Source organism: Testudinibacter aquarius (assembly GCF_004342725.1).
GTDB classification, from domain to species: domain Bacteria; phylum Pseudomonadota; class Gammaproteobacteria; order Enterobacterales; family Pasteurellaceae; genus Chelonobacter; species Chelonobacter aquarius.
In genome coordinates this window covers 1-57671 of sequence record NZ_SMCP01000013.1, presented here as the reverse complement: position 1 = coordinate 57671, position 57671 = coordinate 1, and the positions used below count along the sequence as shown (strand labels likewise).

General features: G+C 46.2%; 48 protein-coding genes, 5 tRNA genes and 1 other annotated feature (1 of these 54 running past the window's edge). Of the genes, 34 read left to right on the top strand and 19 right to left on the bottom strand.

Features of this window, described 5'->3' with window-relative positions:
* The 3 genes in view from EDC16_RS11510 to celB are tightly spaced (at most 2 nt apart) and all read right to left on the bottom strand, a layout consistent with a single transcriptional unit that may run on beyond the window.
* Positions 1-990, bottom strand: the 5' portion of a protein-coding gene (locus EDC16_RS11510) for a M17 family metallopeptidase (protein WP_132967995.1). 498 nt of this gene lie to the left of the window's left edge; 990 of the gene's 1488 nt are visible here — the first part of the coding sequence; it begins with the start codon at positions 988-990; its stop codon lies beyond the left edge, outside the window.
* On the bottom strand, positions 987-1949 hold the full coding sequence (locus EDC16_RS11505; RefSeq protein WP_132967994.1) for a glycosylasparaginase: 963 nt from the start codon (positions 1947-1949) through the stop codon (positions 987-989). The genes EDC16_RS11510 and EDC16_RS11505 overlap by 4 nt, the downstream gene beginning before the upstream one ends.
* A gap of 2 nt (positions 1950-1951) precedes the next feature.
* Entirely contained in the window at positions 1952-3229 is a 1278-nt protein-coding gene (gene celB / locus EDC16_RS11500) for a PTS cellobiose transporter subunit IIC (RefSeq protein WP_132967993.1), read from the bottom strand.
* 331 nt (positions 3230-3560) lie between these two features.
* On the opposite strand from celB, the gene EDC16_RS11495 reads away from it, so the two are divergent.
* The 9 genes from EDC16_RS11495 (at position 3561) to EDC16_RS11455 (ending at position 12829) form a co-directional block, all read left to right on the top strand.
* Positions 3561-3905, top strand: a complete 345-nt coding sequence (locus tag EDC16_RS11495) for an MltR family transcriptional regulator (RefSeq protein WP_157330438.1) — start codon at positions 3561-3563, stop codon at positions 3903-3905.
* Between the two features lie 96 nt (positions 3906-4001).
* Positions 4002-5165: an adenosine deaminase gene (gene add / locus EDC16_RS11490; protein WP_132967991.1), complete on the top strand. Its 1164-nt coding sequence runs from the start codon at positions 4002-4004 to the stop codon at positions 5163-5165.
* A gap of 166 nt (positions 5166-5331) precedes the next feature.
* A complete protein-coding gene (rbsD, locus tag EDC16_RS11485) occupies positions 5332-5751 on the top strand; it encodes a D-ribose pyranase (RefSeq protein WP_132967990.1) in 420 nt (139 codons plus the stop codon).
* Between the two features lie 11 nt (positions 5752-5762).
* On the top strand, positions 5763-7262 hold the full coding sequence (gene rbsA, locus EDC16_RS11480) for a ribose ABC transporter ATP-binding protein RbsA (RefSeq protein WP_132967989.1): 1500 nt from the start codon (positions 5763-5765) through the stop codon (positions 7260-7262).
* Between the two features lie 18 nt (positions 7263-7280).
* Positions 7281-8261: a ribose ABC transporter permease gene (gene rbsC / locus EDC16_RS11475; protein WP_132967988.1), complete on the top strand. Its 981-nt coding sequence runs from the start codon at positions 7281-7283 to the stop codon at positions 8259-8261.
* Between the two features lie 87 nt (positions 8262-8348).
* Positions 8349-9227: a ribose ABC transporter substrate-binding protein RbsB gene (rbsB, locus tag EDC16_RS11470; RefSeq protein ID WP_132967987.1), complete on the top strand. Its 879-nt coding sequence runs from the start codon at positions 8349-8351 to the stop codon at positions 9225-9227.
* A gap of 273 nt (positions 9228-9500) precedes the next feature.
* Positions 9501-10433, top strand: coding sequence for a ribokinase (gene rbsK / locus EDC16_RS11465; protein ID WP_132967986.1), 933 nt, complete (start codon positions 9501-9503; stop codon positions 10431-10433).
* Positions 10434-10449: 16 nt separating this feature from the next.
* The gene (locus EDC16_RS11460) at positions 10450-11481 is read left to right on the top strand and encodes a substrate-binding domain-containing protein (protein ID WP_132967985.1); all 1032 of its coding nucleotides are present in this window, start codon (positions 10450-10452) and stop codon (positions 11479-11481) included.
* 352 nt (positions 11482-11833) lie between these two features.
* Positions 11834-12829, top strand: coding sequence for an IS110 family RNA-guided transposase (locus EDC16_RS11455; RefSeq protein ID WP_132967984.1), 996 nt, complete (start codon positions 11834-11836; stop codon positions 12827-12829).
* A 105-nt stretch (positions 12830-12934) separates the two neighbouring features.
* On the opposite strand, the gene pssA is transcribed toward EDC16_RS11455, so the two are convergent.
* A complete protein-coding gene (gene pssA / locus EDC16_RS11450; protein ID WP_132967983.1) occupies positions 12935-14302 on the bottom strand; it encodes a CDP-diacylglycerol--serine O-phosphatidyltransferase in 1368 nt (455 codons plus the stop codon).
* Between the two features lie 207 nt (positions 14303-14509).
* Here pssA and EDC16_RS11445 point away from each other — a divergent pair, with 207 nt between their 5' ends.
* The gene (locus EDC16_RS11445; RefSeq protein ID WP_132967982.1) at positions 14510-15742 is read left to right on the top strand and encodes a TrmH family RNA methyltransferase; all 1233 of its coding nucleotides are present in this window, start codon (positions 14510-14512) and stop codon (positions 15740-15742) included.
* 9 nt (positions 15743-15751) lie between these two features.
* On the opposite strand, the gene EDC16_RS11440 is transcribed toward EDC16_RS11445, so the two are convergent.
* On the bottom strand, positions 15752-16012 hold the full coding sequence (locus tag EDC16_RS11440; RefSeq protein ID WP_132967981.1) for a YfhL family 4Fe-4S dicluster ferredoxin: 261 nt from the start codon (positions 16010-16012) through the stop codon (positions 15752-15754).
* A 112-nt stretch (positions 16013-16124) separates the two neighbouring features.
* Here EDC16_RS11440 and EDC16_RS11435 point away from each other — a divergent pair, with 112 nt between their 5' ends.
* From EDC16_RS11435 to fbaA, 3 genes are all read left to right on the top strand, one after another.
* Complete coding sequence (locus EDC16_RS11435) at positions 16125-16820, top strand: ribonuclease T2 family protein (protein WP_132967980.1); 696 nt, start codon at positions 16125-16127, stop codon at positions 16818-16820.
* A 260-nt stretch (positions 16821-17080) separates the two neighbouring features.
* Positions 17081-18244 carry a phosphoglycerate kinase gene (pgk, locus tag EDC16_RS11430; RefSeq protein ID WP_132967979.1) on the top strand — a complete coding sequence of 388 codons (1164 nt, stop codon included), beginning with the start codon at positions 17081-17083 and terminating at the stop codon, positions 18242-18244.
* A 74-nt stretch (positions 18245-18318) separates the two neighbouring features.
* Positions 18319-19398, top strand: a complete 1080-nt coding sequence (gene fbaA, locus EDC16_RS11425) for a class II fructose-bisphosphate aldolase (protein ID WP_132967978.1) — start codon at positions 18319-18321, stop codon at positions 19396-19398.
* Positions 19399-19489: 91 nt separating this feature from the next.
* Here the strand turns inward: fbaA and sodA are convergent, their stop codons facing one another.
* Both sodA and EDC16_RS11415 read right to left on the bottom strand, forming a co-directional pair.
* On the bottom strand, positions 19490-20134 hold the full coding sequence (gene sodA, locus EDC16_RS11420) for a superoxide dismutase [Mn] (protein WP_132967977.1): 645 nt from the start codon (positions 20132-20134) through the stop codon (positions 19490-19492).
* Between the two features lie 242 nt (positions 20135-20376).
* Positions 20377-22662 carry an NADP-dependent malic enzyme gene (locus EDC16_RS11415; RefSeq protein WP_132967976.1) on the bottom strand — a complete coding sequence of 762 codons (2286 nt, stop codon included), beginning with the start codon at positions 22660-22662 and terminating at the stop codon, positions 20377-20379.
* A 281-nt stretch (positions 22663-22943) separates the two neighbouring features.
* Between EDC16_RS11415 and rsuA the strand changes: the two genes are divergently transcribed.
* The 3 genes from rsuA to treR are packed head-to-tail and all read left to right on the top strand — an operon-like array spanning position 22944 to position 25887.
* Positions 22944-23639 (top strand): 16S rRNA pseudouridine(516) synthase RsuA, encoded by a 696-nt coding sequence (gene rsuA / locus EDC16_RS11410; protein WP_132968016.1) that lies wholly within the window; start codon positions 22944-22946, stop codon positions 23637-23639.
* A 50-nt stretch (positions 23640-23689) separates the two neighbouring features.
* Positions 23690-24901 (top strand): Bcr/CflA family multidrug efflux MFS transporter, encoded by a 1212-nt coding sequence (locus tag EDC16_RS11405; protein WP_132967975.1) that lies wholly within the window; start codon positions 23690-23692, stop codon positions 24899-24901.
* A gap of 11 nt (positions 24902-24912) precedes the next feature.
* Positions 24913-25887: a trehalose operon repressor TreR gene (gene treR, locus EDC16_RS11400; RefSeq protein WP_132967974.1), complete on the top strand. Its 975-nt coding sequence runs from the start codon at positions 24913-24915 to the stop codon at positions 25885-25887.
* A gap of 42 nt (positions 25888-25929) precedes the next feature.
* Here treR and nifJ read toward each other — a convergent pair whose 3' ends face one another.
* The 6 genes from nifJ to EDC16_RS11370 all read right to left on the bottom strand — a co-directional run bounded on the left by nifJ (position 25930) and on the right by EDC16_RS11370 (position 36057).
* Entirely contained in the window at positions 25930-29505 is a 3576-nt protein-coding gene (gene nifJ / locus EDC16_RS11395) for a pyruvate:ferredoxin (flavodoxin) oxidoreductase (RefSeq protein ID WP_208857795.1), read from the bottom strand.
* Between the two features lie 6 nt (positions 29506-29511).
* A complete protein-coding gene (locus tag EDC16_RS11390; protein ID WP_132967972.1) occupies positions 29512-31212 on the bottom strand; it encodes an NAD(P)-binding protein in 1701 nt (566 codons plus the stop codon).
* A 209-nt stretch (positions 31213-31421) separates the two neighbouring features.
* Entirely contained in the window at positions 31422-32012 is a 591-nt protein-coding gene (locus tag EDC16_RS11385) for a sugar O-acetyltransferase (RefSeq protein WP_132967971.1), read from the bottom strand.
* A gap of 60 nt (positions 32013-32072) precedes the next feature.
* Positions 32073-33731: an alpha,alpha-phosphotrehalase gene (gene treC, locus EDC16_RS11380; protein WP_132967970.1), complete on the bottom strand. Its 1659-nt coding sequence runs from the start codon at positions 33729-33731 to the stop codon at positions 32073-32075.
* Positions 33732-33790: 59 nt separating this feature from the next.
* A complete protein-coding gene (gene treB / locus EDC16_RS11375; protein WP_132967969.1) occupies positions 33791-35209 on the bottom strand; it encodes a PTS trehalose transporter subunit IIBC in 1419 nt (472 codons plus the stop codon).
* A gap of 209 nt (positions 35210-35418) precedes the next feature.
* On the bottom strand, positions 35419-36057 hold the full coding sequence (locus tag EDC16_RS11370; protein WP_165894237.1) for a TfoX/Sxy family DNA transformation protein: 639 nt from the start codon (positions 36055-36057) through the stop codon (positions 35419-35421).
* Positions 36058-36369: 312 nt separating this feature from the next.
* Positions 36370-36495: a sequence feature (His leader region), on the top strand.
* 28 nt (positions 36496-36523) lie between these two features.
* On the opposite strand from EDC16_RS11370, the gene hisG reads away from it, so the two are divergent.
* From hisG to hisIE, 10 genes are all read left to right on the top strand, one after another.
* Positions 36524-37423, top strand: coding sequence for an ATP phosphoribosyltransferase (gene hisG / locus EDC16_RS11365; RefSeq protein WP_132967967.1), 900 nt, complete (start codon positions 36524-36526; stop codon positions 37421-37423).
* A gap of 71 nt (positions 37424-37494) precedes the next feature.
* Positions 37495-38775 (top strand): histidinol dehydrogenase, encoded by a 1281-nt coding sequence (gene hisD / locus EDC16_RS11360; RefSeq protein ID WP_132967966.1) that lies wholly within the window; start codon positions 37495-37497, stop codon positions 38773-38775.
* A 13-nt stretch (positions 38776-38788) separates the two neighbouring features.
* Positions 38789-39850: a histidinol-phosphate transaminase gene (gene hisC, locus EDC16_RS11355; RefSeq protein WP_132968015.1), complete on the top strand. Its 1062-nt coding sequence runs from the start codon at positions 38789-38791 to the stop codon at positions 39848-39850.
* A 13-nt stretch (positions 39851-39863) separates the two neighbouring features.
* Positions 39864-40967 (top strand): bifunctional histidinol-phosphatase/imidazoleglycerol-phosphate dehydratase HisB, encoded by a 1104-nt coding sequence (gene hisB / locus EDC16_RS11350; protein ID WP_132967965.1) that lies wholly within the window; start codon positions 39864-39866, stop codon positions 40965-40967.
* A 72-nt stretch (positions 40968-41039) separates the two neighbouring features.
* On the top strand, positions 41040-41576 hold the full coding sequence (locus EDC16_RS11345) for a hypothetical protein (protein ID WP_132967964.1): 537 nt from the start codon (positions 41040-41042) through the stop codon (positions 41574-41576).
* A 208-nt stretch (positions 41577-41784) separates the two neighbouring features.
* Entirely contained in the window at positions 41785-42375 is a 591-nt protein-coding gene (gene hisH, locus EDC16_RS11340; RefSeq protein ID WP_132967963.1) for an imidazole glycerol phosphate synthase subunit HisH, read from the top strand.
* A gap of 115 nt (positions 42376-42490) precedes the next feature.
* A complete protein-coding gene (locus tag EDC16_RS11335; RefSeq protein WP_132967962.1) occupies positions 42491-43336 on the top strand; it encodes a BRO family protein in 846 nt (281 codons plus the stop codon).
* A 14-nt stretch (positions 43337-43350) separates the two neighbouring features.
* Positions 43351-44100: a 1-(5-phosphoribosyl)-5-[(5-phosphoribosylamino)methylideneamino]imidazole-4-carboxamide isomerase gene (gene hisA / locus EDC16_RS11330; RefSeq protein WP_132967961.1), complete on the top strand. Its 750-nt coding sequence runs from the start codon at positions 43351-43353 to the stop codon at positions 44098-44100.
* Complete coding sequence (gene hisF, locus EDC16_RS11325; protein ID WP_132967960.1) at positions 44082-44855, top strand: imidazole glycerol phosphate synthase subunit HisF; 774 nt, start codon at positions 44082-44084, stop codon at positions 44853-44855. The genes hisA and hisF overlap by 19 nt, the downstream gene beginning before the upstream one ends.
* Positions 44856-44888: 33 nt before the next feature.
* Complete coding sequence (hisIE, locus tag EDC16_RS11320; protein WP_132968014.1) at positions 44889-45497, top strand: bifunctional phosphoribosyl-AMP cyclohydrolase/phosphoribosyl-ATP diphosphatase HisIE; 609 nt, start codon at positions 44889-44891, stop codon at positions 45495-45497.
* Between the two features lie 34 nt (positions 45498-45531).
* Here hisIE and EDC16_RS11315 read toward each other — a convergent pair whose 3' ends face one another.
* The 5 genes from EDC16_RS11315 to EDC16_RS11295 form a co-directional block, all read right to left on the bottom strand.
* Entirely contained in the window at positions 45532-47421 is a 1890-nt protein-coding gene (locus EDC16_RS11315) for an LTA synthase family protein (protein ID WP_132967959.1), read from the bottom strand.
* A gap of 119 nt (positions 47422-47540) precedes the next feature.
* Positions 47541-47616 (bottom strand) — tRNA-Val (locus EDC16_RS11310).
* A gap of 64 nt (positions 47617-47680) precedes the next feature.
* Positions 47681-47756: transfer RNA gene (locus tag EDC16_RS11305), tRNA-Val, on the bottom strand.
* A gap of 45 nt (positions 47757-47801) precedes the next feature.
* Positions 47802-47877, bottom strand: a tRNA-Val gene (locus EDC16_RS11300).
* A 43-nt stretch (positions 47878-47920) separates the two neighbouring features.
* Positions 47921-47996 (bottom strand) — tRNA-Val (locus tag EDC16_RS11295).
* Positions 47997-48173: 177 nt separating this feature from the next.
* Here EDC16_RS11295 and gltX point away from each other — a divergent pair.
* On the top strand, positions 48174-49619 hold the full coding sequence (gltX, locus tag EDC16_RS11290) for a glutamate--tRNA ligase (protein ID WP_132967958.1): 1446 nt from the start codon (positions 48174-48176) through the stop codon (positions 49617-49619).
* Between the two features lie 127 nt (positions 49620-49746).
* A tRNA-Ala gene (locus EDC16_RS11285) sits at positions 49747-49822 on the top strand.
* Between the two features lie 65 nt (positions 49823-49887).
* On the opposite strand, the gene yczE is transcribed toward EDC16_RS11285, so the two are convergent.
* The gene (gene yczE / locus EDC16_RS11280) at positions 49888-50547 is read right to left on the bottom strand and encodes a membrane protein YczE (RefSeq protein ID WP_132967957.1); all 660 of its coding nucleotides are present in this window, start codon (positions 50545-50547) and stop codon (positions 49888-49890) included.
* Positions 50548-50742: 195 nt separating this feature from the next.
* Here yczE and EDC16_RS11275 point away from each other — a divergent pair, with 195 nt between their 5' ends.
* The 6 genes from EDC16_RS11275 (at position 50743) to deoD (ending at position 57511) form a co-directional block, all read left to right on the top strand.
* Complete coding sequence (locus EDC16_RS11275) at positions 50743-52284, top strand: YjjI family glycine radical enzyme (RefSeq protein WP_132967956.1); 1542 nt, start codon at positions 50743-50745, stop codon at positions 52282-52284.
* Between the two features lie 37 nt (positions 52285-52321).
* Positions 52322-53107 (top strand): 4Fe-4S cluster-binding domain-containing protein, encoded by a 786-nt coding sequence (locus EDC16_RS11270; protein WP_132968013.1) that lies wholly within the window; start codon positions 52322-52324, stop codon positions 53105-53107.
* Between the two features lie 218 nt (positions 53108-53325).
* Positions 53326-54597 (top strand): NupC/NupG family nucleoside CNT transporter, encoded by a 1272-nt coding sequence (locus EDC16_RS11265; protein WP_132967955.1) that lies wholly within the window; start codon positions 53326-53328, stop codon positions 54595-54597.
* A gap of 84 nt (positions 54598-54681) precedes the next feature.
* On the top strand, positions 54682-55473 hold the full coding sequence (gene deoC / locus EDC16_RS11260; RefSeq protein WP_132967954.1) for a deoxyribose-phosphate aldolase: 792 nt from the start codon (positions 54682-54684) through the stop codon (positions 55471-55473).
* Between the two features lie 45 nt (positions 55474-55518).
* Complete coding sequence (gene deoB / locus EDC16_RS11255; RefSeq protein ID WP_132967953.1) at positions 55519-56751, top strand: phosphopentomutase; 1233 nt, start codon at positions 55519-55521, stop codon at positions 56749-56751.
* Positions 56752-56791: 40 nt separating this feature from the next.
* Positions 56792-57511 carry a purine-nucleoside phosphorylase gene (gene deoD / locus EDC16_RS11250; protein ID WP_132967952.1) on the top strand — a complete coding sequence of 240 codons (720 nt, stop codon included), beginning with the start codon at positions 56792-56794 and terminating at the stop codon, positions 57509-57511.
* Positions 57512-57671: the final 160 nt, after the last annotated feature.

Here is a 57671-nt window from a genome sequence, read left to right as displayed (position 1 = left end):
AATATCCCCTGGACGCATTGCAAGTGCAGTCGGCATATTTTCAGCAAATCCTAATATGATATTAAGGTTAACTGGTAACTTCATTTGGATGACAGTATCGAGCAATCCAATGAGCACAGCTGCGCCGCACATATCATATTTCATTGTCGCCATTCCTTCGCCTGATTTAAGCCAAAGCCCTCCAGTGTCAAAAGTGATACCTTTACCTACAAAAGTATAACTTTCGATGCTATTTATATTGCCTTGATAGCTTAATTCGACAAGATAAGGTAAATTATGGCTACCTTTTCCTACAGCATGTAGTGCATTTAAATTTTGCTTAATTAAATCCTTACTGTTTAGAATATTGATCATTAAGCAATGCTTTTTAGCATAACTTTTCAATTCAAATGCCATATATTCAGGTGTGATATAATTACTTGGTGAATCAGAGTATTGTCTAGAGCGTATCATTCCTGAAACAATGGCTATAATTTCTTGATAGATCGGATTAAATGTATTTTGTTGTTCGTTATCTTTGAATAATGCACCAAATTGTTTAATCGGATTTTTTTGCAATGTTTTATAATTTAAATTTTGTAAATTATAAGACTGATTATAAACCTCGATAAGCAGCTGTTTAATTAATTCAATATCTTCTATTTTATTAATATCAAATAAACTAACATCAATAAAAATAATACTAGAGTGGGATTCTCTTATCTTTTTCCGCAAAAATTCAAAATTAGTTTTTAATGCAGCAGAAGCTTGTTTGGAAATAAATTGTTGACATGCACCAGGATTCTCAGGCAAGAAATAGATATTTTCACAAACAGGATTTAATCCAATTGAAACCGTATTATCAGTATAGCGTTCCAAAGTTGTTTTCAATGACGCAAGTATAGGTAATGTTTCTAAATAATCCAGATTAGATCGCCAAACAAACAAGGTTGATTGCGATAAATATGGATTATACTCCTGCCAATTTGCACTTAAAAAGGATAATTTCATTTTAATTCCCCCGTCACTCTCATTTGATAAGCAGCAAGCCAGTCTTCATCGGCAGGGTGATAGCTAGTTCTGCCATTCTCTTTGTTAGCAAGATAAACTGTAGCTGGAATTGCTTCTGTTGCAATCACAAAAGAGAAATTGTCTATATTCGTTGAAACGCCAACATTACCATTTTTGTTCATACAGACGACGGAAAGATCACCGGCTTTACCATAACGTTCATATAATGTGAGTTCTAATTCATTTAAAGTTGCATCGGCGGCCTGCTGAGGAGACATTCCATCACGCATTTTACGAACGACTTCATAGCTGGTGCAGCCTTTCATTAAATCCTCACCTAAACCAGTCGCTGTCGCCGCACCAATATTGGAATCGGCATAAAATCCGGAGCCAATAATAGGGGAATCACCAACCCTTCCCTGACGCTTCATAAATAAACCACTGGTAGAAGTACCTACGCAGATATTTTGAAGTTGATCCATTGCAATAATTCCAACTGTGTCGTGACCTGAATAAGGGCTTAACCCTCTACCAATAGTCTGGTTATAGCGTTTTTGGTAGAATTCTTTTGCCCGTTCAGTAAGCATGTTTTTTGCCATAAACCCCTTTTTTATTGCCCATTTTTCAGCACCTACGCCGACTAAAATATTGTTGAAGCGTTCATTACTGAGTGATTCGGCAATTAAAATTGGATTGGCAATATTTTTAATTCCAGCAACAGCACCGAATGCCAAGGTTGTACCATTCATAAAAGCCGCATCTAATTCGACTTCTCCTTCTTCATTAGGTAAACCACCATAACCAACCGATTTATAATAGGGATAGTCTTCTACAGTTCTGATCGATTCAGTTATAGCTTTGCTGCTGTGTTCACCGCACTTCAGCAAATAGCTTGCAGAATTAACACCTTCATATGCCATTCTCCAAGTAGCAATTAGTGCCCATTTTCTTTTTTTCATACTTACAGCCCTTGTTCTTTTTGACGGTATTGCGCATCAATAATACGGAAGAATGGTAAATAGATCATTGCGGCAATCAATAGATTTAGAATTTGTATAATTGCGCCGGAAATATGTCCAGTTACAATGAAACCACTGATCACTGGTGGTAGTGTCCAAGGAATATAAACACCAGTGGTTGTAGCAACCAGTTCAAGTGACATTGCGAGATATTGCACAGTGGTAATGATAAGAGGGGCTAAATTAAAAGGAATTAACATAATTGGGTTTAAAATCACTGGTAAACCAAATAAAACCGGTTCATTAATATTGAATATTGATGAACCGATGGCAAGGCGTGATACTTTTTTAGCATGTTGACTACGGGCAAAGATTAGCATTGCCAATACTAGTGCTAAGGTAGAACCTGAGCCCCCCATCCAAATCATATCGAAAAATTGTTCAGTGATGACATGTGGTGGGGTTAAACCATTTTGCATTGCTGTTAAATTCTCAGCCTGATTTTCCAACCAAAATGGACGTAAAATACCATTTACCATTGAGCCTGAATTAATTCCTACTGACCATAATATATTTATACTAAAAACTGTTAAAATAGCACCAATATATGATGTACCGAAATGGCGAATCGGGGCAGCAACAAATTCGTAAATAAAACGGTGAATTGTTTGATATTCAGTGTGTGCGAAGAGTTGTCTGATAATTAAAGCAAAAATTAAAATCACTAATGCAGGAATTAATGCTGCAAATGATTGTTGTACTGCTGGAGGAACTCCTTCAGGCATTTTGATTACAATATTTTTACGGATTAACCAGGTAAAAAGTTCCGTCCATAATAGTGCACCTATCATCGCTATAAATAGTCCTTTTGAGCCAAGCCATTCTGTTGAAATAACAGTACCGATGTTTTCTATTTGTAGAAATGGGGTAACAATCAAGAAAGATGAGAGAGATAAAATTCCTGCAGAGAGCCTATCAATGTTATAACGTTCAGCCAGTCTATAAGCAACTAAGAAAGAAATAAAAATCGCCATAGTCGAAAAAATAGCATTGAATGGAATTTCAATAGTATTTGCCCAATTTTGACCGAATGTTTCTGCCATAAAGATCTTATAGTGTTCACTGGGAAATGAGCTGATTACCAATAAAATAGAACCGACTATAATAAATGGCATAAATGAAATATAGGCATCACGTATTGCACCGAGATGTGGTTGTTGTGCTAATTTACCTGCAATAGGCATTAGTTTATTTTCTAATTTTTTAATAAATGTACTCATAGCAATATCCCTCTTGGAGTGGTGGTAGAGATCTCTGTTTGAAATGTAACACTCTTTTTTGAGATAAAATGTGATCCTTGTCTCAAATGTAAAAATATATCATATGATTATATTTTTTGTTTTTATTTATAATTTTGATTTAACTTAACATTTTTAATGTTTTTATTATTTTAATCATATGATATTTTTATGTAGGTGGTAGGCTTGTTAATACTTTTATTTTGATTATCATAAAAATGTGATTTATATCACAATAAATACTATGGAATTATAAAAGAGTGATATAAATCACATTTAAAAATAAAACCTTAAATATAACGCTGAGATGAAAATGTTATCTGCTAATGCAAAAATGAAAGTGTTGGAAACCGCAACTTTCCATGATATCGAACACTATCTGGCTTTAAAAGTGCGGTTAAACAATGAAAGTCAGGAATATGCGCTGTCATCGACGCTAACGCTGGAGTTTTTGCAGCAATTGCATTCGGTACAAGACAAGGCGATGCTGCAGAAATTGGAAAAAGAGCTGCAATTGACGGCATTGAGCGTGCAAGACAATAAAGATTCGCTGTTGCTGCAAGTCAAAACCCTACGCAGTGAAAAAATCCTGCGTTCTTATCTGCTGCTTTCGATCAGCACCCTCTGCGAACAGTTACAGATTGAAAGTCCGTTGTAATCCTGTGCTAAGCCGAAGCTATCCGAATGATAGCTTGCTTTTTCAACGATAATCACTAAAATCAGCCCAATATTTTTGATTGTCGAGGATTCTACTATGACCGCACTTTTCAACCACACTTTACCCAAAGTGGTGCTGCACGAACATATCGAAGGTTCTGTCGCACCGCACTTGGCATTGCAACTGGCGGAAAAATACCAAGTGCGGTTGCCGCCGGATTTTTTATATCAAGCGGGCGAATATGATCCGCTGGATTTTCCGAACGGGCGCTATCGTTATGACGAATCAGATTTTCGCGAGTTTGTGAAAACCTATGATACCGTCGCTGATCTGGTGCGTGATGCGCAAGATTACTATTGGGTGACCAAAGACTATCTCAGTCGTAACGCCAAACAGGGGCTGATTTACTGCGAGCTGATCACCTCTGCTTTTCATATGTGCACCAGCGTTGACGAACACGGCAACACCGCTTGGTCGGCACAGCGTTACCACGACATTATGCAAGGCATTGAACAAGCGATTGCCGAAGTGCGCTCAGAGTACGGCACCGAAACCCGTTTGCATGCCTGTGGCGTACGCCATCTGCCTTATGCGGATATGCTGGCGAGTGCCGCATTTATTGCGCAAAACCCGCGTACTTCGGTCAGCGGCTTTAACATCGCCGGCAATGAAAAAGCAGGACAGTTCTCCGATTTCGCCGAGTTACATCAATTGGTTGCTGAAATTCCGCTGCCGAAATCCTATCACGCCGGCGAAATTTGTGGCGCAGAAAGTGTATGGCAGGCGATCAAGTACGGTGCGGTCAGAATCGGTCATGGCATTGCCTCGATTCAGGATCCTGAATTAATTAATTTATTGATTGAACAGCAAATTACTTTAGAAGTTTCCCCCTGCAGCAACCGAATTTTAGTACCGGAATTGCAGGCTTCGCTGGCCGAGCATCCGCTGCGTAAATTGTATGATGCCGGGGTGCGGGTCTGCATCAACACCGATGATGCCGGGCTATTCGGCACTGATATTGAAAAAGAGTACCGGATTGCGGCACAGCAATTTGGCTTCTGCCGTGCGGAGCTGTTTGACATCAGCCTGTGTGCTTTAGAGTGTGCCTTTGTGGAAAGTGCGGTCAAAGCGCAACTGATCCAGCATGTTTATCAACAATTTACCGCACAAGATTGGCAACAGCTTGCCGACCTTATCCAAACTTGCCCGAATCCAGCGCTAAAAGTGCGCTTGCAGCAGCGCTTGACCTATCGTCAATAATCTTCCATTAGGGCGGTATTTTAACCGCCCTACAATCTAAAATCCGATCCAGCTCACATTCTGTCATAAATCCGGTTCTGTTTTCAGATTTTCTTCTCTAGAATGTGTTCAAATCTCATCGAAACGTTTCGATGAAAAGTACAAAAAAGAAATTTAAGGATACCAGATGAAGAAAACCGCACTTTTAAATGCACAGCTATCGCATTTGATCGCCACCCTAGGGCATACCGACAGTTTGACGGTGTGCGATGCGGGGTTGCCGATTCCGGACAGCATTGAGCGGGTTGATTTGGCGCTGACCGCCGGCGTACCGCACTTTGTGCAAACGGTGGCGGTGGTGACCGAAGAATTATTTGTCGAAAGTGCGGTGCTGGCGGAGGAGATTGAAACCCAAAATCCAGAAGTGCATCAAGCGTTATTGCAACAGCTAAAACAATTGGAACAGCAACAAGGCAATAAAATTGCGCTGGATTATGTCAGCCATGAAGAGTTTAAAGCGTTGAGTTGCCAATCAAAAGGCATTGTGCGCAGCGGCGAATGCACGCCTTATGCCAATGTGATTCTGCATTCCGGCGTGCCGTTTTAAGGGGAAATTGAATGCAAGCGCAAACTTTATTACGCATACAAGGCATTGATAAATCCTTCCCCGGCGTGAAAGCATTGAACAACGCCTGCCTGAATGTGTATGCCGGGCGGGTGATGGCGTTGATGGGCGAAAACGGCGCCGGCAAATCGACCCTGATGAAAGTTCTGACAGGCATCTACAGCAAAGATCAAGGCACGATTGAATATCTGGGCAACGCGGTGACATTCAAGGGGCCGAAAGACTCGGAAGAGGCAGGCATTAGCATTATCCACCAAGAATTGAACCTGATTGACAATCTGACGATTGCGGAAAATATTTTTCTCGGCTGCGAATTTGTCAACCGATTCGGCAAAATAGATTGGGCGAAAATGTATCGGGAAGCCGACAAATTACTGGCGAAATTGGGCGTGAAACACAGTAGCCGCACGCTGGCTGGCGAGCTGTCGATCGGCGAATTACAAATGGTGGAAATTGCCAAAGCGATCAGTTTTAAATCGCGGGTGATTATTATGGACGAACCAACTGATGCGTTGACCGACACCGAAACCGAGTCATTGTTTAAGATTATTCGTGAATTGACCGCCGAAGGCTGCGGTATTGTTTATATTTCGCATCGGATCAAAGAGATTTTTGAGATTTGCGACGATGTGACCGTGTTGCGTGACGGCGAATTTATCGGCGAAAGTGCGGTGGCGGATCTGAATGAAGACCGTTTAATTGAAATGATGGTCGGTCGCCGCTTGGACGAATACTACCCGCATTTAGAAAAAGCCCGCGGCGAAACGCGCTTGACGGTCAGCAACCTGTCGGGCAGTGGCGTGCACAATGTCAATTTTACGCTGTATGCCGGCGAAATTCTGGGGGTTTCCGGTTTGATGGGCGCCGGCAGAAGCGAACTGATGAAAGTGATCTACGGCGCATTGCCGAAAACCGCAGGCGAAGTGCGGTTGAACGGCAAAATCGTTGAAAATCGCAGCGAACAAGACGGTTTGCAAAACGGGATTGTGTACATCTCTGAAGATCGCAAAGGCGACGGCTTGGTGTTGGGGATGTCGGTGAAAGAGAATATGACCTTGACCGCACTTCAGCATTTTTCCCAATATGGCTATATCCAAAAAGGCGCAGAACGCTTGGCGGTGGACGATTTTATCCTGTTGTTCAATATCAAAACCCCAAATCGCGATCAACAGATCGGATTACTATCCGGCGGCAACCAGCAAAAAGTGGCGATTGCCAAAGGCTTGATGACCCGTCCGCAGGTGCTGATTCTGGACGAGCCGACCCGCGGCGTGGATGTCGGGGCGAAAAAAGAGATCTATCAATTGATCAATAAATTTAAAAACGAAGGGCTGAGTATTATTTTGGTCTCTTCGGAAATGCCGGAAGTGTTGGGCATGAGCGATCGGATTTTGGTGATGCATGAGGGTGAAATAAGCAGCGAATTTATGCGCGGCGCGGCGACACAAGAGCAGCTGCTGGCGGCGGCAATCGGCAAAAACGGTCACAACTGATTTGAGGTAAACGGAAAAATGGTCACGACAACAAAAAAGACAGCTTTTAATTTGAAGGGATTTTTAATCGAACAACGTTCGATTATTGCACTACTGGTATTGGTGTTTATCGTTTCGCTGTTGAACCCGAATTTCTTCAGCATCGACAATATCTTAAATATTCTGCGTCAAACCTCGGTGAATGCGATTATCGCGGTCGGCATGACGTTTGTAATTCTGATTGCCGGCATCGATCTCTCGGTCGGTTCAGTGTTGGCGCTGACCGGCGCATTTGCCGCCACCATGGTCGGCTTGGACATTTCGATTTTTATCGTGGTGCCGGTGGTGTTGATCGCCGGAATGTTGCTTGGCGGTGTCAGCGGTTTGATTGTCGCCAAAGGCAAGGTGCAGGCGTTTATCGCCACCTTAGTCACCATGACCTTATTGCGCGGGGTCACCATGGTTTACACCGACGGTCGTCCGGTCAGCACGGGTTTTTCCGATAGTGCCGATCAATTTGCGTGGATTGGCACGGGCTATTTGTTCGGTATTCCGGTGCCGATCTGGATTATGGTGTTGGTGTTTGCGCTGGCATGGTACATTTTGCAGCACACTCGCATGGGGCGTTATATCTATGCGTTAGGCGGTAACGAAGCGGCGACCAAATTGTCCGGCATTAATGTCACCAAAATCAAACTGTTCGTGTTTGCCGCCAGTGGCATGCTGGCTGCATTGGCAGGATTGATCGTCACCTCGCGTTTATCGTCGGCACAACCGACCGCAGGGGTCAGCTATGAACTGGATGCGATCGCCGCAGTAGTGGTTGGCGGCACCAGTTTAATGGGCGGCAAAGGGCGTGTGATGGGCACCTTAATCGGAGCGTTGATTATCGGTTTCTTGAATAACGCATTGAATATTTTGGATATTTCATCTTACTATCAGATGATAGCGAAAGCGGTGGTTATTCTGGTTGCGGTATTAGCGGATAACTATTTGGGTAACAAAAGTCTTAAGTCATAATACTTTAAGTCATAAAACTTTAAGTTATAAACAACAGCCGTAAAGTGCGGTTTAATTCACCTTAACGTTTAACAACGAGGAAACAGTATGAAAAAATTAACTACAGTCGCATCTGCATTAATCATGAGTTTGGCGGTCAGCGGTTCTGCGTTGGCGAAAGAAACGCTTGCGTTGGCGGTTTCGACCTTAGACAACCCGTTCTTCGTGAGCCTAAAAGACGGCGCGCAAAAAGAGGCGGACAAATTGGGCTACAATTTGGTGGTATTGGACTCACAAAACGATCCGGCAAAAGAGCTTGCCAATGTGGAAGATTTGCTGGTGCGTGGCGCTAAAGTGTTGCTGATTAACCCGACTGATTCTGAAGCGGTCGCCAATGCAGTGATGCGTGCCAACAAACAAGGCGTGCCGGTCATCACCTTGGATCGTGGTGCAGCCAAAGGGGAAGTGGTCAGTCACATCGCCTCTGATAACGTTGCCGGCGGCAAACTGGCCGGGGATTTCATTGCGGAAAAATTGGGCAAAGAAGCTAAAGTGATCCAACTGGAAGGCATCGCCGGCACTTCAGCGGCACGTGAGCGCGGCGAAGGCTTTGCGCAAGCGGTTGAGGCAAACGGCTTTGCCTTATTGGCAAGCCAACCGGCGGATTTTGACCGCACCAAAGGCTTGAACGTGATGGAAAACCTGTTGGCGAGCCAAAGTGCGGTGCAAGCGGTGTTTGCGCAAAATGACGAAATGGCATTGGGCGCATTGAGAGCGTTGCAAGCGGCGAAAAAAGAGGTGTTAGTCGTCGGTTTTGACGGCACTGACGATGCCGTGCGTGCGGTGGAAGCCGGAAAATTGGGCGCAACCATTGCGCAACAACCGGAAAAAATCGGCGAATTGGGCGTAGCAACGGCGGATCGCGTATTGAAAGGTGAGCCGGTCGAAGTGATGATTCCGGTGCCGTTGAAAGTGGTGAGTAAATAATTTAACAGAAATCGGGCGAGAATTCCTGCCCTAGACGGCTGACAAAGGTTAAAATACACAATAAATATTGTAAAAGTAGGGGCGGATTATATATCCACCCGCACCGCACTTTTCATTTTTCCTTCATTGATTAAGTGCTTATACTGCACTTCGCAAACGGGCGGATAGTTAATCCGCCCCTACTTTGCCTCATGAATGACTTTGTCAATAATCTGGAGCGGATATTTCCGCCCGATTTGATGTAAAAATAAACTGATGTAAAGCAGGTAGTTTATGACACAAACAAAAAAACTGGTGGTGCTGGGTAGTATTAACGCCGATCATGTTCTTGCCGTACCGCACTTTGTCAAACCGGGCGAGACGTTGGCAGGCAACGGGTATCACATCGCTTACGGCGGCAAGGGCGCTAATCAGGCAGTGGCTGCGGCTCGCCTAGGGACGCAGACCGATTTTATCGCCTGTATCGGTGACGACACTTTAGGCACAGCGATGAAAAATGCATTTGCACAGGACGGCATCAATACCGACAGTATTGTAACGATTCCGAATGAAATGAGCGGCATTGCGATGATTCAGGTGGCAGCAAGCGGTGAAAACAGCATTGTATTGGCGGCTGGCGCCAATGCGTATTTAGATCAGACGGTAGTTGATAAATTTGCCGACAACATCGCACAAGCCGATGCGTTGCTGATGCAGTTGGAAACACCGTTATCCGGCATCACAGCCGCGGCTAAAATAGCCAAAGCCAACGGCACGCAAGTGATTTTAAATCCGGCACCGGCACAATCGTTGCCCGATGAACTGTTAGCACAGCTGGATATGATCACCCCGAACGAAACCGAAGCTGAGATTCTGACCGGCATTAGGGTGACGGATCAAGACAGCGCACAGCAAGCGGCGAATGTGTTTCATCAAAAAGGCATTGCGACGGTGTTGATTACGTTAGGCGCAAAAGGCGTATTTGTCAGTGAAAAGAGCGGTTTTAATCGGATTATCGCCGGTTTTCGTGTGCAGGCGGTAGATACCACTGCCGCAGGCGACACCTTCAACGGCGCTTTGCTGACCGCACTTTTAGAACAAAAAAGTTTAGTGCAGGCAATCCGTTTTGCCCACGGCGCAGCGGCGCTTTCGGTGACCCGTCACGGCGCACAACCGTCGATCCCGACCCGGGAGCAGACGGACAGTTTTCTTTTGGCTCAAGCGTAAAAATGAGGGAAAGAAGATGGCGACGATGAAAGATATAGCCCGTTTGGCACAGGTTTCCACCTCGACGGTGTCGCACGTCATCAATAATTCCCGTTTTGTCAGCGATGAAATTCGCGATAAGGTGCTGGCGGTGGTGCGTGAGTTGAATTATACCCCGTCGGCACTGGCGCGCAGCTTAAAAATCAAAGAAACCAAGACCATTGGAATGCTGGTGACCGCCAGTGCCAATCCGTTTTTTGCCGAAGTGCTGCGCAGTGTGGAGCGTTATTGTCATCGTCACCAATATAACTTGATTTTGTCTTATACCGACGGTGACGGCGAACGGCTGCAACGCAATCTGGAAACCTTGATCCGCAAACAGGTAGACGGCTTGATTTTGATGTGTGCCGAATCCCATTGGCAATTAAATGATGATATCAGCCAGCGGCTACAGCTGCCGATGGTGATGCTCGACTGGTGGCCGACCGCACTTAATGCGGATAAAGTGCATGAAAATTCAGAATATGGCGGCTATTTGGCGACAAAAACCTTAATTGATGCCGGACACCGCGATATTGCGATTATCACCGGCAGTTTCAAAAAATCCCTGGCGTTAAATCGTTTGAACGGTTATCAGACCGCACTTTCACAGGCGGGTATTCCGTTCAGACAAGATCGGGTGTTCGAAAGCCATTTTGATATTGTCAGCGGCATTGAAAGCATGCAGCAGATCCTGCGGCTCGATCCGCGCCCAAGTGCGGTATTTGCCTGTTCGGATACGATTGCCATCGGCGCTTATCAGGCGGTTTGGCGCGCCGGCTTGCAAGTCGGCAAAGATATTTCGATTATTGGCTATGACAATATCGAATTGGCGCAATACCTTTCGCCACCGCTGACCACCATCCACCAATCAAAAAACAATCTCGCCAAACAAGCGGTGGAAATGCTGCTGGCGAGGATCAAAAATCCACAGCTGCCGTACCGCACGTTAACCCTCGAACCGCACTTGGTGTGGCGCGAATCAGTGGCGCTGCGGGGTGTTAAAGGATTTGTTGTGACAGTAAGTTAAAATGCGGTTTCACCGCACCCAGATTATTGACAAAGATATTTGATGAGGCAACGTAATGTAGGGGCGGATTGCATCCGCCCATTTGCGAAGTGCGATATAAGCACTTAATCAATAAAGGAAAAATGCAAAGTGCGGTTCGGGGCGATATATAATCGCCCCCTTGTATCTTGCCCCACTCAAAATGGTCAGACATTATATCACTGACCGCCAAGGATAATAGTATATTGTTCGCCCCCTGAGTGCCTAGACACTGTAAAGTAGATAAAACTATTATCCTTTCATCAATAATCTGAATGGTATCAAAGCGCGCACAACTTGTGCTGACGCTGCATTGACAAGGATAGAAAAGATGATGAATAACAAAATAATGGGGATTGATGTTTCTAAGCATAAACTGGATTGTGCCCTGATAAACGACCTGAATATCGGTAAAAGCCGTAGCAAAGTCGTTCCTAATACCGATGACGGGTTTTATGCGCTGATTCAGTGGCTGAAGAAAAAGACGGATAATGACCTTGCTCATTTGCATATCGTAATGGAAGCCACAGGAGTTTACCACGAAGCCGTTGCCTATTTTCTCGCTGAAGCGGGTTTTACTCTGTATGTGGTTAATCCTGCGGATGCTGCCAAATTCACACAATCTTGCAACGTACACAAAACGGATAAAACAGACAGTAAAGCGCTTGCTCAGTTTGGCATACAGATAATCTTGCATGGACATGTCCGCCCTTGGCAGCCCGAACCGAAGGCGATTAGGGAGTTGAAGGCGTTAATCAGTCGGCTGGATGCGCTTGAAGCAGATTTGCAGCGGGAACGGAATCGGATGGAAAAAGCAGAGGTCTCATCGGCTTCCATATCGGTTATTCAGTCGATTGAAGTCATTCAGCAGAATTTAATGACTGAAATTAAACGATTAAAGCAGCATATCAATAACCATATCGACCGCCATCCGCAGCTGAAACAAGATGTGAGATTGTTGAAAAGTATCCCCGGTGTCGGCGAAGTGGTTGCGCTACGCATGACAACACTTTACCGCAGTCGCACTTTTCAAAATGCCGGACAGATGTCAGCTTATGTGGGATTGGTGCCGAGGCTAGGTGAATCAGGTCTGTTTCGCGGACGGTCGATGATATCGAAGCGTGGTAATCCGATTATACGAGCAAAGCTGTATATGGGAGCAGTCGTGGCGAAGCAATATAATCCCGATATTCGCAGGCTGATAGAGCGGTTGCTGACTAATGGAAAGACGATGATGCAGGCGCTAGTGGCGGGTATGCGGCGCATTGTGCATATTTGCTTTGGTGTGTTGAAACATCAGAGGGAATATCAACCTCAAATCAGCATGTGATTGAGGTTGATTTTAGGTGGAAGAGATGGTATCTACTGTTACAACATTAATCGTGTATTTTAACCTTTGTCAGCAGTCTTAGTGCGGTTTCAGCGCACCCTGATTTTACAGCACTAAGCGTACGATTTTATCGGCTTGTAAACGGCGGAAGCGGTTAAGTAGTTTTTTGACTTCCGGCGGATAACTGTGCAGTTTTTCCAGTTCACGGTAGTGGCGAAGTTGCTGAGTGTGTTGGCGGATAGTTTGCAGTTCACGCTGCACCTGTGGTTGCAATTGCTGCTGCGGATCTTGAATCAACAGCGCATTTTCTGCGTCCAAGCGCCAAGCACGTGGGTTGAGGTTGTTGCCGGTCAATAAAATATAGTGATCATCGACCCATACCCCTTTCAGGTGGTAGGAGTTATCGCCGTGTTGCCACAAACGCACCGTCAGTTGACCATTATTCAGCATTTTTTGCTGCTTTTTGCAGAAATTTCGCAAATTCATTTCATACAGATAAGGTAATGCTGCCGACATGTTAAACGGTTTGTCCGGTGCAACATAAAAATCGTTGGCAGTTTTGTCACCGACAATAATTTCCACTGCTTTCCCCTCTTTCAACAACTGTGCCAGTTGCAGCCGTAGGCTGCGTGGAAAGTTGAAATAGGGAGTGCAAATGGTCAGTTTTTGCTGTACCACACCGAATAATGCCTCGATAACAGCATTCAATTGATTGCCGTTTGATAGCCCGAAAATCGGTGAAATCAGCAACTGGTTTGGATCGAACCTGACCGTCTCACTGACGCGATATTGGCTGTGTTGGCTGAGTTTTTTCCGATAGTGGCGAATCGCAGGGCGGATGCTCTTGTCTTTGCGGACGGGCTGATCCAAACGCTGCACCGCACTTTGATCGTTCAGGCAGTCGCTTAAAAATGTGACAAAACTGTCGGCTAACGCGCGGTTGCGGATTTTTTGGTAGCGGTCATAACGATATTTATCTTGTTGATGCAAATAGACATTATTAATACTGGCGCCACTGTAGAGAATGGTGTCGTCGAACACCGAGCCTTTAATGTGCAGCACCCCGAACAGTTCACGGGTGTTGATCGGCACGCCGTGGAAAGCAATATCGTTTTGTGGATCCAGCGCATGTTTTTGGCGTTGCTCGGTATACCATTCAGCGTTGGTCTGTTGGGTTTCGGCACCGATTAAACCGCGCTGTGCCCGGTGAAAATCGACAAACACGTGAATGTCCAATTGTGGATTACGTTGTTTCGCCTGATATAATTCAGCCAGCATTTCTTGACCGGCTTCATCGTTTTGCCAGTAAAGTGCGGTAATGTAAATGCGTGTTTTTGCCTGCCGGATCAGCTGAATAAAGTGTTGTTTATAGTCTGCGGTGGAGTAAATAAACTCTACACCTTCCGCTATTTGTGGCAGAAACGGCAGAGATTGTAGCTGGTGCAAAGACTGACGATATTTAGTATTCGGCATAAACAATAATAATTAATAATCAAAAGTATCAAAATTCAAAAAAGACAATAAAGTGATTTAGTTTACCTGCGTTAATTCGGTTTGAACAGGGTTTTGCTGAGAAGTTTGCTTAAATTGAGATAAAAATTTGCTATAATAAGCGCCATATCACGTTTGTATGTTGGCGCATATAAACGCTATTTCAGCCATCAACCTATAGGCACCTGCATGAACGATAAATCCAGCCGCAAACCAGCATTTCAACAACCTAAATCCGGTAGCCGTTTTTCGGCGAAAGAGCCGCGTGGCGAGCGCAGTTCGCCGCGCAATCCTCGTTATGACGGCGGACGTGCTGAACCACGTGGTGACAGACAGGAAAAACGGTTTTCAGAAAACCGCACTTCAGATAAACCTCGTTTTGAGAACCGCCCTACCGGGGATCGTCGCCGCTTCAACGAGAAAGAGGGGGAGCGTAACGAACGGAGAGCACCACGTCAAAACCGAGAAAGTGGGCGTGATGAGCGTAGCCGTGATAGCCGCAACAGTGATAACCGTAGCAGAGACAATAGAGAGCGTCAGGGTAGCACAACACCTGCTTTTGTCTGGGGCGAGCGAGAAATGAAAGCGACTAAAGCCGGGAAAAACAGCGAAGGCAGTGTTAAGGTGATGATTAAAGGTGACGTCGCCGGGGAGAAAAAAACCGGCCCGTTGTCACCGCGTGCACCGGAAAAAATTCGTAAGAACCGCAATGAAGAGATGAAAATCTATGGCGAAGCCGCTTGTTTGGCGCTGTTCCGGCAGCGCCCGGAAAGTATTGTTCGTTTGTGGACCAATATTGAAACCAGCCACCGTATCGGCAAACTAACCAGCTATTTAGCAACTGCGAAGAAAGCATATCATGTGGTGGACAACGCCGAATTGGCGTTGGTGAGCGGTAGTGAGCATCACGGTGGAATTTGTATGCTAGTCAAAAAAGCAACGCCGATGAATTTGGAAGCGTATCTAAAAACCGCTAAATTGCAAGATTGTGTACTGTTGCTTGACGGCATTGACAATGCTTATAATGTCGGCGGGGTGATCCGCACCGCTGCGTACTATGGCGTAAAAGGCATTGTTTGTGAAAGTGCGGATAAGCTGTATTCAGCTGCCGCCGCCAGAGTGGCGGAGGGGGCGATGGAGCATATTTATGCGTTGGAAAGCAGCAGCACTGAAACGGCGTTGAAAGCGTTGAAAAACGCGGGGTATCAATTGGTTGCAGTCACGGCAAATAAACAGGCGCAACCGTTGGATAAAGTAGTGTTAAGCGATAAAGTGGCGTTTGTACTCAGTGAAACAATGCCGGCACAAGCCAATCCATTGGTTGAACAATCGGTGGTATTGTCGTTTGAAAATCCGTTGAATAGCGGTTTGAATGTGGCGGTCAACGCAGGTGTGTTGTTGTCACGTTGGTATTTCCGCTAGCGCAACAGTTTAAAGTTTGTCTGAATGGTGCAGCAGAGCAAAGCGTTCCCAGAGCGTGTCTTCTGACTCGATATGTTCTGGGTCTGTAATAATGCAATGGTTAATCGGACAGACTTTTTGGCAGGTCGGAACATCATAATGCCCGACACATTCGGTGCACAGAGCGGGGTCAATCACATAGATTTCTTCGCCCATGCTGATCGCCTGATTCGGGCATTCAGGTTCGCACATATCACAGTTTGTGCATTTTTCGGTGATCAGCAGCGCCATAAATATTGTCTCAAGTTTTAGATGGGATCGGATTAAAAAGCGGATGATTATAATCAAAGTCGCCGAAAAAACCAACAACTCTAACCTTTAAATTTTTATTGAAAAAACTGTTATGCAACTAAATTCATCTAAAATTTCGCAGCTTGCGCTGTTTATTGTTCTGTTTTTTGCTTTGATTTTAAGTGCGCTGTATTTTTCCTATCGTCAAAAAGCCTCGATTGATGCCGTGTTGGAGAGCGATTATGATGTTTCGATGGCAAGGGATTCCATCGGGCAGAATAAAAATGCAAAAACCGGTTACTACACCCTAGTGCTTTCATGGTCGCCGGGTTATTGTCAGAATTTGCGAGCCGGTAATGCCGGGGCGATTCCTAAATCGGCAGCTTATCAATGTGGAGAGACCCAAAAATTCGGTTGGGTTATTCACGGTTTGTGGCCACAGAGTGCGACGGCACGCCGGGTCAGCGATCATCCGCGTTTTTGTCAAGGCGATTTGCCGCCACTGGAAGTGGCATTGTTAGAGAAATATCTGGCTCATTCCCCGAGTTTGCAGTTGTTGCAGGGAGAGTGGGAGAAACATGGCGCTTGTGCGTTTAGTCAAGCAAAAGACTATTTTGACAAACAACAAGAATTGTTTCAGAGCTTGAAATTGCCGGATTATGATCTCAAACGTTCAGACTTATTTGCTTGGTTGCGGCGCAATAACCCACAGTTAAGCGGTAAATATCTGGGAGCTGGGCGTGATGAGCTGCAAATTTGCTATGATTTGGCATGGCAGGTGATCAACTGCCCGAAAATTCGATTCTAGCAGAATTACTAAAAATTCTGGGTTAAAGTGCCGTAATTGCAAAAGAAATGTGTTCAAAGTGTTAAAATTGGCTGCGCTTGTTGGTAAAAAATCAGATAGGTTCTGCCACAAAAAAGTTTTGGCGGTATAATCAAAAGACCCTAATTTCAAACATTAAAATTTTACATTGTGGCGCTAGATTAAATTGCTATAATCAATCCGCTACGGTACACAGAAATCGCTGTAAAATTATCAATCACAATTAAATAAGAGGACTTATTATGTCAGTAATTAAAATGACCGACTTGGATTTGGCGGGTAAACGTGTTCTTATTCGTTCCGATTTAAACGTACCGGTGAAAGACGGGAAAGTGACTTCCGACGCGCGTATCAAAGCATCGATCCCGACAATTGAGCTGGCGCTGAAGCAAGGTGCGAAAGTGATGGTCACTTCTCACTTCGGTCGTCCTACGGAAGGCGAATATAACCCGGAATATTCGTTGCAGCCGGTGGTTGATTATTTGAACAAAGCATTAGACGTGCCGGTGCGCTTAGTTAAAGATTATTTGGATGGGGTAGACCTTGCTCCAAATGAATTGGTGGTGTTGGAAAATGTACGCTTCAATAAAGGCGAAAAGAAAAACGAAGACGAGTTGACCAAAAAATATGCTGCGCTTTGCGATGTGTTTGTAATGGATGCTTTCGGTACTGCACACCGCGCACAAGGTTCGACCCATGGTGTGGCAAAATTTGCCACAGTAGCCTGTGCCGGTCCGTTGTTGGCAAATGAATTAGAAGCTTTGGGCAAAGCATTGAAAAGTCCAGCTCGCCCAATGGTTGCTATCGTTGGTGGTTCTAAAGTATCGACCAAATTAACCGTGTTGGATTCTTTATCAAAAATTGCGGACCAACTGATTGTGGGTGGCGGTATTTCCAATACTTTTGTTGCTGCGCAAGGCTTGAATGTCGGACAATCGCTGTATGAAGCCGATTTGATTCCGGAAGCCCAGCGTTTAATGCAAATTGCGGATATCCCATTGCCAAGCGATGTACGTGTTGCCACTGAATTTTCTGAAACTGCACCGGCAATTGAAAAAGCCGCAACAGACGTGCAAGATAATGAACAAATTTTGGATCTGGGTGATCAATCAGCAGAAGTGCTGGCAGAGATTATTCGTAGTGCCAAAACCATTTTGTGGAACGGTCCGGTTGGCGTGTTTGAATTCCCTAATTTCCGTAACGGCACTGAAATTGTAGCAAAAGCGATTGCAGACAGTGATGCTTTCTCGATTGCGGGCGGCGGGGACACCTTAGCGGCAATCGATTTGTTTGGTATTGCCGACAAAATCTCTTATATTTCAACCGGTGGTGGCGCATTCTTAGAGTTCGTTGAAGGTAAAGTATTGCCGGCAGTGGCGATTTTGGAAGAGCGTGCCAAAGCATAAACCGCACTTGAGTTAATCTGATTTATCAACTTTGAGAGTTGTAACAGCTCTCGTTTAAACATAGGAAATCTACCATGTCAAAATTATTAGATATTGTAAAACCGGGCGTTATTACCGGCGATGATGTACAAAAAGTCTTTGCTTATGCCAAACAACACGGCTTTGCTTTGCCGGCGGTAAACTGCGTTGGTACTGACTCAGTGAATGCCGTATTGGAAACTGCGGCACGGGTTAAAGCGCCGGTTATTGTGCAGTTTTCTAACGGTGGGGCTCAATTTTATGCGGGTAAAGGTATCAAGCCAACCGATGGTTCTCGTGCGGATGTATTGGGTGCGGTAGCCGGTGCAAAACACGTACATCAACTGGCAGAACATTACGGAGTGCCGGTGATTTTACATACCGACCATGCCGCTAAAAAATTGTTACCCTGGATCGACGGTTTATTAGAGGCCGGTGAAAAACACTTTGCAGAAACCGGTAAACCACTGTTTTCTTCACACATGATCGACCTTTCTGAAGAGCCGATGGAAGAGAATATGGCGATTTGCCGTGAATACTTAGCGCGGATGTCAAAAATGGGCATGACACTGGAGATCGAAATCGGTATCACCGGTGGTGAAGAAGACGGCGTAGACAATTCCGGTGTTGATGAATCCAAATTGTATACTCAGCCGGAAGACGTGTTGTATGTTTATGATCAATTGAATCCGGTCAGCCCGCGTTTCACCATCGCTGCGGCATTTGGTAACGTACACGGTGTGTACAAACCAGGTAACGTGAAGTTAAAACCGTCTATTTTAGGTGCGTCACAAGAGTTCGTTTCTAAAGAGCGTAATCTGCCACCAAAATCAATGGACTTCGTGTTCCATGGTGGTTCCGGTTCTTCAACTGCAGAAATCCGCGAAGCCATCAGCTACGGTGCGATCAAAATGAACATCGACACCGATACCCAATGGGCAGCTTGGGAAGGTATTCTGAACTTCTATAAAGCGAACGAAGCTTATTTACAAGGTCAGCTGGGCAATCCGGAAGGCGCTGATTCACCAAACAAAAAATTCTATGACCCGCGTGTTTGGTTGCGTAAATCAGAAGAAGCCTTGTCCAAACGTTTGGAACAGTCTTTTGATGACTTAAATTGCCGTGATGTACTGTAATTGCGGCTAGTTTGAAGCGCCACGAATAAGGCGCTTCTGCTCATAATAAAAAAGCACTCGTGTTGAGTGCTTTTTACGTTTTATCAATATGTTATTTGCTGTGGCAGCAGCAATCAGATGCTTTTTTATCAAAGCGAGCTGCTGCTTCGTCCCAGTTGACTACGTTCCAGAAGGCTTTGATGTAATCCGGACGGCGGTTTTGATACTTCAGATAATAGGCGTGTTCCCAAACATCCAAGCCTAAAATCGGGAAGCCTGCTACACCTGCAATCTCTTTGCCCATCAATGGTGAGTCTTGGTTGGCGGTGGAGACAACAGATAATTTTCCGTCATTCAGCACTAACCATGCCCAACCTGAACCGAAGCGGGTTGCAGCTGCTTTTTCAAATTCCGCTTGGAACGCTTCAACAGAACCGAAATCGTGCACGATAGCGTCTTTCAATGCGCCTTGTAAAGTAGTGCCTAATTTCAACCCTTTCCAGAACAGTGAATGGTTAGCGTGTCCACCGGCATTGTTGCGAAGTGCGGTGCGTTTATCAGCAGGGATTTTGTCCAAATTAGCAATCAGTTCACCGGGACATTTGTCTTGCCATTCCGGCAAGGTCTCTAACACCGCATTGGCATTGTTCACATAGGCTTGATGGTGTTTGGAATGGTGAATTTCCATGGTTTGTTTGTCAAAGTGCGGTTCTAATGCATCGTAGGCATAAGGTAATTCAGGTAGAGTATAAGCCATTTTCATTTCCTCATTTGGTTGAATAAAGCGCTAAAAATAGTGTTTCAGTAATGCTTCGTTAGGATGAAGCGAATCGAATTTTCGATACTCAGTGTAGCAAAGAAATTGATCGAGATCATTAAATGTTTATTGATAAATATGTCAGATTAGATTTCGCATAAAATAGAAAGGCAGAACGTTTATTTTCTGCCTTTTGTCGCTTAAACCAGCTTGTGGCTGACCGCACTTTTATGTTTGTTGTCTTACTCTTGGTTATCTTTAGAGGCGTTCACTGCGGCAACAGCCACCATGTTGATGATGCGGCGCACCGAAGCCACCGGCGTCAGAATATGAGCCGATTGGCGCAAGCCCATCAACATTGGGCCAACGGTGATTGCGGTGGTTGCCGAACGCAGCAGATTATAGCCGATCCGTGCCGCTTCCATGTTTGGCATCACTAATAAGTTGGCGCCGCCTTTCAATGGACTGTCGGGCATAATGTTTTTACGCAGTTTTTCCGATAGTGCGATATCAGCGTGCATTTCGCCATCGATAATCAATTCCGGATCACGTTGCTGCACTAACTGCAAGACTTTACGCATTTTGACCGCACTTGGGTGATCGCTGGCGCCGTAGTTGGAGTGAGAAATCAATGCCACTTGCGGTTCAATCCCGAAACGACGCACTTCTTCTGCTGCCATTAGCGTGATTTCCGCCAAAGATTCTGCATCCGGATCTTGGTTGACGAAAGCATCAGTGACAAATACGTTGCCGCTCGGCATCACCAAGCCATTGACCGTTGCTGCGGTTTTTACACCGTCTTTCAAGCCAATTACGTTACGGATAGATTTGAGGTGATCGGCATAAGAGCCGACTAATCCGCAAATCATGCCGTCGGCTTGACCTAGATGCACCAACATTGCGGCGATTGTCGTTGGGTTGATGCGAATTTCTTGTTTTGCCAATGCCGGAGTGATGCCACGACGTTTCATAATGTCGTAATAGCCTTTCCAGCAGGTTTCGTAGCGTTCATCTTTTTCGATATTGATAATTTCGAACTCTTTGCCTTCTTCAATTTGTAAGCCGAGCTGTTTGATCCGTTGTTTAATGACCTCCGGACGACCGATCAGAATTGGTAATGCGATTTCTAATGTTGCAATCTCTTGCACGGCGTGTAACACACGCGGTTCTTCGCCGTCGGAAATGATAATCCGTTTTTTATCAAGACGAGCTTGAGCGAAAATCGGTTTCATGAACAGATTGGTTTTATACACAAATTGAGTCAGTTTTTCGATATAAACGCTGAAATCATTGATTGGGCGCAACGCCACTCCGGAATCCATCGCCGCTTTGGCGACTGCCGGGGCGATTTTGATGATTAAACGTGGATCAAATGGTTTTGGAATCAGGTATTCCGGACCAAATGCCAGTTCTTGATCACCGTAAGCGGAGGAGACCACATCGCTTTGTTCGGCATGCGCCAGTTCGGCAATTGCGTGTACCGCAGCCAGTTTCATCTCTTCATTAATAGTGGTGGCGCCTACATCTAACGCACCGCGGAAGATAAACGGGAAGCACAAGACATTGTTGACCTGATTTGGGAAATCCGAGCGGCCGGTGCAGACAATCGCATCCGGGCGTACTGCTTTGGCATCCGGCGGCAAAATTTCCGGATCCGGATTGGCAAGTGCCAAAATAATTGGGCTTGGCCCCATGCTTTTCACCATTTCTTGCGTTAAAGCACCGGCGGCGGAACAGCCCAAGAAAATATCTGCATTGGGAATGGCGTCTGCCAGATGACGAGTACCGTTATCTTCAATGGCATAAAACTTTTTGGTTTCATCCATGCGATCGGCATCTTCACGCTGTTTGTAAATCACCCCTTTGGAATCACAAACAGTGATGTTTTGTTTTTCCATACCGAGGGCACGCAGTAAGTTTAAGCAGGCAATCGCCGATGCGCCAGCGCCGGAAACAACGAGTTTGACAGTTTTGATGTCTTTATTAACGACACGCAAGCCATTGATTACCGCCGCAGCGCAGATGATGGCGGTGCCGTGTTGGTCATCGTGGAATACCGGAATTTTCATTCTTTCACGCAGTTTTTTCTCGATATAGAAACATTCCGGTGCTTTAATGTCTTCTAAGTTGATGCCACCGAAAGTTGGTTCGAGCGAGGCGATAATCTCGACCAGTTTATCCGGATCGCGCTCGTCAATTTCGATGTCGAACACATCGACACCGGCGAATTTTTTAAATAACACGCCTTTGCCTTCCATCACCGGCTTGCCTGCCAAGGCACCGATATTGCCCAAACCGAGCACTGCCGTTCCGTTAGAGATCACCCCGACCAAATTACCACGAGCCGTGTATTTATAAGCCGCCAGCGGATCTTGCTGAATTTCCAGACACGGAATAGCGACGCCCGGCGAGTAGGCAAGCGCCAGATCGCGTTGGGTGGCGAGAGATTTGGTTGGGGTCACTTCGATTTTTCCCGGAATCGGAAATTCATGAAAATCAAGTGCAGCTTGGCGAAGTTGTTTATCCATTGTCTAATCCTTATCAATACAGGTTGTAAATAGGTTGAATTGGTTTGATCAAAACGTTAAAAAAGTGGAATAAATTATACGCCTTATTTCAGTATTGTTGAGGATTGTTCAAGGAGTATGTGATATGGAACACATATTTTTTGGTGAAAGGCTTTTTAAGTAATCGAGCATTTAAGCAAATTTAATCCACGATAATTTGGCTTAGTAACTGTATCTTTAAGGTTAAAGGGGTACAATATGCGCAATAGAGTATCGCAATAATAAAAATAAAGGATTTGATGATGCGTTTAGATAAATTTTTGGCAGAGCAGAGTGGGCTGACCCGTTCACAAGTGGGAAAAACCTTACGCAGCGGGGTGGTTACGGTTAACGGTGCGGTGATAAAATCCGGCGCAACCCAAATTTCATCGGCGGATCACATTCTGTTTGACGGTGAGTTGTTGCAGTGGCTGGAAGCCGGACAATACCTGATGTTACATAAACCGGCAGGGTATATTTGTTCCCATGACGACGGCGAATACCCTACGGTGTATCAACTGTTTGATTATCCGCTCAGAAATAAATTGTACTCTGTCGGACGCTTGGATGTCGATACCACCGGCTTGGTGTTGTTGACCGATGATGGGCAATGGTCGCACCGCATCACCTCACCCAAATTTCAATGTGAAAAAACCTATTTGGTGACGCTGGCGGATCCGATTGAAAATCACTATCAAAGTGCGGTTGAGCAGGGCATTTTATTACGAGGCGAGCAAGCGCCGACTAAACCTGGCAAACTGGAGATTGTGGATGACTACAATCTGAATTTAACCATCAGTGAAGGGCGCTACCATCAGGTGAAACGCATGTTTGCGGCGCTAGGAAATAAAGTGGTCGGACTGCACCGTTGGCGGATTGGCGCAGTAATTTTGGATGAGACGTTGGACGAAGGTGAATACCGCACTTTGACAGCGACAGAGGTAGCCGGCTTTAAATAACAGACCCTAGTTAATAACATAGCCATTTGATGTTGAAATCAGGAACAAGAATGTTACAGACAGGAAAGATAAGACACATTAAAAAAAGCCCGATTTTCGTGTTGATTTTGGGGATTTTGGCCATGTTGCCACCGTTGGCAATTGATATGTATTTGCCATCGTTTTTGGATATTGCCCGTGATTTAAATGTGAATTCGGAGCGGGTGCAAAATACGCTGGCGCTGTTTACGCTGGGTTTTGCCGCCGGGCAATTGCTGTGGGGACCGGCAGCAGACAGTTTCGGACGCAAGCCGGTGATTATGATTGGCACACTGATTTTTGCGCTGACCGCACTTTTTCTGACACAGGTGGATAACATTCAAGAATTCTTGGTTCTACGCTTTATTCAAGGCTTTTTTGGTGCGGCACCGGCGGTGGTGCTGGGGGCGTTGCTGCGCGATCTGTTTTCAAAAAACTACTTCTCCAAAATGATGTCGATGATTATGTTAGTGTCGATGATTGCGCCACTGTTGGCGCCGTTTATCGGCGGCTATCTGGCAAAATTTTTCCATTGGCATTCCATTTTTTATGTGTTGGCGTTTTTTGGGGTTTTAAGCTGCTTACTGGTGTTTTGGAAAATTCCGGAATCTCACCCGATCGAAAAACGTGTCCCGTTTAGCTTGAAAGTGGTGATGCGGAATTTTGCTTCACTGATTCGGGTGAAAGCGGTGGTCGGCTATGTGTTGGCAGGGGCTTTCTCATTTGCCGGTATGTTCTCATTTTTAACCTCGGGTTCGATTGTGTATATCGATATTTATGGGGTAGCGCCGGAGCATTTTGGTTATTTCTTTGTGATGAACATGACGGTGTTGATTCTGTTTACCTCGATTAACGGTAAAATGGTGCTGCAAGTCGGCGCAGAAAAAATGCTGCGTTTTGGCTTAAGCATACAATTTTTGGCGGGTATTTGGTTGTTATTGGTTGCGATATTAGACTTGGGATTTTGGCCGATGGCACTGGGCGTTTCAGCCTTTGTCGGGATGTTGTCAACTATCGGCTCTAATGCGATGGCAGCGATTTTGGATCGCTTTCCGCAGGTTGCCGGTACTGCCAATTCCTTAGCCGGTACGATCCGTTTCGGTATTGGGGCAGTGGTCGGTTTCTTAATTGCGCTGGTGCCGATTAGCAATGCGGTGCCGATGTTGTTGTCGATGTTTCTATGTACTTTATTGTCGGTGCTGAGTTACTATTTTTTAACTTACCGTAGCCTTAAATCGGTATAAGATTCAGTACGATGAAATTAACTATCAAAGATATTGCGCGTTTAAGCGGTGTCGGGAAATCAACGGTGTCACGGGTGCTGAATAATGAGCCGAATGTCAGCGAAACCACCAAAGCGCAGGTGTTGGCAGTGGTCGAAGAATACAATTTTCAACCGTCACGCAGCGCTCGGGCGATGCGTGGTATTGAGAATCGGGTAGTCGGGATTATCGTCACCCGTTTAGATTCACCGTCGGAAAATCGAGTACTGCGCGGCATTCTGAATGCGTTGCAGCATGACGGCAGCGAACATTTTATTGTCGAAAGCCGTTTTGAGCCTAAATTGGTGGCAGAGCATTTGCGCTTCTTTGCACAGCGCCGTGTTGACGGAGTGATTGTGTTTGGTTTCAGCCAATTGCAACAAGAATTGCTGTTACCCTATAAGCAAAAATTGGTGGTGGTGGCACAGCACTATCCCGAATTGTCTTCGGTGTACTATGATAATTACGCCTCTATTCGACTGCTGATGCAGCGCTTGTATCAACAGGGGCATCGGCAGATCGCCTATCTGGGCGTGGCGGTGGACGATCATACCACGGGACTATTGCGTTATCAGGCTTATCTCGATTTTTGCAGCGAAAAACAACTGGAACCGCACTTTGCTTTAGGTTCACTGGATTATCATAATGCCTATCAGCAAGCGCCTTTAGTGATTAGTGAACAGACCGAGGCTGTGGTTTGTGCCACCGACAGTATCGCCATTGGTGTCAACAAGTATTTACAGCAGCAACAACGCCGTGATATTCAAGTGTGTGGTGTCGGCAATAACAAACTGCTGAAATTTCTGTTTCCGCAAACCTTGAGTATCGAGTTCGGGCTGTATCGTGCCGGGGAGCGTGCACTGCAACAGCTGCTGAGCTTGCTGGCGCAACCGGAGCGGATCGAACACTTTTGTGTGGCTTGCCATTTTCCCGAAGAGATAACAGACCCTAATCAGGGCGAATCATAAGATCCGCCCTTTGTTGGTTAGGCTGGCTAGCGATGCCTCGCATTATTCCACATAAGGATCAAAAATAGTGGCTTTGCGAGTCGCCATTTCTTCATAAAGGCTCCATTTGCGATTAGCCACTTTTTGCGCCCGAACTGCAATCTCAGCGGCTTCGTCAGGGTGTTGCTGTTGCAGCATTTGGAAGCGGGTTTCGTGGCTGCGGTACTCTTCCAGTGGCACGCTCGGACGCAAACTGTCGAGTGAAAACGGAATTTCCCCCACTTCTTTTAATGCCGGATTGTAGCGGAACAGCGGCCAGTGTCCGGATTTGACCGCTCTTTGCTGCTGTTGCAAGCCCTCTTCCATCTGAATGCCGTGGGCAATGCAGTGGCTGTAGGCAATGATGAGCGACGGCCCCGGATAGACTTCGGCTTCGCGCATGGCCAGCAACGCTTGTTGCGGATCGGCACCAAAGGCAATCCGTGCCACATACACATTGTTGTAGGTGATCGCTTGCATCGCAATATCTTTTTTGCTGGCTTGTTTGCCGGAAGCGGCGAATTTGGCAACGGCACCGAGCGGGGTGGATTTGGACATCTGTCCGCCGGTGTTGGAGTACACTTCGGTGTCCATCACCAAAATATTGACATCGGCGCCGCTGGCCAGCACATGATCCAAGCCGCTGTAACCAATGTCATAAGCCCAACCGTCGCCCCCGACGATCCAGATGGAACGGCGAATCAGGTGATCGGCAACCGACTTTAAGTTAAGCGCACTGTCGCTGCCGATGTCGCTTAACCGCACTTTCAGTTCGGCAACCCGTTTGATTTGTGCCTGAATTTGAGATTCGGTTTTTTGTTCGCTGTGCAGCAGTTGCTCGACCAGTTTCGGCTCCAAGTGCGGTGCTTGTTGGCGCAATAATTCCTGCGCCAATTGCTGGTGTTTGGTTTCAGCCAGACGGAAACCGAAGCCGAATTCGGCATTGTCTTCAAACAGTGAGTTTGACCATGCCGGGCCACGGCCATCGGCATTTTTACTCCAAGGTGTGGTCGGCAAATTACCGCCGTAAATCGAGGAGCAGCCGGTGGCATTGGCGATCATCAGCCGATCCCCGAACAGACGTGACAGCAAGCTGAGATACGGTGTTTCGCCGCAACCGCTGCAAGCGCCGCTGAACTCAAACAGCGGTTGCAGGAACTGCACGCCACGCACATTGGAAAAATCGACTTTCGCCCGATCGTTATACGGAATGGTTTCAAAGAACGTCAGGCTCTGTTTTTCCTGTTCCAGATACGGGGTTTTTTCGTACATATTAAGCGCTTTATGGCTCGGATTGTCCAAATCGGTCATCGGGCAAGCATCGACACACAGCGAGCAGCCGGTGCAGTCTTCCGGATAGAGCTGAATGGTGTAGCGCGTGTCCGGAAAACCGCGCGCCGTGGTCATCGCTGAGCGGAATCCGGGCGGCGCTTGTTCCAGCAGCGCTTTGTGGTAGAACTTGGCACGAATAGCACTGTGCGGGCAGACAAAACTGCAATTGCCGCATTGAATGCAAAGTGCCTGATCCCAAATCGGAATATGCTGGGCGATATTGCGTTTTTCCCATTGGGTGGTTGCCGACGGATAAGTGCCGTCCGGCGGCAGCATCGACACCGGAATCAAATCGCCTTTGCCTGCCATCATTTGTGCGGTAACTTGACGCACAAATTCCGGTGCTTTGCTTGAAACCGGTTGATAAGCCCGCTCAAGTGCTGTCACCCGTGCCGGAATGTCCACCGGATAAAGGTGAGTTAATGTGTGATCGACGGCGGCAAAATTCTTTTGCACCACCGCTTCGCCTTTGCGCAAGTAGGTTTTCTCAATTGCTTTTTTGATTTTGGCAATCGCCTTGTCTTTTGCCATCACGTTGGAAAGGGCAAAAAAGCAGGTCTGCATAATGGTGTTGATGCGTTTGCCCATGGCGGTGTCTTGCGCCACTTTGTAAGCGTCGATCACGTATAGTTTAATATTTTTATCGATAATTTGCCGCTGCACCGCACTGGGTAGTTTGTCCCAAATGCTATCGGCAGCATATTGGCTGTTCAGTAGGAAAGTGGCATTGGGGGCAGCATTGCCCAACATATCGGTGGTTTGCAAAAAGGTTTCCTGATGACAGGCGATAAAATTCGCCGATTGAATCAGGTAGGGGCTGTTGATCGGGTGTGAGCCGAAACGTAAATGGGAAATGGTTTGCGAGCCGGATTTTTTCGAGTCATATACAAAATAGCCTTGTGCGAAATAGTCCGGATCATCACCGATAATTTTAATTGTATTTTTATTGGCGCCAACCGTGCCGTCTGCGCCCAAGCCGTAAAACATCGCACGCACCGTGTCTTGACTTTCGATATCATAACTTGGGTCAACCGTCAGGCTGGTGTGCGTGAGATCGTCGCTGATGCCGACCGTAAAATGCTGTTTCGGATGGGCTTGTTTCAGTTCGTCAAACACCGCTTTCACCATTGCCGGGGTAAACTCTTTACTCGACAGCCCGTAGCGTCCGGCGATCACTTTTGGAAAAATCGGCAACTGCTCTTGGTTTTCGATAAGTGCGGTCAGGATATCCTGATACAGCGGTTCGCCGTTGCAGCCCGGTTCTTTGGTGCGATCCAACACGGCAATTCGTTTGACACTGCGCGGCAGTTCCGCCAACAGATGTTCGGCGCTTAGCGGACGGTATAACCGCACTTGGACTGCCCCCAGTTTCTCACCTTTGGCATTCAGATCACGGAGGGTCTCTTTCACGGTTTCAATGCCGGAACCCATGGCGATAATCACCGATTCCGCCTCGGGATCACCGTAATATTCGACGATTTTATACTGCCGTCCGGTCAGCTCAGCCAACTGCTGCATTTTTTCTGCCACGATGTGCGGTGTGTTTTGATAATACAAGTTGACTGATTCGCGTGCCTGAAAATAGACATCCGGATTTTGTGCCGTGCCGCGAATAAACGGATTGTCCGGGCTTAATCCTCTGGCACGATGGGCGCGGATCAACTCGTCGGGGATCATCGCTTTGACTGCTTGATCATCAATCAGCGTAATCTTATTGACTTCATGGGAGGTGCGGAAACCGTCGAAAAAATGGATAAACGGAATGCGGGCGGAAAGCGTGGCAGCATGGGCAACCAGCGCCATATCATGGCTTTCCTGCACTGATGAAGCTGCCAACATGGCAAAACCGGTGGTGCGTGCCGCCATCACGTCTTGATGGTCGCCGAAAATCGAGAGACCTTGTGCCGCCAGCGAGCGTGCCGCAACATGAAACACTGCCGAGGTCAGTTCACCGGCAATTTTATACATATTCGGCAACATCAACATCAGCCCTTGTGAGGCGGTGAAGGTTGTGGTTAATGCACCGCTTTGCAGTGCGCCGTGCACTGCCCCGGCAGCGCCGCCTTCGCTTTGCATTTCCGCTACCAGCGGAATATTGCCCCAGATATTTTTTTGTTGTTCCGCAACCCACAAATCGACCAGTTCCGCCATGGTGGAGGACGGGGTAATCGGATAGATCGCACAGACTTCACTGACACGATAGGCAATTGATGCGGTGGCTTCGCTGCCATCGCAAGTGATCATTTTCGTATTGAATTGACTCATCATTTTCTCCTAACTGGCAACCGCCACCATTTCTAACGCATGACAAGGACATTGCAGATAACAGGCTTCGCAACCGGTGCATTTGGTGTAATCAACTTGGTAACCTTTGCCTTTGCCCAGACGGATAATCGCCTCTTGCGGACAGGCACCGAAGCAGCCGTTACACTCAAAACAGTTTCCACAGGAGTAGCAACGTTGTGCCTCATAAACCGCCTCTTGTTCGTTCAGGCCGCCCAAGACTTCATCAAAGGATTTGGCGCGCAGGTGTGCTGCCATCGTCGGCTGTTCGCTCTGTTCGGCATCGGTTTTATACCAAAGGTGCAGCCGGTTATATTGAATCAGCGGATGTTTACTCGGTTTTTGATAAGTGCGGTTATGCAGGTAGGCATCGATATGATAAGCGGCTTTTTTGCCGTGTCCGACTGCAATTGTGACGGTGCGATCGGACGGCACCATGTCGCCGCCGGCAAACAATCCGGCATAACCGGTCATCATGTTGTCATTCACTATTACCGTGCCGTCGGCTTTATAATCCACGCCCGGAATGCCTTGGGTCAGTTGGCTGTCGATATTTTGTCCCAAGGCCAGAATCAGGGAGTCGGCTTCCAGATACTCGTATTCGCCGCTCTGTTGTGGGCGGCCTTTGTCGTCCAACCGCATTTTTTCCAATTTAAAACGTGTGCCGTCGATTTCGTTAATGGTGCGCAGCCAGTGGAATTCCACACCTTCCTCGATGGCTTCGGCGCACTCAAAATCATGTGCCGGCATATTGTCCCGATCACGGCGATAGATCACCATCACATCCGATCCCAAACGTTTGGCGGTGCGTGCCGCATCCATTGCGGTGTTGCCGCCGCCATAAACGGCGACCCGCTTGCCTAATGTTGGCGCTTGTCCCATGCCGATATCGCGCAAATAGCTGACCGCATCGGTCACCAGCGACGGATCATCATTGGGAATATCGACACCCCGCCCGATGTGGGCGCCGACGGCTAAAAATACCGCATCAAAATTGCCCTCCAGTTTAGCCTGCAAGATGTTATCGACTTTGCAGTTTAAGACGATGTTGACTCCCATCTCTGCGATGCGATTAATCTCGGCTTCTAAAATCGGGCGTGGCAAGCGGTAAGCCGGAATGCCAAAACGCATCATGCCGCCAGCCAGCGGGGCGGAGTCGCGCACTTCCACTTGGTGGCCTTTCAGGCGCAAATGATAAGCCGCAGACAAGCCGCTTGGGCCTGCGCCGACCACCAGCACTTTTTTGCCGCTGTCGGGATTGTTCAGCTCAACCGGCCAATGTTGCTCGATGGCCAGATCCCCCAGAAAACGCTCAACGGCGTGAATGCTGACCGCATCATCCACTTGGGTACGATTGCAGGCGCTTTCACACGGATGGTAACAAACCCGCCCGTGAATCGCCGGCATCGGATTGTTGCGCATCAGCTCTTGCCATGCCGCTTGGTACTGTTTTTCTTGTGCCAAGGAGAGCCACTGCTGGATATTGCTGCCGGTCGGGCAGGCATGGTTACAGGGCGGCAGGGAGTTGGTGTATACCGGCACTTTGGTTTGCACCGGTCCCGAGCCCTTTTTCTCGGTCAGATCCGGTGGAAAGGTCATATCAGCTTTAACATCTTTCATGGCAATGTCCTTTATTGTTTGTGCAAACAACGGACTGCATTCCCCTGAAATTGTGGGGAATCTCGTTATCATCTCGAGTCGTGTTGAGGTAAAAAGTAATATTCGCTTGTTAACCGCTTTTATCGGCGGATAGCACTACAATACCCTATTTTTATTAAGGAGATGTAGTTATCTGCACTTTATGCGAGAAAGATCAATTTTTGCCGGATGGTGGTGGCGAAAAATGCGAACTTGCCCGAAATTTTGCATGATTTCGGGCATTCAAGGGAGGCTAAAGTAGGCTAAGTGCGGTGATGGTCTTGTTCGGTGATCGGGCGGATCACGCGGCACGGCACACCGGCGGCAAGGACATTATCGGGAATATCAGTGGTAACAATGCTGCCGGCGGCAATCACGCTATTGCTGCCAATCGTCACGCCGGGCATCACTTTCACGCCGCCGCCAAACCAGACATTGTCACCGACGGTAATCGGATAGGCATATTCCAAGCCTCGATTACGCCGCTCGACATCGAGAGGATGACCGGCGGTATAGAAACCGCAATCCGGCGCGATAAACACATTGTCGCCAAAGGTGACTTTGGCGCCGTCTAAGATCACACAATTATGGTTGGCGTAGAAATTCTCTCCGATTTCAATGTTATAGCCGTAATCACACCAAAATGGGGCGACCAGAGAAAAATGGGTTTGGGTTTTGCCGAACAGTTGCCGAATCAACTGTTGCTGCTGTTCCACCTCAGACGGACGCAGTTGGTTGTAATCATAGCAACGCTCTTTGCAGCGCAACCGCTCTTGAATTAAGTCGGGGTCGTTGTTGGCATCATAAATCAAGCCTGCCAGCATTTTCTGTTTTTCTGTCGTGTTATCTGTCATTGAATTAAGCCTCGTGAAAAGTGCGGTCGCTGTCAAATCATTGCACCGCACTTTGCTGATTTATACACTTTGTAGCAAATACACCGCTTGATAAGGCGCCAATTCAATGGTGTCGCCCAAAGCCAATGCTTGCGGATAATTATGCAATAGTGTCTGCCATTCACCGGCAGTCTGTTGTGGACGTTCAAGTGTTTGCGTTTGGTTACTTAAATTGGCCAACACCCACAATTTTTGCTTGCCATCAGTGCGCAAATAGCTCCAAACGGACGGGTGCTGCGGCAGCAGATCCTGATAATCGCCGTCAGTCAATATCGGCAGGGATTTACGCAGCTCAATCAATTTTTTATAGCAATAAAATACCGAATCAGGGTCGTTGACCGCACTTTCGGCATTCACTTGCCGATAATTGGGGGCAACACCGATCCAAGGTTCGGCAGTGCTGAAACCGGCGCTGGCTAGCGTATTCCACTGCATGGGGGTACGGCTGTTGTCGCGTGATTTCTGTGCTAAAATTTTCAGTACCAAGGCTCGATCCAAACCTTTATCCAACAACTCTTGGTACATATTCAGGCTTTCCACATCACGATATTGCTCAATGCGGGTGAAGCCCGGATTAGTCATGCCGAATTCTTCGCCTTGATAGATGTACGGTGTGCCTTGCATGCCGTGCAATACCATGGCCAGCATTTTGCCGGAAATCGTGCGAAGTGCGGTTTCGTCGCCAAAACGCGAGACAATCCGTGGCTGATCGTGGTTGCACCAGAACAGCGCATTCCACGCTTTGCCGTGCATGCCTTGCTGCCAGTAGTTGAAAATCGACTTCAGCTCGACATAGTCCGGCGTTGCATAAGTCCATTTCTCACCGTTGGGATAATCAACTTTCAGATGGTGGAAATTGAAGGTCATTGACAGTTCTGAGCCGTTCAGTGCAGCGTATTGTTGGCAATTTTGTAAGCTGGTGGACGACATTTCCCCGACCGTCATTAAACCGCGCGGTTGAAAAACCTGTTCACTCAATTCACGCATAAATTCGTGAATTCGTGGCCCGTCGGTATAGAAACGACGGCCGTCGCCTTGATCATCACTTGGGAAATCCTGATTTTTAGACACCAGATTGACCACATCCAAGCGCAGCCCGTCCACGCCTTTATCTGCCCAAAAATGGCAAACCTGTTGCAGCTGCTGGCGGACTTTTTCATTTTCCCAGTTGAGATCCGCTTGTTCGGTGGCAAACAGGTGCAAGTAGTGCTTGCCGACCTGTTGACACCATTGCCATGCGCTGCCGCCAAATTTGGAACGCCAGTTGTTGGGGGACTGCGTTTGATCTTCACCACGCCAAATATAGTAATCATGGTATTCACTTTCCGGATCTTGTGCTTGTTTAAACCAAGCGTGTTCGGTCGAAGTATGGTTGAACACCATATCCATAACAATCCGGATATTGCGCTGATGCGCTTCGGATACCAACAATTCAAAATCTGCCATCGTGCCGTAATCCGGATTGATGGCGCAGTAATCGGCAACATCATAGCCGTTATCAATTTGCGGCGAAGGGTAAATCGGGGTGATCCAAATTCCGTCGATACCTAACATCTGCAAATAATCTAAGCGTTGAATAATACCGCGAATATCGCCGCGCCCGTTGCCGGTGGTATCCTGAAAACTTTTGGGATAAATTTGGTAGATAACCCCGTTCTTCCACCATTCTGTCTGTTGCATTGCTTGTCCTTTTATCTGTTTATTGCGGTTCAAAACCGCACTTTCAATTTTTTCGTGTGTTATTGCGCTAACGTGCCTTTTGCCGCTTGGCGTTTATACACCACAATCGTCAACAGCAACGGCACCACCACTGCAACCAGCATCGCCAAGGCAAAGATGCCCCAATATTGCGGTTGAATCGACAGAATCCCAGGCAAACCACCGACGCCGATGCCGTTTGCCATCACCCCTGCCAAGCCACAAATTAAAGCGGCACAGGCGGAACCGATCATGGCGCATAGCATTGGGAAACGGTATTTTAAGTTGATGCCATACATCGCCGGCTCGGTCACCCCTAAGTAAGCGGAAATGGTTGCCGGCACCGAAATTTCACGCTCATTCAGTTTTTTACTGATTAATACGATGCCGAATACGGCTGAGGCTTGGGCAATGTTTGACAGAGCAATCAACGGCCAAACCGGCGTGCCGCCCAGGCTTTGGATCATCTGCATATCAATGGCCAAGGTGGTTTGATGAATTCCGGTGATCACCAGCGGTGCATACAGGAAGCCAAATAAAGCCGCACCAATCGGGGCAAAGCTGCCGGTCATGGCCGCTTTCACTGCAATTGCCACGCCGTTGCCGATTTCGCGTCCGAATGGGCCGATTAAGGCGTGTGCCAAAAATACGGCGATAATTAAGGAACAGACCGGTACAATCACCAAATTCAAATAGTCCGGTACAATCCGTTTGAAGAAGCGCTCGATCCACGCCAATGCCATCCCGGCTAAAATCGACGGGATCACTTGTGCTTGATACCCGACTTTATCAATGCTAAACCAGCCGAAGTCCCACACTTCCGGTACTTGCGACCCTAAACCGTAGGAGTTCATCAATTGCGGAGAGACCAGGGTCACCCCCAACACAATGCCTAAAATTGGTGAGCCGCCCATTTTTCTGACCGTTGACCAACAGATACCGACCGGCAAGAAGAAGAAAATCGCTTCGCCCAACAGCCATAAAAAGTCATAAATGGTTTTCCACATCGGGGAAGATTGCACCAGTGTTTGTCCGTCCGACATCGGAATATCACCGATCACATTGCGGAAACCTAAAATCAAACCGCCGCTGATCAGCGCCGGCAACAACGGAATAAAAATCTCCGCAAAATGCGAAATCACTTTCTCGTGCCATTTCATATTCTGCCGAGCCGCCACTTTCGCCGCCTCTTTATCAGCAGAACTGAGATTAGTCTGTTTTAACAATTCTTGATAGTAATCGCCCACCTCCGGCCCGATCACCACTTGGAACTGTCCGGCATTGGTGAAACAGCCTTTCACCATTGGCAACTGTTCCAACGCTTTCACATCGGCTTTAGCCGTGTCGTTTAAGACGAAGCGCAGACGGGTAATGCAATGGGTGACCGTTGCAATATTATTTTTACCGCCGACCAATTCAATGAGACGGCTAACGTTTTGCGGATCCAGTTTTTTTGCCATGATTTTTCCTTAAGCAATTTCATTAAAATAACGCTCGAATTTTAGGCTTGTTTATTTTTTTATCAATGGGAACGTTCCCAAATGGTGATCACGATCACGAATTGGACATAAAAAAATCGATATCCGATTCAGCAAAGTGAACGAGATATCGATAGCTTAGTTTCTTGAACCTAGTTTCTTTAGCCTAGTTTCTTGGGCTTAGCTTCTTGTTAAACTTTTTCCGAGCGTAAACCTTCTTGGCGTAAATAATTATTCAGCTTGGCTAAAGCATGTTCTTTTTGTGCCTCAGGCAACAGCGAAACATGAATATTTTTGAGAGCGGCAACTAAATTCCAATAGAAATCCAAAGTGATTGAAAATCCCTGTTTTTTCGCCAAAATGTAAGCTTTTTCTGCGCCGATCCGTCGCAGTTGGCTCACATCAGTAATATCTACCTTTAATAATAAACGCTCATGTTTTATACTGAGATTCGGCAGTTCTTTAATCCGTTTTTTGCGAGCAAGTTGAAAGTCAATTTTTTGTTGTTTGACTTGTTCGATCGATTGGTGTAAAAATTCACGATAGAGTATATCGTTTTCAGTAATCGTTTGTGGTAAGCGATAATAACGCGAAAGAGAAAGCGCGTTGTTACTGCTAGCTAAGCAGGGAGCCGCACCATATCGCTCCAATTGTTGTGCCAAATCACCTTCGGCACGCAAATAGAATACACCAGATTGCATAATGCCGAACAGATGATTATTTTGATAAAATCCATATCCGGAAAATAAACTATTAACCGTAACATCTTTAATTAAACGATCCAATTTTTTTCGAATCAAATAAGTATGTTGTTTTATATGATTATTCATAAGTAATTTCTCCATCTCAAGGCTGAATTTAAGTGGCGGAATTATATTAATTTACACAATAAAGTATCGGATTGAAGAAATAATTTATTTTGTGATACGCATTCCTAAAATAATTTTTTCTTTTTAATTTTTAACCTGAATTTCATAATAAATGGAGTTCTTTTTTCAGCTGTGTAAGTTTGCAGTACGTCAGATAGAAGGCAAATCTAACGTATTTTTAAAAATAATACTTGCATAATAAAAAAGGATTCAGTATGTTAAACGCAACTGTTTGATAAGGAACGCCACAATGAATTTTAGTCGTACTGCAACTCACCATCATCACACCTGATATTTCTTTCAGGCTCGTGGTGTTGCTTGGAAGATAAGCCTCTTCCGAGTCATGTACGATAAAGCAATGACAACCCCTCGGAAGGATACTTTCGAGGGGTTTTGTTTTTTAGGTTTGAATTTTAAGGAAATTATTATGTTAGATAAAAAAAGACTACGTATTGCTATGCAAAAATCCGGACGTTTAAGCAAAGAATCACAAGAATTGCTGAAACAGTGCGGAGTGAAAATCAACTGGAACGAGCAACGCCTGATTGCCTATTCAGAAAATATGCCGATTGATATTTTGCGGGTGCGTGATGACGACATTCCGGGTTTGGTCTTCGACGGTGTAGTCGATCTGGGCATTATCGGCGAAAACGTGTTGGAAGAGGAAGAGTTGGGGCGTCTGTCCGCCGGGGATAAGGTGCAATATAAAATGCTGAAACGCCTAGAGTTTGGTGGCTGTCGCTTATCTTTAGCTGTGCCGCGTGATGTTGCTTATAATAGTGTGCAGGATCTCACTGATGCCCGTATCGCCACTTCATACCCAAACTTGCTGAAACGTTATATGCAAGAAGAGGGGGTGCCGTTCAAAAACTGTTTATTGACCGGTTCGGTCGAAGTCGCCCCAACCGCCGGTTTGGCCACGGCAATTTGCGATCTGGTCTCTTCCGGCGCTACGTTGGAAGCCAACGGTTTGCGCGAAGTGGAGATTATTTATCAGTCCAAAGCTTGCTTAATCCAACGTGCTGCCGAATTGAGCGAAGAAAAACAAGCGTTGGTGGATAAGCTACTGACCCGTATCCAAGGGGTGCAGCAAGCTAGCGAAAGCAAATATATTATGCTGCATGCGCCGAAAGACAAACTGGATGCTATTACCGCACTTTTACCCGGCGTGGAACACCCGACGATTCTACCGTTGGCGCACGATGACAGCAAAGTAGCTATGCACGTGGTCAGCCAAGAAAACCTGTTCTGGGAAACCATGGAAGAGTTAAAAGCCGTTGGTGCCAGCTCGATTTTGGTGATGCCGATTGAGAAGATGATGGGTTAAGTTCTATTGTATCAATAACTTGCTACCGATTGCGACGTTAGTCGCTGTCGGAAATAACGGAGAAAAAGAATATGCAAACCATCATTTGGAACAACTTAACAACAGCTGAACAAACCACCGCACTTGAACGCCCTGCAATCACTAATTCGCAGTCTATCGAACAAACGGTGTTAGAAATTCAAAAAAATGTAAAAAACAACGGCGACAGTGCCCTGCTTGAACTAACTGAAAAATTTGACAAAGTGCGGTTGGACAGCTTGACGGTTTCAAACGAACAAATTTTGCAAGCAACAAGACGTGTGCCGGAAGCGTTAAAACAGGCGATTCAAAATGCGTACCGCAATATTGAAGCCTTTCACCAAGCACAAAAACCCAATGTGATTGAAGTGGAAACCCAAGCCGGGGTGAAATGCGAAGTGTTGACTCGCCCGATTAATAAAGTCGGCTTATATATTCCCGGCGGTTCTGCACCACTGTTTTCGACCGTATTAATGTTGGCCATTCCGGCAAAAATTGCCGGTTGTCAAAAAGTGGTGCTGTGCACTCCACCGCCGATTGCCGATGAAATTCTCTATACCGCCAATCTGTGCGGGGTGGAAACCATCTATGCGGTGGGCGGGGCGCAAGCGGTGTTTGCCATGGCATTCGGCACCGAAACCGTTGCAAAAGTGGATAAAATTTTCGGACCGGGCAATGCCTTTGTCACCGAAGCTAAACGCCAAGTCACCCAACTGGGGACGGCAATTGATATGCAGGCAGGCCCTTCCGAAGTATTGGTGATTGCCGATGAATTGGCCGATGCGGATTTTGTGGCAAGTGATTTATTATCACAAGCAGAACACGGCGCAGACAGCCAAGTGATTTTGCTCACCCCAAGCAAAACATTGGCGGAACAGACCGCACTTTCCATTGAACAGCAGCTTGCCAGCCTGCCGCGTGCCGAAACCGCTCGCAAAGCCCTGAGCCACAGCCGCACCATTATCGCTGAGGATTTACAGCAGTGCGTTGAAATTAGCAACAGCTATGCACCGGAACATTTAATCGTACAAGTGGAAAACGCCCGTGCGTTACTGCCGCAACTGGACAATGCCGGTTCGATTTTCTTAGGCGCATATTCCCCTGAAAGCATGGGCGACTACGCCAGCGGCACCAACCATGTGTTGCCGACCTACGGCTACTCGCGCACCAGCTCAAGCCTTGGTTTAGCGGATTTCAGCAAGCGCATGACGGTGCAAGAACTCACCCCGCAAGGTTTTAAAGAACTGGCACGCACAGTCGAATTGATGGCAGCCGCAGAACAGCTAGATGCGCATAAACAGGCGGTCAGTATCCGCTTGGCGAAGATGGGATAAAGAGGAAAATATGATGACTATTTCACAACTTTCACGTAAAAATATTCAAGCCTTAACGCCGTATCAATCGGCGCGCCGTTTGGGCGGTAAGGGTGATGTGTGGCTGAATGCCAATGAATATGCGACTTCGCCGGATCTCAACCTGCAAAACCGCACGTTTAACCGCTATCCCGAAGCGCAACCGCAACAATTGCTGGAGCGTTATGCCGCTTATGCCGGATTAAAAGCGGAGAATGTGCTGGTCAGCCGTGGTGGTGATGAAAGTATTGAACTGATTATCCGTGCCTTTTGTGAAGCGGACGACAAAGTGCTGTATTGTCCGCCGACTTACGGCATGTATGCGGTCAGCGCCGAAACCTGTGGCATTCAAACCACAACCGTGCCACTGACGGCGGATTTTCAGTTGAATTTAGCCGAAATCGAACAAAATCTTGAACAAGTGAAAGTGATTTTCGTCTGTAGCCCGAACAACCCGACCGGTAATGTCGTCAAGCGTGAGGACTTGTTAACCTTATTGGAGATGACCCGTGATCGTGCTGTTGTGGTGGTCGATGAAGCCTATATCGAATTTTGTCCGCAGGCGACGATGGCAAACGAATTGGCAAATTACCCGCACTTGGCGCTTATCCGCACCCTGTCGAAAGCCTTTGCCCTCGCCGGGTTGCGTTGTGGTTTCACCTTGGCAAATCCGGAATTGATCAACATATTGCAAAAAGTGATTGCACCGTACCCGATTCCGGTACCGGTCTCCGATTTAGCCTGTCAGGCGCTCGATCAAAACGGTCTGGCGGAAATGCAGCAACGGGCTGCCGAAGTGATTGAATACCGCACTTGGCTGATTAACCAACTGCAATCGCTGCCTATCGTGGCGCAAATTTTCGCTAGTGAAGCCAACTATATTCTGGTCAAACTCCAAAACGGAACAAACGTGTTTAAAACCTTATGGGATCAGGGTATTATTTTACGTGATCAAAACAAGGCTCTCGGCTTAAGCAACTGTATTCGGATTACCATTGGCTCAGAACAAGAAAACCGCCGAGTGGTTGAAGCGATTCGGGCGATTTCCGCAAAATAATAAGGACAACATCATGACACAAACCACTCCACAAAAAATTCTGTTTATCGACCGTGACGGCACGTTGATTGATGAACCGAAAACCGATTTTCAGATTGATACGCTGGAAAAACTGAAATTTGAAGCGAACGTGATTCCGGCATTGCTGAAATTGCGCGATAAAGGCTTCCGTTTTGTGATGGTCAGCAATCAAGACGGTCTCGGCACCGAGTCACTGCCGCAGAAAAATTTTGATCTGCCGCATAATGCGATGATGGAGCTGTTTCAATCGCAGGGCATTGAATTTGATGATGTCTTGATCTGCCCGCATCGCCCGGAAGACAACTGCACCTGCCGCAAGCCGAAACTGGGATTGTTGAAAAAATATATTAATAAAGGGCTGTTCGATCCGAAGCACAGCTATGTGATCGGCGATCGTTCAACCGATATGCAACTGGCGGATAATTTGGGCATTACCGGCTTGCAATACCACCCTGAAAATCTGAATTGGGATTTGATTGTTGAAAAAATTCTGGCAAAACGGATTCGCAAACCGGGCTTTAAGCCACGCCATGCAGCAGTAGTTCGCACTACCAAAGAAACCGATATTCGGGTTGAAGTTTGGCTGGATGAGCAAGGCATGAATGAGATCAAAACCGGGTTAGGCTTTTTTGATCATATGCTCGATCAAATTGCCACTCACGGTGGTTTCCGCATGAACGTGACAGTGGACGGCGATCTGCATATCGACGATCACCACACCATCGAAGATACCGCACTTGCCTTAGGTGAAGCCCTGAAACAAGCCTTAGGCAATAAACGTGGTATTGCCCGCTTCGGCTTTGTACTGCCGATGGACGAATGCAAAGCAGAATGTGCGCTGGATCTCTCCGGTCGTCCGTATCTGAAATTCAAAGCCAAATTCACCCGTGACAAAGTCGGTGATTTCAGCACCGAAATGGCAGAACACTTCTTTATGTCGCTCTCTTATGCTTTGGCGTGCACTTTGCATTTAAACGTCAAAGGCAAAAATGCCCACCATCAGGTTGAAGCGCTGTTCAAATGTTTCGGCAGAACCTTACGCCAAGCGATTCGAATTGAAAGCGACCAGCTGCCAAGTTCGAAAGGGGTGTTGTAGTGGTGAAATGTGCATTGAGCCCCGCTGATAATATTTTCAAATAAACTAATAGTGATAATAATGGAGAGAAATATGAAAAAAATCGGATTAACTTTTTTAATATTGCTTTTAACTGGTTGTGTAAACACGGAATTATCGACTAAAGATAAAGTCTATAATCCTGAAAATGAGGCTCGCATTCGTTTATATGGGCAAAATGGCAGGCCGACTATTATGGCAATATCCATTGACGGCAAAAAAGAAACTGTCAATGTGGGTGGTAGTTTAGGACAAGCCTTTTCATCTTTCATTGGAACAAAAGGTAATGAAAGTATCGGTATGCCGGAAAGTGAGCTGAGTAAAGATCCAAGCAAATTATCAGGCATTATTTCAGGAGCATTCTTTAAAGAATTTGTTATTCCGGCCGGTAGCGAGGTAACGGTAAATAATTCGATTATGGGGAATCAGCATAAGCACCATGATCCTATTTTTAATCATACCGTGATTGTTACTTTTAAAGGCTGCACAGGAAAAAAAGTGATTTTTACTCCAGAGGCTGGTAAAGATTATGAAGTTGCCCCGATTGGCTTAACTACGGGGTGTAGTGTAACTGTGTATGAAATCAAGTAATTGATTAAAATCGCAATTAAAGCTTATATTCAAATTGTACTTTGAGAAAGTAAGATGAAACGGTCTGCGCTTTTGTATTTGCACTATTTAGCTTTTACAGACTTAATCTGGGCACAATACACAGGAGAATCATACTGTTATTGGTGTGAATCAGCGAAGTGAAATATATTTGGAATTAAAATAAGGGCACAAAAGATAAGGGAAAACTATGGATATTGTGATTATCGACACCGGCTGTGCCAACTTGTCATCCGTGAAATTTGCGCTGGATCGTTTGGGCTATCAGGCAAAAATCAGTCGGAATCTGAATGAGATTCAGCAGGCGGATAAACTGCTGTTGCCGGGAGTGGGAACCGCACTTGCGGCGATGAAAAATCTACAAGAGCGCCAACTAATTGATACTATTCTCAATGCCAGTCAACCGGTGTTGGGCATCTGCTTGGGCATGCAGTTGATGACCGAATTTTCTGCAGAAGGCAATTTAGCTACCTTGAATTTAATGTCGGGGCATACGGATTTAATTCCCGATACGGGCTTACCGTTGCCGCATATGGGCTGGAATCAAGTGCAGTATGAAGCGGAGCACCCACTGTTTGCCGAGATTGAACAAAACAGCCATTTTTATTTTGTTCACGGCTATGCCGTACTGCCGAACGAAAATACCATTGCTACTTGTGATTACGGTGTAGCGTTTTCAGCGGCGCTAGGTCACAACAATTTCTACGGGGTGCAATTCCACCCAGAACGCTCCGGCAAGGCCGGGGCACAGTTGTTGCGCAATTTTGTAGAAAATACCTAAAGTGCGGTTAGATCCTCGCATTTTGCGATCACTGTTCCAGAAATGCTTATTGACGGTTTTTTACTTGCAAAATACTGTATATAATTACAGTTAAATTGAGTGGAGGGAAAACCTGATGAGTGAGATTAAATTGTTTGAAAATAGCCAGATTCGTTCAGTTTGGGACGAAGAAAAACAAGAATGGTTTTTTAGTGTGGTGGATATTGTTCTGGCATTAACAGAAAGTAATAATCCCCGTCGATACTGGAGTGATTTAAAACGAAAATTACAGGTTGAAGAAGGGGCAAATGAGTTGTACGAAAAAATCGTACAACTGAAATTTCAATCTACTGATGGAAAAATGTATAAGAGCGATGCTACTGATACACAAGGTATTTTCCGTATTATCCAGTCTATTCCATCGCCAAAAGCCGAGCCGTTTAAAATGTGGTTGGCGGAAGTGGCAAAGGAGCGGATGGATGAAATTATTGATCCTGAACTGACGATTGATCGTGCGTTGGAAACCTATGCGAAGAAAGGCTACTCCCGTGAATGGATTAATCAACGTTTGCAGGCGATTCAGGTGCGCAAAGAATTGACCGACGCTTGGCAGGATCACGGGGTGGAGCAAGGGCGTGAATTTGCAATTTTAACCAATGAAATTACTCAAGCTTGGAGCGGAATGACCACGCGTGAATATAAATCGTTCAAAGGGTTAAAAAAAGAGAGTTTACGCGACAATATGTCTACCACTGAACTGGTTTTAAATATGCTGGCGGAAGCCGCAACGAAAGATATTACTCAAATTAGCCACCCGCAGGGCTTTGATGAAAATCGAGAAGTGGCAAAACGTGGTGGTAATGTCGCCAAGGTGGCTCGGGAAAGTTTAGAACAAGAGACTGGGAAATCCGTGGTCACTCAACAAAAAGCGATTGATTTTTCAGAACTTATTAGCAATGTTGCCAAAATTAACAAAAAATAGGAAAGATAGCCACAATGAAAAAATCCATTATTATCCCGGCACTTGATCTGATTGACGGTCAAGTGGTGCGCTTACATCAGGGCGATTACGGCAAGCAGACCAACTATTCGTCCAATCCGACCGCACTTTTTGCCGATTATGTGGCGCAAGGGTCGGAGCAGTTGCATTTGGTAGATTTGACCGGGGCGAAAGATCCGGCGAAACGTCAAACAAAATTAATCGGAGAAATCATTCAAGCGACAAATTGCTCGGTGCAAGTGGGCGGTGGCATTCGCACTGAGCAAGATATAGCCGATTTATTGGCGGTGGGTGCAAATCGAATCGTGATTGGCTCAACTGCGGTGAAAGAACGTGCGATGGTCAAAGGCTGGTTTGAAAAGTACGGTGCGGAGAAGTTCGTGCTGGCGTTAGATGTGAACATTGCCGCCAACGGCGAAAAAATTATTGCCATCAGCGGTTGGCAGGAAGCCAGCGGCGTATCGCTGGAGGAATTGATCGAAGATTATCAATCAGTCGGTTTACAACATGTGTTATGCACCGATATTTCGCGTGACGGCACCTTGGCAGGTTCGAACGTCGATCTATACTGCGAAATTTGTGCTAAATACCCGACAATTCAATTCCAATCCTCCGGTGGTATCGGCTCGCTTGCGGATGTGGCTGCATTAAAAGGCACGGGCGTAGCTGGGGTAATTATCGGGCGAGCGTTATTAGAAGGCAAATTTAGTGTAGAGGAGGCGATTGAATGCTGGCAAAACGGATAATTCCTTGTTTAGACGTGCGTGACGGGCAGGTGGTGAAAGGCGTGCAATTCCGCAACCACGAAATTATCGGCGACATCGTGCCGTTGGCGAAACGCTATGCCGATGAAAGTGCCGATGAGCTGGTGTTTTACGATATTACAGCCTCGTCGGACGGGCGTACCGTGGATAAAAGCTGGGTTGAACGGGTGGCGCAAGTGATCGATATCCCGTTTTGTGTTGCCGGTGGGATTAAAACTATCGACGATGCGGAAAAACTGTTCGCCTTCGGTGCGGATAAAATTTCGATCAACTCGCCGGCGTTGGCGGATCCGGAGTTGATTTCCCGCTTGGCAGATCGTTTCGGGGTACAGGCAGTAGTGGTCGGGATTGACAGCTGGTTCGAGCAAAGCAGCGGCAAGTATTGGGTCAATCAATATACAGGCGATGAAACCCGCACCCGTCAAACCCACTGGCAGCTGCTGGATTGGGTGCAAGAGGTGCAAAAACGTGGTGCAGGTGAAATCGTGTTGAATATGATGAACCAGGACGGCGTGCGTCAAGGCTATGATTTAACTCAGCTCAGGGCGGTGCGTGCGGTGTGTAACGTGCCGTTGATTGCCTCCGGCGGTGCGGGCGAAATGGTGCATTTTCGTGATGCGTTTATGCAAGCCAATGTGGACGGCGCACTGGCGGCGAGCGTGTTCCATAAACAAATTATCAATATCGGCGAACTGAAAACCTACCTTGCGGGGCAAGGGGTGGAAGTGCGGTGCTAAGATTTTTCTAAAATAGGATAAAAAATGTTAGATATGCAAACAATCGACTGGCAAAAAGTGGATAACCTGCTGCCGGTAATCGTGCAAAATGTTGAAACCTGCGAAGTATTAATGCTTGGCTATATGAACCAAGCAGCATTAGAAAAAACTGTAACTGAAAGCAAGGTAACATTTTTTTCACGCACTAAGCAACGTTTATGGACTAAGGGCGAAACGTCGGGCAATTTCCTCAATGTTGTGGATATGAGCCTGGATTGTGACAATGATACCTTATTGATTTTAGCCGATCCGATTGGTGAAACTTGCCATACCGGGGCGGAAAGTTGTTTCCACCAGTTTGCCAATAAAGAGCAGCCGGATTGGATTTTCTTCAGCAAGTTGGAGCGATTGATCGCCGAACGCAAAGGTGCCGATCCGGACAGTTCTTACACCGCACACCTGTATTCGCGCGGCACCAAACGTATTGCACAAAAAGTCGGTGAGGAAGGAGTGGAAACCGCACTTGCCGCCACGGTGAAAGATCGTGATGAAACCATTTGCGAAGCAGCGGACTTGGCTTATCACTTGACCGTCTTATTACAAGATGCCGATTTATCTTGGGCAGATGTGATTGGCAAGTTGAAACAGCGGCATACTCAGTAACTCAACAATCCCCAAATTTATGATAATTTGGGGATTATTCTACCCATTGATTTTTCTTGAGTTTTTGCTCTGCGCCAATAATTTTCCACTTTAATTGCTGAATTTCTTGTTGTAAAGCTGGCGAAGTATTGCTCAGTTCTGACTGTTGCTCACCATTTAAAACCGCACTTCCACTATTTGAGATAACACCGATCGCATCGCCTCGATTGAGCATTAGCGGTGGGTTATCTATTTGTGGATGCAGCAGCGACTGACCGAATGTGCTGATGGTGTCGCCTATTCCAAGTAAATCAAACAAGGTTGGCAGCAAGTCATATTGCGTTGCTAATGTTTGCTGGCGCAGCGGTGCTAAGCTGCCATCGGGAGTATAGATAATCAATGGGATATGAAATTGTTCATGCAGATGGTCAGAGCTGGTTTTCAAGACATGATCGGCAGTAAAAATAAAAATAGTGTTATTGTACCAAGGCTGTTGTGCGGCGTTTTGCATGAATTGCTGCAAAGACCAATCGCTGTAGCGCAAAGTATTTAAAAATCCGTTTTTGTCGGCATTATCATGGGGATAGACATGAAATTCAGCGCCGGGATCGGCAAAGGGTTCATGTGTTGTGCCGGTAAATAAAAACGCAAAAAACGGTTTTTGTTGATATTCGGTTTCATTCAACTTTTGGTTTAAAAACATCAAGCTATCGTAATCCCAGCCAAATTTTGGCGTATCCTGCGGATATTGCCGAACCAAAGGTATATCCTCTTTGCCGTAATATTCCTGAAAACCGAGAATACTGGCGATACCATCCATATTAAACGAGCGGCGATTCGATGATTGCAGCATTAAAGTGCGGTAGTGGTGTTGATTGAGGATTTCAGCCGGTTTATTCAGCCGATTTAACTCCAGACCAAAACCGAGTGCCGGAAAATTATTTAATGCCGGTGTTGAAGTGAGCGCCGCTTGGATGCCGATAATACTGCGTTGTCCTGCAGCGTAGAAACGATCCCAAACTTGTGCTTTCGGAATCAAGCTGTCGATAAACGGTGTGACGTGATAATGACTGCCTGCGAGCCCGTCGATATATTGATAACTCCAACTTTCCAGCAAAATAAACACCACATTTTTCTTTGTATTGTTTGAGGAGGCTGCTGTTGCCTTAAATTGAAAGTTGTCGACGCATTTTTTGTGGCATTGCTGCTTTTCTTGTTCAGTTAAAATATCAAGTGTTGTATTAGATTGACGGTTTTTTGCCTCTTTCGCAATAACAAATACGCTGTTCAGAATAAGATTGGATTCGGCAGATGTGACGTTGTGTTTGAAGGCATCGGCATAACCGATCGGGCGGCTTTGTATAATCATGCCGCGCGCCAACCAAAAACAGAACAGAACGAAAGCAGCGTAAAGAATAAAGCGTAACCAGATCGGTTGAGATAATGTCACCGATTGGCGAGCAGTGATGTTGATAACCGCACTCTTATAACAAATTGCAAATAAAATCAGTAATACAATACCGGCTAAGGTGTAGATAATGCGTGAGGTTAATGCCAATTCTATAATCAGATCAAAATCGTCGGTGAGTTGAAACAGCTCCTGCCCGATATGGCGGTAAACTTCGCCGAAATAAGTGATATCGATTAAGGTTAACGCCAACATAATTAATGATAACAGCAGCCCGATATAGGCGAGTTTTTTCAGTAACAGCGGCTTTTGAACAACTTTTAGCGGTAAAGCAGCAATTAATAGTATCGGTGAAAATACAATCACACTGATATGCATATCAAACCGAAAGCCTTGCCAAAACACATGCCAATATTGTGTTGAAGTTAATGTACTAAAATAATCAGAATACAGCCCGATAAAAAGCAGGCGGCAAAGCGCAAACATTGAAGCGCTGGACAACAGCAGCAAAAAAGGGAAGCGGAGAAAGGCAAACATAAATTTTTAATGTTATTGATAAACAGTCTCAATATTATACCAACTATTGTGACAATGGCATAGAATGGATAAAGTGATTTATGCGCTGGATCTATTTTATCTTGAGAAAAAAAGAAAAGTGGTGGGCGATACCGGTCTCGAACCAGTGACCCCCTCCTTGTAAGGGAGGTGCTCTCCCAACTGAGCTAATCGCCCGACAATAATCATTAGTGAGGAATTATCAAATGATTAAGTGCGGTTTTGATTTTAAACAATTAAGTGGTGGGCGATACCGGTCTCGAACCAGTGACCCCCTCCTTGTAAGGGAGGTGCTCTCCCAACTGAGCTAATCGCCCACTTAAGATTGCTTTAAAATCAAAGGGATAAGTTTGTGCGGAAAGTGGTGGGCGATACCGGTCTCGAACCAGTGACCCCCTCCTTGTAAGGGAGGTGCTCTCCCAACTGAGCTAATCGCCCGCTAGGTCAAACTTATAACAACAAACAGACACTTACGAAAAAGTGGTGGGCGATACCGGTCTCGAACCAGTGACCCCCTCCTTGTAAGGGAGGTGCTCTCCCAACTGAGCTAATCGCCCATTTGTTGTGAGCGAGCATTATAATGGGTGCAGCTTTGCAGTCAACGGTTTTTTATTTTTTTCGGGCTAATTGGCGCAAAAATAAACATCTAAGATTAATTTTATCTATCAATAGCCGTCAGTCATAGTACAATATCCAGTATTTTATTTTTATTCTCGAATTTACAAGGTCAAGCAATGGATATTCAACCCCTGTTCAATTTTAATCCTGGCGTGAAAGTCAGAACCCGTTTTGCCCCTAGTCCGACCGGTTTTTTACATGTTGGTGGTGCACGTACCGCACTTTACTCTTGGCTGTATGCCCGCCACAATCAAGGCGAATTTGTATTGCGGATTGAAGACACCGATTTGGAACGCTCCACCCAAGCCGCAACCGATGCGATTTTGGAAGCGATGGAATGGCTGGATATGCACTGGGAACACGGTCCTTATTATCAAACCAAACGCTTTGATCGTTACAATCAAGTGATCGACCAAATGCTGGAACAAGGCTTGGCATACCGTTGCTATTGCAGCAAAGCGCGGTTAGAGACTTTGCGTGAACAGCAAGAGCAAAATAAAGAGAAGCCACGTTATGATCGCCACTGCTTGCATGATGATACGCATCAGGAAACCCAACCGCACGTGGTGCGTTTTAAAAATCCGACCGAAGGCTCGGTGGTTTTTGAGGATGCGATCCGTGGCAGAATTGAGATCAGCAACCAAGAGCTGGATGATTTGATTATCCGCCGTACTGATGGCTCGCCAACCTATAATTTTTGTGTGGTGGTGGACGATTGGGATATGGGGATTACTCACGTTGTGCGCGGTGAAGATCACATCAACAATACGCCACGTCAAATCAATATCTTAAAAGCGCTGGGTGCCCCGGTGCCGGTGTATGCGCATGTTTCAATGATTTTAGGCGAAGACGGGCAAAAACTGTCCAAACGCCATGGTGCAGTCAGTGTGATGGAATATCGCGATGACGGTTATCTGCCGGAAGCGCTAAACAATTACCTAGTGCGTTTGGGCTGGGGGCACGGTGATCAGGAAGTGTTTAGTCGTGAAGAGATGGTCGAGTTATTTAACTTGACCTCGGTCAGTCGTTCCGCCAGCTCGTTTAACCACGATAAACTATTATGGTTGAACCACCACTATATCCGCGAATTACCGGCGGAAAAAGTCGCAGGCTATCTGGCATGGCATATGCAAGATCAGCAGATCGACACCAGCAATGGCCCAAGTTTGGCAAGCGTGGTGCAAATGCTCGGCGAACGTTGTAAAACCTTAAAAGAGATGGCTGTGGCAAGCCGTTATTTCTTTGAAGATTTTTCTGAATTTGAAGAAAGTGCGGTCAAAAAACATTTTAAAGCCGCTGCAATCGAACCGCTTAGCGTGGTGTTGCAAAAGCTGACCGCACTTGATGACTGGAATGCACAGGATATTCATCAAGCGATCGAGCAAACCGCAGCAGAATTAAACATCGGCATGGGCAAAGTGGGTATGCCGCTACGGGTTGCCGTGACCGGTAGCGGGCAATCGCCATCGCTGGACGTGACATTGGTCGGCATCGGCAGAGAACGCAGCTTGGTGCGAATTGAAAAAGCACTGGAGTTTATCCAAAACAAGTTATCAGCATAAACAACTGATTTAATTTTCGCCATTCGATGCCAAAATTGCAAAGAATTGCAGAAATCAGATTGACAGATCAAAGTGCGGTTATTAATATAGCCGCACTTTAGTGACCTGTCATTAAAACCATTCTTATGGGGATATAGCTCAGTTGGGAGAGCGCTTGCATGGCATGCAAGAGGTCGTCGGTTCGATCCCGTCTATCTCCACCAAACCAATTTTTCCACAATCCATCACTCTAATATAAGCTCAATATTTTTATTCGAGATAACAGACCCTATTTGCTGTCATAAGCCGTGAAGCAGTATAAGGTTAATTGAATAACCCAGCCGATAGAAAATGCGAACAGTAGCGTGGCAAAGCCCAGTGTGCCGCCGAGTAAAAAGCCGATCAGGGCGACGCTGCTTTCCATTAGGGTGCGCACCAAACCGACTTTGAGTTTAAAGCGTTGGCATAGTCCGACCATTAAGCCGTCGCGTGGGCCGGCGCCCATATGGCAGGTGAGGTAAAACGCAGAGCCGGTGCCCATCAATAAAATGCCGATCACAGCATAGCCGATCTGTCCAAGTGCGGTTGCAGGCGAGGCGACCATTTTAGCGGTGACGCCAAGCGCAATCGCGATCAAGATAATATTCAACACCGTGCCTAAACCGATTTTTAAATGCAGCGGAAACCAGCATAACATCACCAGACAACTGACGATAAAAGAAGCAACGCCGACACTGACTTCGGTTTGCAGGGCGATGCCCTGTGACAAAATTGTCCAAGGAGCAGAACCGAGATTGGAGACCAATAAAAATCCTTCCCCGATACCGACCAAGATCAGCGAAATGCACAGCGGCACGAAGCTCCGGCTTTTGAACTCCCATAACCGACTGGCGCTCCATTTGGTTTTTGGGAGAACGGCGAACTGTTTTTTGAAGGTATTAACGGTCATAGATTTCCGAGAGTGAGCAATATCCACGCCATTTTAATCGTGTTCTGCTCAATTGCTAAATTATTTTTTAGTATCAGTGAGCTAAATTGAAAAATATCCCGGTTAGTTGACGGTGATCACAGTTTTAATCTTGCGGGCGAAAGGTGAATTCTATACCATTTGTTTTTTAGAGTAGAGGATATTGAGGGAGCAGTTATGTTAGCAACATTGCAGGATATTCTGGACACGGTTAAAGCCGAAAATTTGACCTATCAACAAAAATTAATGACATTAGGTAATATTGCCGAGCGTTTGTTTGATCCAAGAGACCTGTTGGGTTATAGCGATGAAGAGTGGCAATATCTTCAAAATCAAATGATTTGTGATTTGAATGAAGGCTATGCGGTTTATCGTCCGCGCTACATTTTGCCGGATTATTCGGTCTATGTTAAAAATGGTTGTCGCTTTCTGGATCTGCCGGTACCGAAAACCCTTGATGAAGTGTTGGACGGATTGCTGATTATTTACTCCCATGTTCCGTCGATTACCACGTTTCCGGTTTATATCGGACGGTTAGACAGCTTGCTGGAGCCGTTTATTTGCGATGAAGCGCAAGACTATATCAAAATTAAACGCTTTTTAAATCATATTGATAAAACCGTACCGGACTCTTTTTGTCACGCCAATATCGGCCCTTATGAAACCCGTGCCGGACGACTGATCCTACAGGCGGTGATCGAGCTGGAAAACACGACGCCGAATATGACGATTCGTTATGATAAAAACAAAACCTCGCGTGAATTTGCTGAGTTGGCGGCAAAAGCCTGTTTGCTGGTTTCCAAGCCGTCGTTTGCCAATGATGCTTATTATCGTGCCGATTTGGGCGAAGAGTATGGCGTTGCCAGTTGTTATAACGCCTTGCCGGAATGCGGCGGGGCTTATACGTTGACTCGTTTGCGTTTGGGCACGATAGCCAGAGCTTGCAGCTCGGTCACGGAAATGGTGGAACAACTGTTGCCGAAAGTGGCTAAATTGGCACTTTCTACCATGGATAAGCGGCATCAATTTATTGTCGAACAGAGCAATTTTTTCAAGACCAGCTTTTTGGAGCAAGAAGGCTTTATTAAGCGCACCAATTTTACCGGAATGTTTGCGATTGTCGGTTTGGCTGATGCCACCAACCATCTGTTGCGGCAAGAGGGTTTGGACGAAACTTTTGGGCAGAGTGCGCGAGGTGAGGAAATTGCCACTGCAATCATGCAAAAATTAAAAAGCGTGAATGACAGCCATATCGGGGTTTACGCCGAAAGAACCGACAACCACTATTTGTTGCATGCCCAAGTGGGTGCCAGTATTGATGCGGAAGATAAATTGAATACGCCGGCACATCGGGTCAAAGTCGGACAAGAGCCGACCTTATTAGCACACTTAAAACAATCCGCGCCGTATCATCAATATTTTCCATCCGGCACTGGCGACTTATTTGTCTTTGATCAAACCTATGTTGATCACCTTGATGCCGTGGTGGATATCATCGATGGCGCCTTTGCTCTGAATTATCGCTATATCACCACCTATCTGAAAAATACCGATTTGATTCGAGTTACCGGCTATCTGGTGAAGAAAAGCGAAGTCGAACGTTTCCGTCAAGGCGAGGCAGTATTGCGCGATACGACTTGGTTTGGTGCGGGAACCGATGACTGTGCGCAGGTGTTTGACCGCCAACTGCGTGATCAGGGCAATGTCAATGCCGGATAACGGTTTGTTGTCAGATAATGATTCAAAGTGCGGTTTGCTGACCGCACTTTCCAATATTACGCTACCGCTGCACCGCATTATTCCTTTTTCTAATGTTGAAGGCGCAGGCAACCGCATCAGTATTTTTCTGCAAGGCTGCAAATTGAACTGTTTGTATTGCCACAATCCGGAAACCATTCCAAGGTACAGCGCTGACAGTAAACGGGTTAGTCTGCGTTATCTCTATGATCAAGTTCAAGATTCAATGCCGTTTATTCGTGGCGTGACGATTTCGGGCGGCGAGCCGACCATTCACCATCGTAAATTAGTGCCGCTGTTTCAGGCGTTGCGCCAACTGGGTTTAAGTTGTTATTTGGATTCGAGTGGTTTTTTTGAGTTTGAACCGATGCAAGAGTTGATTGCGCTGACCGACAAATTTTTATTTGATCTGAAAGGCAGTGGCTTGGGCTTGCAAGCACTTTGCTTCGAGCGTAAAAATCAGAGCGGAAAAGTGCCGGACAATTTGATCACGACACAGCGAATGAAGTCGGCAAATTTGACCCGCAATCTTGACAATTTGCGCCGTCTGTTAGCGCTGGGAAAAATTGAAGAAGTCCGCTTGGTTGTGATGCTCGATTTTGTTGATAGTTACGAGTTGATCGAACAGACAGCAACGTTGCTCAAAGGGCATCCAGAAGTGATTTTTAAGCTGATTCGAGTGCACGCCAAAGGCACGCGCGATCCAGATGGTATTACGGCTTATATCCCGGACATCGGCTATATGAATCAGCTGGAACAATATGCCAGAAAGTGCGGTATCAACAAGGTAATAACGGTTTGTTAAATCAATATTTTGCTGTGTTTTTAATCAAGAAATTAGAATATTTTTATGATTAGTTGATTTTGATCGCATTATGGAAATTATTTTCAGATTTTTTTAGAAAAAGGCGTATAGTTGCACCAATCAATAGGCTATCAAATCGACTATCTTTAATAGAAATTGATATATTTTAAGCTATATTTTTTATAACAAAAATTTTAAAGACTATTCTAGAGGTAATTATGGACTCATTAATGAGCATATTAGGCATCATTGTGCTGTTGGGCATTGCATTCCTATTATCAAACAATCGTAAAGCGATTAACCTTCGTACGGTGTTGGGAGCATTAGCGATTCAAGTCAGTATCGGTGCATTGATTCTTTATGTGCCGGCTGGGCGTGATGCACTTTTAGCTGCTGCGGAAGGTGTACAGAAAGTAATCAATTATGGTAATGATGGTATCGGTTTCTTATTTGGCGGCTTGGTCAGCGACAAAATGTTCGAGGTCTTTGGCGGTGGTGGTTTCGTGTTTGCGTTACGGGTATTGCCAGCCATCATTTTCTTCGCATCGTTGATTTCAGTGTTGTATTACATCGGCGTAATGCAGTGGGTGATCAAAATTATCGGTGGTTTCCTGCAACTGGTGTTGAAAACCTCCAAAACAGAATCTATGTCGGCAGCCGCCAATATTTTCGTTGGGCAAACTGAAGCGCCGTTGATTGTGAAACCGTATATCGCCAAAATGACCGAATCAGAGCTGTTTGCGATTATGTGTGGTGGTTTGGCGTCGGTTGCCGGGGCAGTCATGATCGGTTATGCCCAAATGGGAGTACCGTTGCCGTATTTGATTGCAGCCTCGTTTATGGCGGCACCGGGTGGCTTGCTGTTTGCTAAAATTTTGATTCCACAAACTGAACATCCGCATGATGATTTGGATCACGATGCGGTGGAAGAAAAACCGTCTAATGTGTTAGATGCCGCTGCTGCGGGGGCGTCTTCCGGTATGCAGTTGGCACTGAATGTAGGCGCAATGTTATTGGCATTTATCGCCTTGATTGCCTTGTTGAACGGGATTATCGGCGGTATCGGCAGTTGGTTTAACTATCCGGAGCTGTCACTGCAAATTATTTTAGGCTGGGTGTTCCAACCGTTGGCATATGTTATCGGGGTGCCATGGAATGAAGCACAAGTCGCAGGTTCAATGATCGGACAAAAATTAGTCATCAATGAATTTGTGGCTTACATGGATTTTGTCAAATATCTGGGTGCCGAAGCGCCGATGGTGCTGACTGAAAAAACTAAAGCTATCATTACTTTTGCTTTGTGTGGTTTCGCTAACTTCAGCTCTATTGCAATCTTGATTGGTGGTTTAGGTACTATGGCGCCAAACCGTCGTTCCGATGTCGCTCGGTTAGGGATTAAAGCGGTTATCGCCGGTTCTTTGTCGAACCTGATGAGTGCCGCAATTGCCGGCTTGTTTATCGGTTTGACCGGTGCAGTATTAGTCGGATAATTCGTCAAAAAACTGCTAATATTTAAACACCACGCCAGGCGTGGTGTTTGTCATTGGTATTTTATGTAACAAGGTAGTGTCATAATGAATAGATTAGAAAATAGACAGACTTCAGCCAAACTGGCGTTAAGTTTGATGGATTTGACCAGCTTAAACGATAATGACAGCGATGCGGTGATTATCGAATTGTGCCGGCAGGCAAAAACAGATTTTGGTTCGCCGGCGGCGATTTGTGTGTACCCACGCTTTATTCCGATTGCGCGCAAAACCTTGCGCCAGCTTGGCTTGAACCAGGTGAAAATCGCCACCGTAACCAATTTTCCACACGGCAATGACGACATCGAAATTGCGGTCACTGAAACCAAAGCAGCCATTGCTTACGGTGCAGATGAAGTCGATGTGGTGTTTCCATACCGCACTTTGATCAATGGTGATCAAAAGTGCGGTTTCGATTTGGTCAGTCGTTGTAAACAAGTCTGTGCCGAGAATGGCGTGCTGTTGAAAGTGATCATCGAAAGCGGTGAATTACAGCAAGCGGAGTTGATCCGTTTGGCATCTGAAATTTCGATTCGTGCCGGTGCCGATTTTATCAAAACCTCGACCGGTAAAGTAAAAGTCAATGCGACCTTGGAATCCGCTGCGGTTATGTTACAAACCATTGTGGATTTGCAAGTGCAAGATCGGGTCGGTTTTAAAGCGGCCGGTGGTGTACGCACCGCACAAGATGCACAGCAGTATCTGCAATTAGCCGCAGATATTCTCAGCGCTGGCTGGATCAACCCGACACATTTCCGTTTTGGCGCCTCTGGGTTGCTGAACGATTTGTTGGGAACTTTAAGTGGTAAAAGCCAGTCTAAAACAACGAGTGGATATTAGTGATATCAATAGTTATAACAATAGTCATAACAATAGGAAAATAACATGAAAAGAGTCTTTATTTTAATGATGGATTCCTTTGGAATCGGGGCTGCCGCCGATGCGGATAAATTTGGAGATGTCGGGTCTGATACCTTAGGGCATATTGCTGAGCAATGTGCAGCAGGCAAAGCGGATAACGCCGAGCGCAGCGGTGCGTTAAAACTGCCTAACCTGACTAAATTGGGGTTGGCATTGGCAGCAAAAGAATCAACCGGGCGTGTGCCGGCAGGAATGGATGGCGATGCAGACGTGATCGGCGGCTATGCCTTTGCCAAAGAGATTTCATCCGGTAAAGATACGCCATCAGGTCACTGGGAAATCGCCGGGGTGCCGGTGTTGTTTGATTGGGGCTATTTTAAAGATCATCAAAACAGCTTCCCACAAGAACTGTTAGACCGAATCGTAGCAAAGAGCGGTATTCCGGGCTATTTGGGTAACTGCCACTCCTCCGGTACCGTTGTTCTGGATGATTTGGGCGAAGAACACATGAAAACCGGCAAACCGATTTTCTATACTTCTGCCGATTCCGTATTCCAGATTGCCTGCCATGAAGAGGCGTACGGCTTGGAGAAATTGTATGAGTTGTGCCATATCGTACGTGAAGAGTTGGAAGGCTACAATATCGGTCGTGTCATTGCCCGTCCGTTTGTGGGTGACAAAGCCGGTAATTTCAAACGTACCGGCAACCGCCATGATTATTCGGTGCAACCACCATCAGCCACGGTACTGCAAAAACTGGTCGACGAAAAACAAGGCGAAGTGGTTTCTATCGGTAAAATCGCTGATATTTATGCCCACACCGGCATCACGAGCAAAGTGAAAGCAACCGGATTGGAAGAGATTTACGACAAAACGATTGTTGAGATCAAAGCCGCTGGTGATAATACGATTGTGTTCCCGAACTTTGTCAATTTTGATTCGGACTATGGCCATCGCCGTGATGTGGCAGGTTATGCCCAAGCGTTGGAATATTTTGATTCGCGTCTGCCGGAAGTATTGAAACTGGTGGAAGAGGGCGATTTACTGATTATTACCGCTGATCATGGCTGTGATCCGACTTGGACAGGTACTGACCACACCCGTGAGCATGTGCCGGTGTTGCTGTACGGCAGCGAGGTACCGAAAGGCTTCTTGGGCAAACGTGAAACTTTTGCCGACATCGGACAAACCATTGCTAATTATTTTGACCTGTCGCCAATGGATTACGGCACATCAATGATTAACTTTAATAAATAATTGAATTAAAAATAACTGATTAAAAAAGAGGACTAAAATTATGCCAACTCCACATATTAATGCTGTTGACGGCGCTTTTGCCGATGTTGTTTTAATGCCGGGCGATCCGCTGCGCGCTAAATATATTGCAGAAACCTTTTTAGATGACGCCAAAGAAGTGACCAATGTGCGTAATATGCTGGGTTACACCGGCACTTATAAAGGGCGCAAAATTTCGGTTATGGGGCACGGCATGGGGATTCCGTCTTGCTCGATCTATGCTAAAGAGCTGATCACCGAATACGGTGTCAACAAAATCATCCGTGTCGGTTCTTGCGGTGCGGTACGAATGGATGTCAAATTGCGTGATGTGGTGATCGGTGCCGGTGCTTGTACCGACTCAAAAGTCAACCGTATTCGCTTTAAAGATCATGATTTTGCCGCAATTGCCGACTTTGATATGACACAGGCAGCGGTGCAAGCGGCGAAACAAAAAGGGGTAAACGTGCGGGTCGGTAACATCTTCTCTGCCGATCTGTTTTACACGCCGGATGTGGCGATGTTCGATGTGATGGAAAAATACGGCATTTTGGGCGTAGAAATGGAAGCCGCCGGTATTTACGGTGTTGCCGCTGAATTCGGCGCCAAAGCGCTGTGTATCTGCACCGTTTCCGACCATATCCGTACCCACGAACAAACCAGCGCTGAAGAACGTCAATTAACCTTCAACGACATGATCGAAATCGCATTGGAATCCGTGCTGATCGGCGATCAAGCCTAAATTTAGCAAAAGTGCGGTCTTACGATCAACTGATGATCAACTCTCTAAAGCAGCCGAAAGGCTGCTTCAGACTGCTGACAAACCCACTAATTTTTATGGATAGTGGGTTTTATTTTGGGCGTAGTGGGTCAAAATACTTTTTTAGATTAGATGAAGCCTA

What these genes read in the sequence shown, in the direction of transcription:
- add (WP_132967991.1), top strand. Translation starts at nt 4,002, where the DNA reads ATGACCGCACTTTTCAACCACACTTTACCCAAAGTGGTGCTGCACGAA.
- EDC16_RS11460 (WP_132967985.1), top strand. Translation starts at nt 10,450, where the DNA reads ATGGCGACGATGAAAGATATAGCCCGTTTGGCACAGGTTTCCACCTCG.
- EDC16_RS11495 (WP_157330438.1), top strand. Translation starts at nt 3,561, where the DNA reads ATGTTATCTGCTAATGCAAAAATGAAAGTGTTGGAAACCGCAACTTTC.
- EDC16_RS11275 (WP_132967956.1), top strand. Translation starts at nt 50,743, where the DNA reads ATGTTAGCAACATTGCAGGATATTCTGGACACGGTTAAAGCCGAAAAT.
- rbsK (WP_132967986.1), top strand. Translation starts at nt 9,501, where the DNA reads ATGACACAAACAAAAAAACTGGTGGTGCTGGGTAGTATTAACGCCGAT.
- fbaA (WP_132967978.1), top strand. Translation starts at nt 18,319, where the DNA reads ATGTCAAAATTATTAGATATTGTAAAACCGGGCGTTATTACCGGCGAT.
- EDC16_RS11345 (WP_132967964.1), top strand. Translation starts at nt 41,040, where the DNA reads ATGAAAAAAATCGGATTAACTTTTTTAATATTGCTTTTAACTGGTTGT.
- hisIE (WP_132968014.1), top strand. Translation starts at nt 44,889, where the DNA reads ATGCAAACAATCGACTGGCAAAAAGTGGATAACCTGCTGCCGGTAATC.
- hisD (WP_132967966.1), top strand. Translation starts at nt 37,495, where the DNA reads ATGCAAACCATCATTTGGAACAACTTAACAACAGCTGAACAAACCACC.
- EDC16_RS11435 (WP_132967980.1), top strand. Translation starts at nt 16,125, where the DNA reads ATGCAACTAAATTCATCTAAAATTTCGCAGCTTGCGCTGTTTATTGTT.
- EDC16_RS11335 (WP_132967962.1), top strand. Translation starts at nt 42,491, where the DNA reads ATGAGTGAGATTAAATTGTTTGAAAATAGCCAGATTCGTTCAGTTTGG.
- treC (WP_132967970.1), bottom strand. Translation starts at nt 33,731, where the DNA reads ATGCAACAGACAGAATGGTGGAAGAACGGGGTTATCTACCAAATTTAT.
- hisF (WP_132967960.1), top strand. Translation starts at nt 44,082, where the DNA reads ATGCTGGCAAAACGGATAATTCCTTGTTTAGACGTGCGTGACGGGCAG.
- EDC16_RS11315 (WP_132967959.1), bottom strand. Translation starts at nt 47,421, where the DNA reads ATGTTTGCCTTTCTCCGCTTCCCTTTTTTGCTGCTGTTGTCCAGCGCT.
- treB (WP_132967969.1), bottom strand. Translation starts at nt 35,209, where the DNA reads ATGGCAAAAAAACTGGATCCGCAAAACGTTAGCCGTCTCATTGAATTG.
- EDC16_RS11415 (WP_132967976.1), bottom strand. Translation starts at nt 22,662, where the DNA reads ATGGATAAACAACTTCGCCAAGCTGCACTTGATTTTCATGAATTTCCG.
- rbsC (WP_132967988.1), top strand. Translation starts at nt 7,281, where the DNA reads ATGGTCACGACAACAAAAAAGACAGCTTTTAATTTGAAGGGATTTTTA.
- treR (WP_132967974.1), top strand. Translation starts at nt 24,913, where the DNA reads ATGAAATTAACTATCAAAGATATTGCGCGTTTAAGCGGTGTCGGGAAA.
- hisA (WP_132967961.1), top strand. Translation starts at nt 43,351, where the DNA reads ATGAAAAAATCCATTATTATCCCGGCACTTGATCTGATTGACGGTCAA.
- nifJ (WP_208857795.1), bottom strand. Translation starts at nt 29,505, where the DNA reads ATGATGAGTCAATTCAATACGAAAATGATCACTTGCGATGGCAGCGAA.
- hisH (WP_132967963.1), top strand. Translation starts at nt 41,785, where the DNA reads ATGGATATTGTGATTATCGACACCGGCTGTGCCAACTTGTCATCCGTG.
- EDC16_RS11505 (WP_132967994.1), bottom strand. Translation starts at nt 1,949, where the DNA reads ATGAAAAAAAGAAAATGGGCACTAATTGCTACTTGGAGAATGGCATAT.
- sodA (WP_132967977.1), bottom strand. Translation starts at nt 20,134, where the DNA reads ATGGCTTATACTCTACCTGAATTACCTTATGCCTACGATGCATTAGAA.
- EDC16_RS11265 (WP_132967955.1), top strand. Translation starts at nt 53,326, where the DNA reads ATGGACTCATTAATGAGCATATTAGGCATCATTGTGCTGTTGGGCATT.
- hisB (WP_132967965.1), top strand. Translation starts at nt 39,864, where the DNA reads ATGACACAAACCACTCCACAAAAAATTCTGTTTATCGACCGTGACGGC.
- celB (WP_132967993.1), bottom strand. Translation starts at nt 3,229, where the DNA reads ATGAGTACATTTATTAAAAAATTAGAAAATAAACTAATGCCTATTGCA.
- pssA (WP_132967983.1), bottom strand. Translation starts at nt 14,302, where the DNA reads ATGCCGAATACTAAATATCGTCAGTCTTTGCACCAGCTACAATCTCTG.
- yczE (WP_132967957.1), bottom strand. Translation starts at nt 50,547, where the DNA reads ATGACCGTTAATACCTTCAAAAAACAGTTCGCCGTTCTCCCAAAAACC.
- pgk (WP_132967979.1), top strand. Translation starts at nt 17,081, where the DNA reads ATGTCAGTAATTAAAATGACCGACTTGGATTTGGCGGGTAAACGTGTT.
- EDC16_RS11405 (WP_132967975.1), top strand. Translation starts at nt 23,690, where the DNA reads ATGTTACAGACAGGAAAGATAAGACACATTAAAAAAAGCCCGATTTTC.
- EDC16_RS11390 (WP_132967972.1), bottom strand. Translation starts at nt 31,212, where the DNA reads ATGATAACGAGATTCCCCACAATTTCAGGGGAATGCAGTCCGTTGTTT.
- hisC (WP_132968015.1), top strand. Translation starts at nt 38,789, where the DNA reads ATGACTATTTCACAACTTTCACGTAAAAATATTCAAGCCTTAACGCCG.
- deoC (WP_132967954.1), top strand. Translation starts at nt 54,682, where the DNA reads ATGAATAGATTAGAAAATAGACAGACTTCAGCCAAACTGGCGTTAAGT.
- rbsD (WP_132967990.1), top strand. Translation starts at nt 5,332, where the DNA reads ATGAAGAAAACCGCACTTTTAAATGCACAGCTATCGCATTTGATCGCC.
- gltX (WP_132967958.1), top strand. Translation starts at nt 48,174, where the DNA reads ATGGATATTCAACCCCTGTTCAATTTTAATCCTGGCGTGAAAGTCAGA.
- EDC16_RS11455 (WP_132967984.1), top strand. Translation starts at nt 11,834, where the DNA reads ATGAATAACAAAATAATGGGGATTGATGTTTCTAAGCATAAACTGGAT.
- EDC16_RS11370 (WP_165894237.1), bottom strand. Translation starts at nt 36,057, where the DNA reads ATGAATAATCATATAAAACAACATACTTATTTGATTCGAAAAAAATTG.
- rsuA (WP_132968016.1), top strand. Translation starts at nt 22,944, where the DNA reads ATGCGTTTAGATAAATTTTTGGCAGAGCAGAGTGGGCTGACCCGTTCA.
- EDC16_RS11385 (WP_132967971.1), bottom strand. Translation starts at nt 32,012, where the DNA reads ATGACAGATAACACGACAGAAAAACAGAAAATGCTGGCAGGCTTGATT.
- EDC16_RS11440 (WP_132967981.1), bottom strand. Translation starts at nt 16,012, where the DNA reads ATGGCGCTGCTGATCACCGAAAAATGCACAAACTGTGATATGTGCGAA.
- EDC16_RS11445 (WP_132967982.1), top strand. Translation starts at nt 14,510, where the DNA reads ATGAACGATAAATCCAGCCGCAAACCAGCATTTCAACAACCTAAATCC.
- rbsB (WP_132967987.1), top strand. Translation starts at nt 8,349, where the DNA reads ATGAAAAAATTAACTACAGTCGCATCTGCATTAATCATGAGTTTGGCG.
- rbsA (WP_132967989.1), top strand. Translation starts at nt 5,763, where the DNA reads ATGCAAGCGCAAACTTTATTACGCATACAAGGCATTGATAAATCCTTC.
- deoB (WP_132967953.1), top strand. Translation starts at nt 55,519, where the DNA reads ATGAAAAGAGTCTTTATTTTAATGATGGATTCCTTTGGAATCGGGGCT.
- hisG (WP_132967967.1), top strand. Translation starts at nt 36,524, where the DNA reads ATGTTAGATAAAAAAAGACTACGTATTGCTATGCAAAAATCCGGACGT.
- deoD (WP_132967952.1), top strand. Translation starts at nt 56,792, where the DNA reads ATGCCAACTCCACATATTAATGCTGTTGACGGCGCTTTTGCCGATGTT.